The organism is Agromyces sp. Y575 (genome assembly GCF_059445445.1).
Genome location: NZ_JCAIUI010000006.1, coordinates 1 through 55,527, shown reverse-complemented (window position 1 = coordinate 55,527; position 55,527 = coordinate 1). Strand labels below are relative to the sequence as shown.

54 protein-coding genes and 1 pseudogene (1 of these 55 only partly in view) are annotated in these 55,527 nt (G+C 67.9%); 29 read left to right on the top strand and 26 right to left on the bottom strand.

Features of this window, described 5'->3' with window-relative positions; translation table 11 throughout:
- From AC1C2U_RS18970 to AC1C2U_RS18950, 5 genes are all read left to right on the top strand, one after another.
- Positions 1 to 67: the 3' end of an ATP-binding cassette domain-containing protein gene (locus tag AC1C2U_RS18970; RefSeq protein ID WP_495363338.1), read on the top strand. The gene continues 1,025 nt to the left of window position 1, outside the view; the window shows 67 of its 1,092 coding nt (coding positions 1,026-1,092); its start codon lies beyond the left edge, outside the window; the stop codon is at positions 65 to 67.
- Complete coding sequence (locus AC1C2U_RS18965) at positions 64 to 921, top strand: ABC transporter permease (RefSeq protein WP_495363337.1); 858 nt, start codon at positions 64 to 66, stop codon at positions 919 to 921. Before AC1C2U_RS18970 ends, AC1C2U_RS18965 begins: the two co-directional genes overlap by 4 nt.
- 162 nt (positions 922 to 1,083) lie before the next feature.
- Entirely contained in the window at positions 1,084 to 1,497 is a 414-nt protein-coding gene (locus AC1C2U_RS18960) for a DUF7144 family membrane protein (RefSeq protein WP_495363336.1), read from the top strand.
- A complete protein-coding gene (locus AC1C2U_RS18955) occupies positions 1,494 to 1,892 on the top strand; it encodes a DUF7144 family membrane protein (RefSeq protein WP_495363335.1) in 399 nt (132 codons plus the stop codon). Before AC1C2U_RS18960 ends, AC1C2U_RS18955 begins: the two co-directional genes overlap by 4 nt.
- Positions 1,893 to 2,113: 221 nt before the next feature.
- Entirely contained in the window at positions 2,114 to 4,273 is a 2,160-nt protein-coding gene (locus AC1C2U_RS18950; protein WP_495363334.1) for an acyl-CoA dehydrogenase family protein, read from the top strand.
- Positions 4,274 to 4,395: 122 nt separating this feature from the next.
- Here AC1C2U_RS18950 and AC1C2U_RS18945 read toward each other — a convergent pair whose 3' ends face one another.
- Together AC1C2U_RS18945 and AC1C2U_RS18940 are read right to left on the bottom strand one after the other, a co-directional pair.
- The gene (locus tag AC1C2U_RS18945; RefSeq protein ID WP_495363333.1) at positions 4,396 to 5,235 is read right to left on the bottom strand and encodes an ABC transporter permease; all 840 of its coding nucleotides are present in this window, start codon (positions 5,233 to 5,235) and stop codon (positions 4,396 to 4,398) included.
- Entirely contained in the window at positions 5,232 to 6,269 is a 1,038-nt protein-coding gene (locus tag AC1C2U_RS18940) for an ATP-binding cassette domain-containing protein (RefSeq protein ID WP_495363331.1), read from the bottom strand. Before AC1C2U_RS18940 ends, AC1C2U_RS18945 begins: the two co-directional genes overlap by 4 nt.
- Positions 6,270 to 6,353: 84 nt before the next feature.
- Here AC1C2U_RS18940 and AC1C2U_RS18935 point away from each other — a divergent pair, with 84 nt between their 5' ends.
- Complete coding sequence (locus AC1C2U_RS18935) at positions 6,354 to 7,127, top strand: TetR/AcrR family transcriptional regulator (protein WP_495363330.1); 774 nt, start codon at positions 6,354 to 6,356, stop codon at positions 7,125 to 7,127.
- Between the two features lie 7 nt (positions 7,128 to 7,134).
- Here AC1C2U_RS18935 and AC1C2U_RS18930 read toward each other — a convergent pair whose 3' ends face one another.
- On the bottom strand, positions 7,135 to 7,308 hold the full coding sequence (locus AC1C2U_RS18930; protein WP_495363329.1) for an HPP family protein: 174 nt from the start codon (positions 7,306 to 7,308) through the stop codon (positions 7,135 to 7,137).
- A 79-nt stretch (positions 7,309 to 7,387) separates the two neighbouring features.
- On the bottom strand, positions 7,388 to 8,401 hold the full coding sequence (locus tag AC1C2U_RS18925) for a malate dehydrogenase (protein ID WP_495363328.1): 1,014 nt from the start codon (positions 8,399 to 8,401) through the stop codon (positions 7,388 to 7,390).
- 176 nt (positions 8,402 to 8,577) lie between these two features.
- On the opposite strand from AC1C2U_RS18925, the gene AC1C2U_RS18920 reads away from it, so the two are divergent.
- The 3 genes and pseudogenes from AC1C2U_RS18920 (at position 8,578) to AC1C2U_RS18910 (ending at position 11,262) form a co-directional block, all read left to right on the top strand.
- Complete coding sequence (locus AC1C2U_RS18920) at positions 8,578 to 9,180, top strand: hypothetical protein (protein ID WP_495363327.1); 603 nt, start codon at positions 8,578 to 8,580, stop codon at positions 9,178 to 9,180.
- Between the two features lie 61 nt (positions 9,181 to 9,241).
- Positions 9,242 to 10,192, top strand: a pseudogene (gene pip / locus AC1C2U_RS18915) (prolyl aminopeptidase); the annotation flags it as partial.
- Between the two features lie 350 nt (positions 10,193 to 10,542).
- On the top strand, positions 10,543 to 11,262 hold the full coding sequence (locus tag AC1C2U_RS18910) for an alpha/beta hydrolase (RefSeq protein WP_495363326.1): 720 nt from the start codon (positions 10,543 to 10,545) through the stop codon (positions 11,260 to 11,262).
- Between the two features lie 305 nt (positions 11,263 to 11,567).
- Here AC1C2U_RS18910 and AC1C2U_RS18905 read toward each other — a convergent pair whose 3' ends face one another.
- The 5 genes from AC1C2U_RS18905 to AC1C2U_RS18885 all read right to left on the bottom strand — a co-directional run bounded on the left by AC1C2U_RS18905 (position 11,568) and on the right by AC1C2U_RS18885 (position 16,543).
- Positions 11,568 to 12,521: a glycosyltransferase family 2 protein gene (locus tag AC1C2U_RS18905; RefSeq protein ID WP_495363325.1), complete on the bottom strand. Its 954-nt coding sequence runs from the start codon at positions 12,519 to 12,521 to the stop codon at positions 11,568 to 11,570.
- Positions 12,518 to 13,867, bottom strand: a complete 1,350-nt coding sequence (locus tag AC1C2U_RS18900) for a phenylacetate--CoA ligase family protein (RefSeq protein ID WP_495363324.1) — start codon at positions 13,865 to 13,867, stop codon at positions 12,518 to 12,520. The genes AC1C2U_RS18905 and AC1C2U_RS18900 overlap by 4 nt, the downstream gene beginning before the upstream one ends.
- Positions 13,864 to 14,967 carry a glycosyltransferase family protein gene (locus AC1C2U_RS18895; protein ID WP_495363323.1) on the bottom strand — a complete coding sequence of 368 codons (1,104 nt, stop codon included), beginning with the start codon at positions 14,965 to 14,967 and terminating at the stop codon, positions 13,864 to 13,866. The genes AC1C2U_RS18900 and AC1C2U_RS18895 overlap by 4 nt, the downstream gene beginning before the upstream one ends.
- Before the next feature lie 105 nt (positions 14,968 to 15,072).
- On the bottom strand, positions 15,073 to 15,792 hold the full coding sequence (locus AC1C2U_RS18890; RefSeq protein WP_495363322.1) for an acyltransferase: 720 nt from the start codon (positions 15,790 to 15,792) through the stop codon (positions 15,073 to 15,075).
- A gap of 4 nt (positions 15,793 to 15,796) precedes the next feature.
- Entirely contained in the window at positions 15,797 to 16,543 is a 747-nt protein-coding gene (locus tag AC1C2U_RS18885; protein WP_495363321.1) for a CDP-alcohol phosphatidyltransferase family protein, read from the bottom strand.
- 122 nt (positions 16,544 to 16,665) lie between these two features.
- Between AC1C2U_RS18885 and AC1C2U_RS18880 the strand changes: the two genes are divergently transcribed.
- From AC1C2U_RS18880 to AC1C2U_RS18865, 4 genes are all read left to right on the top strand, one after another.
- Positions 16,666 to 17,634 (top strand): glycosyltransferase family 2 protein, encoded by a 969-nt coding sequence (locus AC1C2U_RS18880; protein ID WP_495363320.1) that lies wholly within the window; start codon positions 16,666 to 16,668, stop codon positions 17,632 to 17,634.
- Entirely contained in the window at positions 17,631 to 18,272 is a 642-nt protein-coding gene (locus tag AC1C2U_RS18875; RefSeq protein WP_495363319.1) for a hypothetical protein, read from the top strand. Before AC1C2U_RS18880 ends, AC1C2U_RS18875 begins: the two co-directional genes overlap by 4 nt.
- A gap of 159 nt (positions 18,273 to 18,431) precedes the next feature.
- Positions 18,432 to 21,959: a PKD domain-containing protein gene (locus AC1C2U_RS18870; protein ID WP_495363318.1), complete on the top strand. Its 3,528-nt coding sequence runs from the start codon at positions 18,432 to 18,434 to the stop codon at positions 21,957 to 21,959.
- Positions 21,960 to 22,039: 80 nt separating this feature from the next.
- Complete coding sequence (locus AC1C2U_RS18865; protein ID WP_495363317.1) at positions 22,040 to 22,636, top strand: acyltransferase; 597 nt, start codon at positions 22,040 to 22,042, stop codon at positions 22,634 to 22,636.
- On the opposite strand, the gene AC1C2U_RS18860 is transcribed toward AC1C2U_RS18865, so the two are convergent.
- Complete coding sequence (locus AC1C2U_RS18860) at positions 22,633 to 23,877, bottom strand: hypothetical protein (RefSeq protein ID WP_495363316.1); 1,245 nt, start codon at positions 23,875 to 23,877, stop codon at positions 22,633 to 22,635. The genes AC1C2U_RS18865 and AC1C2U_RS18860 overlap by 4 nt on opposite strands.
- 116 nt (positions 23,878 to 23,993) lie before the next feature.
- On the opposite strand from AC1C2U_RS18860, the gene AC1C2U_RS18855 reads away from it, so the two are divergent.
- Positions 23,994 to 25,133: a glycosyltransferase gene (locus AC1C2U_RS18855; protein WP_495363315.1), complete on the top strand. Its 1,140-nt coding sequence runs from the start codon at positions 23,994 to 23,996 to the stop codon at positions 25,131 to 25,133.
- On the opposite strand, the gene AC1C2U_RS18850 is transcribed toward AC1C2U_RS18855, so the two are convergent.
- Positions 25,114 to 26,463, bottom strand: coding sequence for a lipopolysaccharide biosynthesis protein (locus tag AC1C2U_RS18850; protein WP_495363314.1), 1,350 nt, complete (start codon positions 26,461 to 26,463; stop codon positions 25,114 to 25,116). The genes AC1C2U_RS18855 and AC1C2U_RS18850 overlap by 20 nt on opposite strands.
- A 15-nt stretch (positions 26,464 to 26,478) precedes the next feature.
- Positions 26,479 to 27,906, bottom strand: coding sequence for a tyrosine-protein kinase domain-containing protein (locus AC1C2U_RS18845; RefSeq protein ID WP_495363312.1), 1,428 nt, complete (start codon positions 27,904 to 27,906; stop codon positions 26,479 to 26,481).
- Between the two features lie 83 nt (positions 27,907 to 27,989).
- Here AC1C2U_RS18845 and AC1C2U_RS18840 point away from each other — a divergent pair, with 83 nt between their 5' ends.
- A complete protein-coding gene (locus tag AC1C2U_RS18840; RefSeq protein WP_495363311.1) occupies positions 27,990 to 28,655 on the top strand; it encodes an arsenate reductase/protein-tyrosine-phosphatase family protein in 666 nt (221 codons plus the stop codon).
- A 19-nt stretch (positions 28,656 to 28,674) separates the two neighbouring features.
- On the opposite strand, the gene AC1C2U_RS18835 is transcribed toward AC1C2U_RS18840, so the two are convergent.
- Positions 28,675 to 29,130 carry an FAD synthase family protein gene (locus tag AC1C2U_RS18835; protein WP_495363310.1) on the bottom strand — a complete coding sequence of 152 codons (456 nt, stop codon included), beginning with the start codon at positions 29,128 to 29,130 and terminating at the stop codon, positions 28,675 to 28,677.
- 277 nt (positions 29,131 to 29,407) lie between these two features.
- Between AC1C2U_RS18835 and AC1C2U_RS18830 the strand changes: the two genes are divergently transcribed.
- From AC1C2U_RS18830 to AC1C2U_RS18815, 4 genes are read left to right on the top strand one after another with little or no spacing between them, the layout of a single operon-like run.
- Positions 29,408 to 30,583 (top strand): DUF1972 domain-containing protein, encoded by a 1,176-nt coding sequence (locus tag AC1C2U_RS18830; protein WP_495363309.1) that lies wholly within the window; start codon positions 29,408 to 29,410, stop codon positions 30,581 to 30,583.
- Positions 30,580 to 31,680, top strand: coding sequence for a Gfo/Idh/MocA family protein (locus AC1C2U_RS18825; protein WP_495363308.1), 1,101 nt, complete (start codon positions 30,580 to 30,582; stop codon positions 31,678 to 31,680). The genes AC1C2U_RS18830 and AC1C2U_RS18825 overlap by 4 nt, the downstream gene beginning before the upstream one ends.
- Positions 31,677 to 32,579, top strand: coding sequence for a hypothetical protein (locus tag AC1C2U_RS18820; RefSeq protein WP_495363307.1), 903 nt, complete (start codon positions 31,677 to 31,679; stop codon positions 32,577 to 32,579). Before AC1C2U_RS18825 ends, AC1C2U_RS18820 begins: the two co-directional genes overlap by 4 nt.
- Complete coding sequence (locus tag AC1C2U_RS18815) at positions 32,576 to 33,736, top strand: glycosyltransferase family 4 protein (RefSeq protein WP_495363306.1); 1,161 nt, start codon at positions 32,576 to 32,578, stop codon at positions 33,734 to 33,736. The genes AC1C2U_RS18820 and AC1C2U_RS18815 overlap by 4 nt, the downstream gene beginning before the upstream one ends.
- On the opposite strand, the gene AC1C2U_RS18810 is transcribed toward AC1C2U_RS18815, so the two are convergent.
- The 3 genes from AC1C2U_RS18810 to AC1C2U_RS18800 all read right to left on the bottom strand — a co-directional run bounded on the left by AC1C2U_RS18810 (position 33,702) and on the right by AC1C2U_RS18800 (position 37,337).
- Complete coding sequence (locus AC1C2U_RS18810) at positions 33,702 to 35,228, bottom strand: sugar transferase (protein WP_495363305.1); 1,527 nt, start codon at positions 35,226 to 35,228, stop codon at positions 33,702 to 33,704. The genes AC1C2U_RS18815 and AC1C2U_RS18810 overlap by 35 nt on opposite strands.
- A 344-nt stretch (positions 35,229 to 35,572) precedes the next feature.
- The gene (locus AC1C2U_RS18805) at positions 35,573 to 36,268 is read right to left on the bottom strand and encodes an alpha/beta fold hydrolase (protein ID WP_495363304.1); all 696 of its coding nucleotides are present in this window, start codon (positions 36,266 to 36,268) and stop codon (positions 35,573 to 35,575) included.
- A gap of 76 nt (positions 36,269 to 36,344) precedes the next feature.
- Positions 36,345 to 37,337, bottom strand: a complete 993-nt coding sequence (locus AC1C2U_RS18800; RefSeq protein WP_495363303.1) for an EamA family transporter — start codon at positions 37,335 to 37,337, stop codon at positions 36,345 to 36,347.
- A gap of 96 nt (positions 37,338 to 37,433) precedes the next feature.
- Here AC1C2U_RS18800 and AC1C2U_RS18795 point away from each other — a divergent pair, with 96 nt between their 5' ends.
- The 7 genes from AC1C2U_RS18795 to AC1C2U_RS18765 all read left to right on the top strand — a co-directional run bounded on the left by AC1C2U_RS18795 (position 37,434) and on the right by AC1C2U_RS18765 (position 45,343).
- On the top strand, positions 37,434 to 39,908 hold the full coding sequence (locus tag AC1C2U_RS18795; protein WP_495363302.1) for an HAD-IC family P-type ATPase: 2,475 nt from the start codon (positions 37,434 to 37,436) through the stop codon (positions 39,906 to 39,908).
- Positions 39,909 to 40,063: 155 nt separating this feature from the next.
- Positions 40,064 to 41,131, top strand: a complete 1,068-nt coding sequence (locus AC1C2U_RS18790) for an alcohol dehydrogenase catalytic domain-containing protein (protein ID WP_495363301.1) — start codon at positions 40,064 to 40,066, stop codon at positions 41,129 to 41,131.
- Between the two features lie 72 nt (positions 41,132 to 41,203).
- Positions 41,204 to 41,578 (top strand): ArsR/SmtB family transcription factor, encoded by a 375-nt coding sequence (locus AC1C2U_RS18785; RefSeq protein WP_495363300.1) that lies wholly within the window; start codon positions 41,204 to 41,206, stop codon positions 41,576 to 41,578.
- A complete protein-coding gene (locus AC1C2U_RS18780; RefSeq protein WP_495363299.1) occupies positions 41,575 to 42,651 on the top strand; it encodes a cation diffusion facilitator family transporter in 1,077 nt (358 codons plus the stop codon). Before AC1C2U_RS18785 ends, AC1C2U_RS18780 begins: the two co-directional genes overlap by 4 nt.
- A gap of 27 nt (positions 42,652 to 42,678) precedes the next feature.
- A complete protein-coding gene (locus tag AC1C2U_RS18775; RefSeq protein ID WP_495363298.1) occupies positions 42,679 to 43,404 on the top strand; it encodes a DUF2510 domain-containing protein in 726 nt (241 codons plus the stop codon).
- A 62-nt stretch (positions 43,405 to 43,466) separates the two neighbouring features.
- Positions 43,467 to 44,480: a PHP domain-containing protein gene (locus AC1C2U_RS18770; protein WP_495363297.1), complete on the top strand. Its 1,014-nt coding sequence runs from the start codon at positions 43,467 to 43,469 to the stop codon at positions 44,478 to 44,480.
- On the top strand, positions 44,477 to 45,343 hold the full coding sequence (locus AC1C2U_RS18765; protein ID WP_495363296.1) for a hypothetical protein: 867 nt from the start codon (positions 44,477 to 44,479) through the stop codon (positions 45,341 to 45,343). Before AC1C2U_RS18770 ends, AC1C2U_RS18765 begins: the two co-directional genes overlap by 4 nt.
- 20 nt (positions 45,344 to 45,363) lie before the next feature.
- Here AC1C2U_RS18765 and AC1C2U_RS18760 read toward each other — a convergent pair whose 3' ends face one another.
- Positions 45,364 to 45,588 carry a hypothetical protein gene (locus AC1C2U_RS18760; protein ID WP_495363295.1) on the bottom strand — a complete coding sequence of 75 codons (225 nt, stop codon included), beginning with the start codon at positions 45,586 to 45,588 and terminating at the stop codon, positions 45,364 to 45,366.
- Positions 45,589 to 45,680: 92 nt separating this feature from the next.
- A complete protein-coding gene (locus AC1C2U_RS18755; RefSeq protein ID WP_495363294.1) occupies positions 45,681 to 46,073 on the bottom strand; it encodes a (R)-mandelonitrile lyase in 393 nt (130 codons plus the stop codon).
- A gap of 293 nt (positions 46,074 to 46,366) precedes the next feature.
- On the opposite strand from AC1C2U_RS18755, the gene AC1C2U_RS18750 reads away from it, so the two are divergent.
- Entirely contained in the window at positions 46,367 to 46,747 is a 381-nt protein-coding gene (locus AC1C2U_RS18750) for a DUF2255 family protein (protein ID WP_495363293.1), read from the top strand.
- 53 nt (positions 46,748 to 46,800) lie between these two features.
- On the opposite strand, the gene AC1C2U_RS18745 is transcribed toward AC1C2U_RS18750, so the two are convergent.
- From AC1C2U_RS18745 to AC1C2U_RS18715, 7 genes are all read right to left on the bottom strand, one after another.
- On the bottom strand, positions 46,801 to 47,685 hold the full coding sequence (locus AC1C2U_RS18745) for an alpha/beta fold hydrolase (RefSeq protein ID WP_495363292.1): 885 nt from the start codon (positions 47,683 to 47,685) through the stop codon (positions 46,801 to 46,803).
- Positions 47,686 to 47,763: 78 nt separating this feature from the next.
- Positions 47,764 to 48,054: a hypothetical protein gene (locus AC1C2U_RS18740; protein ID WP_495363291.1), complete on the bottom strand. Its 291-nt coding sequence runs from the start codon at positions 48,052 to 48,054 to the stop codon at positions 47,764 to 47,766.
- 56 nt (positions 48,055 to 48,110) lie between these two features.
- Complete coding sequence (locus AC1C2U_RS18735; protein WP_495363290.1) at positions 48,111 to 49,361, bottom strand: type II toxin-antitoxin system HipA family toxin; 1,251 nt, start codon at positions 49,359 to 49,361, stop codon at positions 48,111 to 48,113.
- A complete protein-coding gene (locus tag AC1C2U_RS18730; protein WP_495363289.1) occupies positions 49,358 to 49,654 on the bottom strand; it encodes a helix-turn-helix domain-containing protein in 297 nt (98 codons plus the stop codon). The genes AC1C2U_RS18735 and AC1C2U_RS18730 overlap by 4 nt, the downstream gene beginning before the upstream one ends.
- 430 nt (positions 49,655 to 50,084) lie before the next feature.
- A complete protein-coding gene (locus tag AC1C2U_RS18725) occupies positions 50,085 to 50,942 on the bottom strand; it encodes a type IV toxin-antitoxin system AbiEi family antitoxin domain-containing protein (protein ID WP_495363288.1) in 858 nt (285 codons plus the stop codon).
- A gap of 314 nt (positions 50,943 to 51,256) precedes the next feature.
- Positions 51,257 to 51,784, bottom strand: coding sequence for a hypothetical protein (locus AC1C2U_RS18720; protein ID WP_495363287.1), 528 nt, complete (start codon positions 51,782 to 51,784; stop codon positions 51,257 to 51,259).
- Positions 51,781 to 53,046: a hypothetical protein gene (locus tag AC1C2U_RS18715; protein WP_495363286.1), complete on the bottom strand. Its 1,266-nt coding sequence runs from the start codon at positions 53,044 to 53,046 to the stop codon at positions 51,781 to 51,783. The genes AC1C2U_RS18720 and AC1C2U_RS18715 overlap by 4 nt, the downstream gene beginning before the upstream one ends.
- A 509-nt stretch (positions 53,047 to 53,555) precedes the next feature.
- Here AC1C2U_RS18715 and AC1C2U_RS18710 point away from each other — a divergent pair.
- On the top strand, positions 53,556 to 53,879 hold the full coding sequence (locus AC1C2U_RS18710) for a PadR family transcriptional regulator (RefSeq protein WP_495363404.1): 324 nt from the start codon (positions 53,556 to 53,558) through the stop codon (positions 53,877 to 53,879).
- Entirely contained in the window at positions 53,876 to 54,271 is a 396-nt protein-coding gene (locus AC1C2U_RS18705; RefSeq protein WP_495363285.1) for a hypothetical protein, read from the top strand. Before AC1C2U_RS18710 ends, AC1C2U_RS18705 begins: the two co-directional genes overlap by 4 nt.
- Before the next feature lie 137 nt (positions 54,272 to 54,408).
- Here AC1C2U_RS18705 and AC1C2U_RS18700 read toward each other — a convergent pair whose 3' ends face one another.
- On the bottom strand, positions 54,409 to 54,852 hold the full coding sequence (locus AC1C2U_RS18700) for a hypothetical protein (protein ID WP_495363284.1): 444 nt from the start codon (positions 54,850 to 54,852) through the stop codon (positions 54,409 to 54,411).
- Between the last annotated feature and the right edge of the window lie 675 nt (positions 54,853 to 55,527).

The window sequence follows — 55,527 nt, the reverse complement described above, 5'->3', positions numbered from 1 at the left end:
GCGAGACGCCGAGGTCGAGGCCGATGCCGACCGATCCGATGCCGCACGCGAGGAGGTCGCATCATGACCACGACCACTCGCCCGGCCCGCGTGACCGCGGCGCCGACATACGCACGCCCGAACTTCTTCCGACACACGGCATATCTCACGCTCCGGCAGCTTCGGGCGGCCGTGCGGATTCCGGCGTTCATCGTGATGAACGTCGTGCAGCCGCTCATCTGGCTGCTGCTGTTCGGCCAGCTCTTCAAGAGCGTCGTCGAGATCCCGGGCTTCGAGGGCGGCGACAACTATCTCGAGTTCCTGACGCCCGGCATTGTGATGATGATGGCGCTGTTCGGCAGTGCCTGGGCGGGCACGAGCTACATCGAGGACATGGAACGCGGCGTCATGGACCGATTCCTCACCTCGCCGACGAGCCGCGGCGCGATGATGGTCTCGACGCTCGTGTACCAAGCGTTGCTCACGCTCGTGCAGTCGCTCATCGTGCTGGGCGTCGCCTGGCTCGGCGGCGCGCGGTTCGGCGCTTCGACAGGCTCAGGGGAGTTCGGCGGTTCACTCGGCGGCATCCTGATCCTGCTGCTCGCGGCGATGCTGCTCACGGCGGCGTTCTCGGCGCTGTCGAACGCGGCGGCACTGCTCGCGCGCAACCAGAACGTGCTGATCGGCATCTCGCAGCTCATCACGATCCCGCTCATGTTCCTGAGCTCGGCGCTCATGGACACGAGCCTGTCGGCCCCTTGGGTCGCGGATGTCGCGCGCTTCAACCCCTTCGAGTGGGCGGTCGTGGCGGGCCGCGAGGCGCTCGGTGCGAGCCCGGACTGGGCGAGCGTCTGGGGCAACCTCGGGCTGCTCGCGGCGTTCACGGCCGTGCTCGCCTGGGTCGCGACGCGCGCGTTCCGCGCGTATCAGCGCTCGGCCTGACGCGAGCGCGCATGGCCCCGGGCGCTCGGGCGTCACGGGTGCTCAGATGGCCCCGGGCGCTCGGGCTGCGCCCCCGCTGCGCGAGTTGCGAGACAGGCGGGCCCCGACAGCGCTAGCATCAGCGCAGAGGCGCCGCGCGGGGTGGCGCAAGGGGGGCTCGGCATGTCCGATCAGTTGACTCGACCGACAGGTGTGACTGTCGTCGCGGTACTCGCGTGGATCGCGGGCGCACTCGACATCGTCTCGGGAACCATCCTGCTGTTCCAGGCGGGCGTCACATCCGTCGTCGACGGACTGGGCGGCAGCGGCCCGCTCTACGCCGCCGCGATCGGCTCCATCGTGCTCGGCCTCATCGTGGTGGTCGTCGCCGCAGGCCTCCTCAGCGGCAACTGGGTTTCCCGCATGGTCATCACGGTCGCCGAGGTGCTCTCGATCATCGGATCGCTCTTCCTCGCCTTCGCGTACCTTGGCGGTGCGGTCGGCGAATGGCTCGGCATCGTCGTTTCGCTCATCGTGCTGTTCCTGCTCTGGGGGCACAAGTCGAGCGTGTTCTTCGGAGGCCGGAGCCCCGCATGAACGCGATCGGCCGCCCGGGCGGTGTCACGTTCATCGCGGTGCTCGTCTGGATCGGCGGGCTCCTCGACATCGTCGGCGGCACGATCCTGCTCTTCCAGACGAGCATCGCTGCGACCGTGGAGCAGTTCGGCGGCGCCGGTCAGCTCATCACTTCGGCGATCATCACGATCCTGATCGGTATCGTCCTCATCGCCGTCGCCGGTGGACTCCTCCGAGGCAGTGCCGGCGCGCGCGTCGTCGTGACGATCGTCCAGGCGCTCTCGATCGTGAGCTCGGTCTTCCTCGCCATCGCCTACCCGGCCGGAGCCATCGGCGAGTACTTCAGCGTCGCCATCTCGGTGATCGTCCTGGCCCTCCTGTGGTCGGGGCGTGCGAATGCGTTCTTCCGCAGCTGAGCACGGCGGCCGTCGACTGCGGTCGTGCTGCCGGGCGTCTCGAGGTTTCCGTTGTGGATTCTCGAATGCGCGGCGACGGCGAGTTTGTAGGGTTGCCACAGTCGCTCACGAGGCGTCCTCGGGCGGTTTTGTAGGGCACGGATGCAGGGTTTCCCCGCCACGTCGCCCCGTCCTACCTTGGAATGAAGCCCAGACCGCACACGAAGGACGAGACACCGACGATGGTTGACACGGCACCCCGCACGACTTCGAAGCAGCAGAAGCAGCAGCAGACGACGACGACGCCTGAGCGATCGGCCGACACGGCGCCGCCGACGTCGGCGCGCTCCGCGGCATCTGCACCGTCGCAGAAGGCGGCCGACGGCGTGGCGGCCCAGTCGAAGATCGACGTCGCCACGCTCGGCCGGCAACTGCTCGGCACCTGGCCCGACATCCGCCTCGAGGCGCGAGAGCGCGCCGCGCGCCCCGACCTGCACCGCATCGAAGGCCAGCCGATGGCCGAGCATCGCGAGCGCGTGCTGCAGCAAATGAAGATCCTGGTCGAAACGCAAGCCGTGCACCGCGCGTTCCCGACGTCGCTCGGCGGTCACGACGACCACGGCGGCAACATCGCCGCCTTCGAAGAGCTCGTCATCGCCGACCCGAGCCTGCAGATCAAGGCGGGCGTGCAGTGGGGCCTCTTCGGTGCGGCCGTGCTGCACCTCGGCACCGAGTACCACCACGAGACGTTCCTGCCCGACATCATGTCGCTCAAGGTGCCGGGCGCGTTCGCGATGACCGAGACCGGGCACGGTTCGGATGTCGCGGCGATCGGCACGACCGCGACGTACGACGAGGCCAAGCAGCAGTTCGTCATCAACACCCCGTTCCGCGGCGCCTGGAAGGACTACCTCGGCAACGCAGCGGTGCACGGCACCGCGGCAGTCGTGTTCGCGCAGCTCGTCACGAAGGGCGTGAACCACGGCGTGCACGCGTTCTACCTGCCGCTGCGGAACGCGAAGGGCGGGTTCCTCAAGGGAATCGGCGGTGAAGACGACGGTCTGAAGGGCGGGCTCAACGGCATCGACAACGGCCGCCTGCACTTCACGAACGTGCGCGCGCCGCGCGCGAACCTGCTCAACCGCTACGGCTCGGTCGCCGAAGACGGAACGTACTCGAGTCCGATCGCGAGCTCGGGCCGCCGCTTCTTCACGATGCTCGGCACGCTCGTGCAGGGTCGAGTCTCGCTCGACGGCGCGGCGACGACCGCTGCCGCGATGGCCCTCACGATCGCGATCACCTACGGCAACCAGCGTCGCCAGTTCAACGCGGCGAGCGACACCGACGAAGAGGTGCTGCTCGACTACCAGCGTCACCAGCGTCGCCTGCTGCCGAAGCTCGCGACGACGTACGCGCAGATCTTCGCCCACGACGAGTTCCTCGTCAAGTTCGATTCGGTCTTCTCTGGAGCGGCCGACACCGACGACGACCGCCAAGACCTCGAGACGATCGCGGCCGCGCTCAAGCCTCTGTCGACGTGGCACGCGCTCGAGACCTTGCAGGAGGCCCGTGAGGCATCCGGTGGTGCAGGCTTCCTCGCCGAGAACCGCATGGTGGGCCTGCGTCAAGACCTCGATGTCTATGCGACCTTCGAGGGCGACAACAACGTGCTGCTGCAGCTCGTGGCCAAGCGCCTGCTGACGGACTTCTCGAAGCAGTTCGCGAATGCCGACGCCGGTGCGATGGCACGATATGTCGTGCAGCAGACCGCCGACCGGGCCTATCACGGCACGGGCCTGCGCAGCCTCGCGCAGACCATCGCCGACTTCGGCTCGACGGCGCGCTCGGTCTCAGAGCTCCGCGACGAGCGGACGCAGCGCGAGCTGCTCACCGACCGGGTCGAAGCCATGATCGCCGAGATCGCCGGGCGACTGCGCGACGCGCGCAAGCTGCCGAAGGCCGACGCGGCCGCGGCGTTCAACCGCAACCAGAACGAGCTCATCGAGGCGGCTCGCGCCCACGGCGAGCTCTTACAGTGGGAGGCGTTCACCCGCGCCCTCGCGAAGACGACCGATCCCGGCACCAAGCAGGTGCTCACCTGGGTGCGCGATCTCTTCGGCCTCGGACTCGTCGAGAAGCACCTCGCGTGGTACCTGATCAACGGCCGGCTCTCGCCGAAGCGCGCGCAGGCGGTTGCGGCGTACATCGACCGGCTCGTCGAGCGCCTGCGCCCCCACGCGCAAGATCTCGTCGATGCGTTCGGCTACCAGCCCGAGCACCTGCGCGCGAAGATCGCGTCGGGCGCCGAGCAGGAGCGTCAAGACGAGGCGCGTGCGTACTACGCCGCACAGCGTGCTGCCGGCACACTCCCGGTACCCGAGAAGTCGAAGAAGAAGAGGTAGCACCCTCCTTCCGCTGGTCGAGTAGCGCGAAGCGCGTATCGAGACCCGTCACCAGATCTCGATACGCGTCGTGCTTCGCCCGGCGCTACTCGATCAGCGTTCTCGCTCTCGGGGGGTACGCGTCAGCGCCGCAGGCGCCGGTATGCGCCCGCCGCGAGCGGCAGGAACATCGCGGTGATCACGAGCGGCCAGACGGATGCCGCGAGCACGGCGTTCTCCGCGAACCATCCGCTCGTTGTGCCCGTGGGGTTGCCGAACAGTTCGCGCGTCGCGGTCGCGGTCGCCGAGACCGGGTTCCACTCGGCGACGGCGCCGAGCCAGCCGGGCATCGTCTCGGCCGAGACGAACACGGTCGAGAGGAATCCGATCGGCCAGACCAGTACTTGCACCACGGTCGTCGCGCCGGCGCTCCTGAACCGCAGGCCGAGGAAGACGCCGAGCCACAGCAGCGAGAAGCGGAGCCACAGCAGCAGCGCGATGCCGAGCGCGATCTCGCCCGGGCCGGTGGTCGGGCGCCAGCCGATGAGCATGCCGCCGAGCATGAGTACACCGAGGCTCAGGGCTGAGGAGGCCAGGTCGGCGATCGCGCGACCGAGGGCGACGGAAGCGCTCGCGATCGGCAGTGAACGGAATCGATCGGTGATGCCGCGCTTCGCGTCTTCCGCCATCGCGGTCATCGTCGATTCGAGCCCGAACAGCATCGTGAGCGCGAACATGCCGGGCAGCAGGAATGCGATGTAGTCGCCGCCGCCCGGCAGCTCGATCGCGCCGCCGAAGAGGAACCCGAACATCAGGATGAGCATGATGTTGAAGGCGAGTCCGAAGACGATGCCCCAGGGTTCTCGTACCCAGTGCAGCATGTCGCGCCCGGCGATCAGCCAGCCTTCGCGGGCGGCGTTCGGGCGGCGGTCACGAATGACGGATGCGTCGGCGATGGCGGTGGGTGGGGTGATGGCGGTCATCGTGCCTCCTCGGTGCTTTGTGCCGGGTCTCGATACGGCTCTGGCGGGCCTACTCGGCCAGCGAATGGTGGCGTGGCCTGGCCCGGCCCCGTGAGGTGCAGGAAGACCTCGTCGAGGGTGGGTCGGCGAAGGGAGAGGTCGTCGACGGTGAGGGCGGCGGCGTCGAGAGTGCGCACGATCGGGGCGAGCGCCTTCTGGCCGTCGGCGACCTCGACCGTGACGGTTCGGGTGTCGGTGTCGACGGATGCCTCGACCCCCACGGTTCGCCCGATGAGTTCGGCCGCTTCGTCGAGCCGAGTGGCTTCGGCGATCACGACGGCGACCCGGTCGCCGCCGAGCCTGCGCTTGAGCTCACCGGGCGTGCCTTCGGCGACGACCTTGCCGTGATCCATCACCGAGATGCGATCGGCGAGTTGGTCGGCCTCGTCGAGGTACTGCGTGGTCAGCAGCACGGTCGTGCCGGCGGCCGCGATCTCGCGTACGGCCTGCCAGACGGTGGCCCGACCGCGCGGGTCGAGTCCGGTGGTCGGCTCGTCGAGGAAGAGGATCGCAGGAGTCAGCACGAGGCTCGCCGCGATGTCGAGCCGGCGCCGCATGCCGCCGGAGAATCCGGAGACGGGGCGGGACGCGGCATCCGTCAGCTCGAAGGAACCGAGGAGATCATCGGCGCGACTCCGTGCGCGGGCCTTCGAGAGCCCGCTCAGACGTGCGAAGAGCACGAGGTTCTGGTGGGCGGTGAGCGCCTCGTCGACCGCGTGGAACTGGCCGACGAGGCCGATGCGCTCGCGAACGCGGGCGGGGTGGCGACGCACGTCGATGCCGTCGATCTCGGCGGTGCCGGCGTCGAGATCGGTCAGCGTGGTCAGGCAGCGCACGGCGGTGGTCTTGCCGGCGCCGTTGGGGCCGAGGAGTCCGTGCACCTGGCCGCGGGCGATCTCGAGGTCGAAGCCGTCGAGTGCGTGCTCACCGCCGTAGCGCTTGCGGAGGCCGACCGCTCGAAGGGCAGTGGATTCAGTGGTTCTGGGCGGAGTCATGAGTGTCATCGCATCCTTCAACGTACGCCGTACGGACTTGTTTCTTGCATACCGTACACCATACGAAGAATGTAGGCTAGCGCCATGTCGACCGAATCCACCGGGCGCGGCGAACCCGACCGCACGCTGCGGCTGCTCTGGCGTGCGCGGCTCGGCGAACCGCTCGGCTCCCGCGGGCCCAAACAGCGTTCCAGCGTCGACGAGGTGGTCGAGGCAGCGATCCAGATCGCCGACGAAGAGGGCATCGACGCGCTCTCCATGCGCCGCATCGCCGATCGCCTGGGCCTCAAGCCGATGTCGGTCTACACCTACGTGCCAGGCAAGGCCGAGCTCATCGACCTCATGGTCGACCAGGTCGCCGGCGAGGTGCTGCTGTCCGACCTCGAGGGCGGCCTGCGCGAGCGGCTCACCGAGATCGCGCGACTGCAATGGGGCGAGTACCTGCGGCATCCGTGGCTGCTCGCGATCGATACGAGCAGGCCGCCACTCGGCCCGAACGTCTCCGACCACTGGGAGTGGTGCCTCGGCGCGATCGACGGGCTCGGCCTCGCCGACCTCGACATGGACCGCGTCATCACGCTGCTGCTCGGGTTCGTCGGCGGGCCCGCACGGGCCTACCTCGATGCCGAACGGCTGCGGCGATCGAGTGCCGAGTCCGACGTCGATTGGTGGGAGCGCAACGCGCCGCTGCTCGAACAGATCATGGACGGCGAGCGCTACCCGATCTCAGGTCGAGTGGGCCAGGCGGCCGGCGAGGCCTACGAGGCGCCCGCCGATCCGCTCGGAGCGTTCGAATTCGGGCTCGCCCGCGTGATCGACGGCATCGAAGGGTACGTGGCATCGGTGCGCGCCGCCTGAGAGCCGGTCACTGCTCGGACGGCGGCTTCATCAGTGCACCGGCAGCGAGCCCCACCACGACTCCGGCAGCCGACCAGAGCCAGAACCCCGTCCACAGGCTGACGCCGACCCCGACGATCGCGCCGACGATGAGCCCGACGATGAGTTGATTGCGACGTGCGGGAGTCATCCGTTGGGCCATGCACCAAGCCTACGTGCGCACGCGGGTCGTGCAGAGCGGCACACGTTGGTCGAGGAGGGGCGAAGCGGTCGCGAGAAGGTCAGATGAGGCCGAGCGAGCGCACCGCCTCGCGCTCCTCCTCGAGTTCGGCGACGGATGCCGCGATGCGGTGCCGTGCGAACGCGTCGACCTCGAGGCCCTGCACGATGCGCCAAACCCCATCGACCGACTCCACCGGGAACGAGGAGACGAGCCCCTCTGGCACGTCGTAGGACCCGTCGGAGACGACCGCGGCGCTCGTCCACCCGGCCGGAGTACCCGCGACCCAGTCGCGCACATGATCGATCGTGGCGCTCGCCGCAGACCCGACCGACGACGAACCGCGCACCTCGATGATCTCGGCGCCGCGCTTCGCGACCCGGGGGATGAACTCGTCGACGAGCCATTCCCTCGCCGCGTCGACGCCTCCCAGACGGGCGGCGAGCAGAGCCTGCACCGAATCGCCCGCCGCCGTCGCGTGCGTGATGTCGGGGAACTGCGTCGCCGAGTGGTTCCCCCAGATGGTGACGCCGCGGATGTCGCCGACGGGGGTGTCGACCGCCGCCGCGAGCTGGCCCAGTGCACGATTGTGGTCGAGGCGGGTGAGCGCGGTGAAACGCGAGGCCGGGACATCCGGAGCATGCGCTGCTGCAATGAGCGCATTGGTGTTCGCCGGATTACCGACCACGACGACGCGGATGTCGTCGGCGGCTCCGGCGTTGATCGCTTCGCCCTGCGGGCCGAAGATGCCGCCGTTCGCCGCGAGCAGGTCGCCGCGTTCCATACCCGCGGCACGTGGGCGCGCGCCGACGAGGAGCGCGACATTCGAACCGGCGAACGCCGCCCGTGCATCGTCGTAGACCTCGACGTGCGACAGCAGCGGGAAGGCGGAATCCTGCAGCTCGAGCGCGGCACCCTCGGCGGCATGCACCCCCTGGGGAATCTCGAGCAGGTTCAGCCGAACGGATGTCTCGGGGCCGAACAGCGCTCCCGATGCGATGCGGAACAACAGGGCGTATCCGATCTGTCCGCCTGCGCCGGTGAGCGTGACGGTGATCGGCTTCTCAGCAGCCATGCTTCGAGCCTATCCGCGCACGTGCGCTCCCACGTCCACGTGGCGGCACGGATGGGTGCCCCGCACCCCGACGATCCCCGAAGTGGGGGATGAGGCGAGCATCGGGCGCGGGTAGCGTGGCGCGCACGAGGGGTCCCTGCGCCCTGCACGCCGCGGATCGGGGGAATGGGCCGTTCATGCGCGCACGCGAGGAGTCGATCGAACCGGGCGCCGGAAGCCCGTGGGGGCTGGTCGTGCTCGGTGCCGTGGTCGGGCTCGCCTGGGCGGCGAGCTTCCGCGGCCTCATGTCGGTGCTCGCCGGCGTCGCGTCGACCGTCGAGTGGTCGGGCACATTCATCCAGATCCTGGCGCCCGCGGCGATCGTCGGCGGCCTGTTCGGCTGGGCCGAGTACCTGCGCCGTTACAACATGCCGCGATGGCGGCGCTGGTTCGCCCTGTCACCCCTCCTCTTCGGGCTCGCCGCATTGACCGGGGTCACTACGTGGGCCGACCTCGGTGTGGCCGTCGTCACGGCGATCACCGTCACGCTCATCGGCGTCACGGGCGGATACGCCCTGTCGGGGATCGGGCCGGTTTGGGCGAGGATCCTCACCGGTCTGGTCGCCGCTGCGCCGGTCGTCGTCTTCGCCGTCGTCGTACCCGATGCGGTAGGCCCGGCCTTCGGGCTGGCACGCCCGCGCGGCGTCTGGGCGACGGTGTACTTCGCCGGGCTGCTCGTCGTCTTCTGCCTCGGCAACTCGATCCCGTTCCGGCGCGCGCCCCGCGCCGTCGAGCCGTGAGCCGGTGCCCGATGCGGCGCGGCATCAGCCGGAGCCATCCACTGATCGATACCGTGGCGCCATGAGAGAGATGTATCCGGAGATCGAGCCGCTGGAGACCGGCATGCTCGACGTGGGGGACGGCCAGCACATCTACTGGGAGGTGTCCGGCAACCGGCGGGGGAAGCCGGTCGTGTTCCTGCACGGGGGGCCGGGGGCCGGAACGACGCCCCAGCATCGTCGCCTCTTCGACCCCGATCGCTACCGGATCGTGCTCTTCGACCAGCGTGGTTGCGGACTGTCGATCCCGCACGCGAGCGAACCGGAGGCGAAGCTTTCGGCGAACACGACCTGGCACCTGGTCGCCGACATGGAGCGCTTGCGGGGCCACCTCAGCATCGACCGCTGGCAGGTCTTCGGCGGCTCATGGGGGAGCGCACTCGGACTCGCCTACGCTCAGACCCACCCGGAGCGGGTGACCGAACTGGTGCTGCGCGGCATCTTCACCCTGCGGCGGCAGGAGCTCGACTGGTTCTACGAGGGCGGCGCCTCGGCGGTGTTCCCCGACCTGTGGGAGGACTTCATCGCGCCGGTTCCGGCGCTCGAACGGGGTCACCTCATCGAGGCGTACGGGCGGCTGCTCACCGACCCGAACCCCGAAGTGCACGAGCCCGCCGCCATTGCCTGGGCGCGGTGGGAATCCTCGACGATCACGCTGCTGCCGCAAGCCGCGAACATCGCCCGGTTCACCGCGCCCGAGTACGCGACGGCGTTTGCGCGCATCGAGAACCACTACTTCCGGCACAGCGGGTGGTGGGAGGAAGGGCAACTGATTCGGGATGCCTCGCGGCTCCGCGACATCCCGGCGGTCATCATTCAGGGGCGCTACGACATGTGCACACCCGCGATGACCGCGTGGGACCTGCACCGGGCGTGGCCCGAAGCGGAGCTCACGATCGTCGACGACGCGGGGCACGCCTTCGACGAGCCCGGCATCCTCGACGCGCTGATCACGGCGACCGACCGGTTCGCCGGCGGAGACGAGGGCTTCGGGCGGGCGTTTGGCGATGACAAGCGCGATGCGGAGGTGGTCGACGACCTCGCCGAGGATGACGACGAGCCCGACGATGACGACCGCGACGGCGACGACGGCGACGGCGACGATGAAGGTCTCGATGACGATGACGATGACGATGATGACGACGATGACGATGACGACGACGACGATGACGACCTCGACGACGACGGCAAGCGGGGCGCGGAGTAGCGTCGGATCATGACGTTCATTCCCGACGGCGACATCAGCGCAGGCGCGTGCGACACCTTCGCGGTCGGTGCGGCGAAGCTGTGATCGCTCGCCGGTTCGGACGCATAGCACTGGGCGTGCTCGCAGTGCTCGTGCTCGCCGGCGTGATCTTCGCCGCCTGGGCGCACACGGTCATGGCCGGGGAACGCCCTCGTGCGCTCGAGGCCTGGCGCGATTCCGAGATCACGATCCGGCAGACGGATCGCTCGTTCGTGATCGAGCCGGCGGAGGGCGGTTCCGACGTCGGGCTCGTGTTCATTCCGGGAGCTCGAGTCGATCCCGCAGCGTACCTCTGGAAGCTCGGCGGGATCGTGGCGGAATCGGGAGCGACGGTCGTCGTCACGGAACCGATCCTGAACCTCGCGTTCTTCGACACCCGTCCGTTGGAGGAGTTCACCGCCGACGTGCCCGGCATCGAGCGATGGTACGTCGGCGGCCATTCGCTCGGCGGTGTTCGCGCGTGCCAGATGGCGGCTGAGTCATCGGATGCCTCGGGGCCGGAGGTTGCAGGCATCGTCCTGTTCGGCAGCTACTGCGCGAACGACCTGTCGGATTCGGGCCTGCGCGCCCTGTCGCTCGTCGCGGAGTTCGACGGGCTGAGCACTCCCGAGAAGGTCGCTGCCGCGTCGCCACTGCTCCCAGCCGACGCTGTCACCGTCGTGCTCGACGGCGCGAATCACGCGGCGTTCGGGGACTACGGCGTGCAACCGGGTGACGGTACGGCGACGGCCGACGACGAGGCCATCCGCGAGCGAATCGCCGCAGCCGTCTCGGAGTTCCTGCAACCCGCGTCATGATCGGGCCCGCTCTGCGTCTCTCAGATGACGGGCGAAGCATCGGTGCGAGCCCGCAGTCAGATGGGAACCCGACCATGCGACGAAACGACACAACTCCTCATCGCGAATTCATCCGAGCGATCGGCATCGACGAGGTGGTTGCCTGGCCCTGCACCTGCGCGCGAGGCGGCGACCACTGGTACCGCGAAGCGAAGCGCCCGGCCGAGCTCGCCGGAGTGATCTCCGAGAGCCCGGCCGCGGCAGACGGACATCGGAGACCGAGCGTGCCTGCGGGACATCCGCTTACGAAGGGCTGACGCGCCGGCTTACTCGCCGGTGTGCAACACCTCGAGTGGGCGCACGTACTCTTCGTGGCGGTGGCCGAAGGACGCCCTCACCATTCCCCAGCCCTTGTAGCTGGTGCGCAACCCGCGCGCATCAGCTGTGAGGTCGCCGGTCACCCGGCCGAGCAGGTGACGGCACATGCCGTAGGCCATTCTCGCCGTGCCGCTGAACGCGCCGCGCACTCGAACGAGCGCGCGCGGGCCCGCCCCGGACTGAAGCCTGAGCGCGACCTGCACCGCCGAGTTGCCGCCGTTGAACGCTCGGCGCATCGCCCAGCGTCGGGTCACCCGATCGGCAGGGACGACGTCTTCGGTCTCCGACTCGTTGCACCAGAGGATGCGGCCGCCCGCACGCCGGAGCTCCCGGGAGAACAGCGTGTCCTCGCCGCCGGCGAGCCCGAGTGATTCGTCGAAGCTGAGCCCCATCTCGCGCACCTGATCGAGGTCGAGCAGCAGGTTCCCGGTGGCGGCCACGTCGATCTCGATGCCGGTGGTGCGCGGTCGGCGGCGGAACACGCCGGTGGCGAGCACCCACTCGTCGGCGTCCTCGTCGAACAGCGAGATGACCCGCCCCATCACGGCCGCGGGCCGGCTCGGCTGCCAGACCCGCACGAGCTCGCGCAGCCAGCCTTCGCGCGGGCGCTCGTCATCGTCGATGAAGGCGAGCAGTCGGGCGTGACCCGACTCCGTCAACGCGCGATTGCGAACCGCCGCAATGCCGGGCTCCGGCTCGACGACGTATCGCAGGGGGAGCTCGCCATGCGCCTCGACGACGGATCGGGCACTTCCGTGCGGATCGTTGTCGACCACGAGCACCTCGACATCGACGAGATCGGCAGCCTCCGCGAGACGCGCCGGCAGCGCATCGAGCAGTTCGTCGAGTTTCGCGGGTCTACGATAGCTCGGAATGCCGACCACGAGCCTGATGCGATTCACGCCGGATCGACCTCCGCGGTCGTCGTGGCAGCCGCCACCTCGCTTCGGATGAACCGCATCTTGCCGCCCACCTGCGGGATGGAGGTGACGCGTTCGACGGTCACGGGCACCAGCCCGCGGGTTGCGACGCGCAAGAGATCCTCTGCACGGCGGATGCCGGCGTCGGCGTCTGCGCCTGGGATGCAGCGGAGTGTGACCGAGTAGTCGGCCGCCTGGACGATCTCGAACTGTCGCACCGACAGCGGCGCTTCATCGAAGATGTGGCCGAGTGCTCCGGCGATCGTCGTGCCGTCGGGCAGGCGCACGGCGTCCGAGCGACGCCCCGAGATCGCGCCGAGGCGCGGGTGGGCGCGACCGCATGCGCAACGGCCGGAGCGGAGGCTGCTGATGTCGCCGAGTCGATAGCGGATGATCGGGAACACACGGTTCGTGAGGTCGCTGACGATCACGTCGCCCTCGACGTCGGCGGGCGCAGGGCGTTCGTGCTCGTCGAGTACCTCGACCCGCCGCACGTCGGAGAAGACGTGAAGTCCCTCGTGCTCGGCGCATTCGCCGGCGATCCACGGCACCTCGGCCGATCGGTAGTGATCGTGGCACGGGGCGCCGAGCGTCGACTCGATCTCGGCACGGACTCCGGGGGTGAGCGGGGCCGCAGTGACCGCGATCGCCGTCGGCGGTGCGAAGCGAAGACCGAGTCGGTCGAGGCGCCTGGCCATGTCGAGCACTCCGCCGCCGTAGCCGAGCAGGAACGGCGGCCGCAACCGGTTCCACTTGCGCACGAACTCCGTGACCGACTCGTCGGTGATGCGGAACGCGTCGAGTTGGATCCGTCGCGAGGGCAGCCATTGCAGATCGTGGCGGAAGCCGGCCGCGCCCGTGAGCATGTGACGGGTGATGATGCCGCGATCGTCCCACGGCTCGACTCCCCACCAGTCGAAGAGCCGCCACTCGAGCGCGCGGGCCGGGAATCGCTCGTCGCGGAGGATGTGGAGCGGAAGCCCAGTGCTGCCACCGGTCTTCGAGACGGCGGAGGTCTGCGCCGTCGCTTCGTCGGTGCGGATGGTGTCGAAGTGATCCCTGAGCATCGACTTGTCGATGAAGGGCAGTGCGGTGAAGGCCTCTGGGTCGCGGAGGTCGTCGAGGGTGAGTCCGGCCGATGCATAGAGCTCGCGGTAGAACGGGCTGTGCTCCATCGCGAAGCGCGCGTGCGCGATCGAGCGCTCGGCGTTGAGGCGCTCGAGTTCTTCGGCGGGCTCGCGGTCGTGGCGACGGAACTCCCGGAGCACTTCGGCGCTCGAACGGCCGACTGTGTTGAGCTTCATCTCGAACGCAAGGCGCTTGATCACGCGGTACTCCCTGCCACCGTGAGCGACGAGCCTCTCTTCGCCGCCACGGCGGCACGATACGCGCGCAGATGGGCGGCTCCCGCCTCGTCCCAGTTCCTGCGGGAGAGGTCGGGTCGGCGTGAGGGGTCGCGCGTCGACGTGGCGCGCACGGCACCGAGTAGCGCCGCGGCATCCAGCGTGCCGTCGTACATGATGATCCAACCGTCGCCGACCTCTTCGGCGAGCGCCTCGTTGACCTCGTTGCGCGGCACGAGCACCGGGCGGTCGAGCGAGAGCGCCGCGAGCACGCTCCCCGAATTGTGCATGAACCGATAGGCGAGCACGATCAGCTGCGAGCCGGTCACGAGCTCGACCAGATCGGCATCTTCGACGAATCCCAGCTGCAGCTCGACGTCGGGCAGCTCGGCGGCTCGAGCCCGGAGCTGATCGGCGAGCTCGACGCTCGACGGCCGGCCGCCGATGCGAACGCTGAGCGAAGGATCGTCGATCACCGCCCCGGCGTAGGCGTCGAGCAGCGCATCGACGCTCTTGTACCTGCGGATGCCGCCGAAGCTGCCGACCCGGCCGCGCACCGTCTCGCTCGGTGCGTACTTCGCGTACCAATCGCGGTAGTGCCCGTGCGGGATCATCGTCGAGAGCGTGCCGTCAGGCGTCGACGTCACCGTGTTGATGGTGATGCGATAGTCGGTGCCGCGGTCGACCGCGCGCAGAATGGCACGGCTGAGCGCGTGCACGTCGGGCAGTTCGACGTTGTGCACCGTGCGCACGACGGCGATGCGAGAGAAGCGATGACGCAGCACGAGTGCGATCGTGAGGAGGCGCTTGCCGGCGGACTTCCACCACGTCGTGCCGTGCAGCTTGCCCTCGGGCCAATGCCAGTGGAACACGTCGTACCGACCGAAGAGCGCCTCCGACCAGTCGAAGCGCCGGTGGCGCAGGCCCGGTGTCGCACTGAGCGCTTCGTCGAGCATCGTGATGTACGGATTCGTCGTATGCCGGGGCGGCCCGAACGACTGCATGACGGTCAGTTCGCCCTCGCGCGTGCGCGCGACGGACGGCAGCTCGGCTTCCGCGGCATGGCCGTGGAGGTGGTTCGACATGGACTTCCCTCACGAGTGTGTGAGCCATCCTAGCCAGACCGGTGCCCCGCGCGGCGGGTCGGCGTGGCCCGCATTCGCGGGGGTTTCGTCGGTGCCGGAGGTCGCTCAGCCGTCGTCCCGACGGGCGGTCGGGACCGCCTCGCCTGGCCGTTGCGAGGTCGCCCCCCGGGCACGGACCACCTTCGCAGGAGAGCCTGCTGCAATGGAGAACGGCGGAATGTCGCGGGTGACGACGCTGCCGGCTCCGATGACCGATCCACGGCCGATCGTGACGCCCGCCGTGACGATCGTGTTGGAGCCGATCCAGCAGTCGTCCTCGATGCGGATGAAGCTGCGCACGACGCCCTGTTCCTTGATCGGGCGGCCGGCATCGTCGAATGCGTGATTCTCGGCGTGGAGCTGCACACCCGGTCCGAGCATCACGTCGTCGCCGATCGTGATGAGGCCGGAGCATCCGATGAAGCACCCCGTCGCGAAGCTCGATCGGTCGCCGACCACGAGCCCCTCGCCCACCGGTCCGCCATAGTAGCTCGAGGGCCTGATGGCGGTGCGTGCCCCGATCGAGACCTGATCTCCGAAGGTGAGCCCCTGCAACGCGAGCCCCTGCACCTCGGCGCCGTCTTCGATGACGAGGCGTCCGGTGTGGCTGACTCCGCGGAGGGCGGTCAGCCGGGTGCGCCGCCCGATGAACAGCAGGCCGTTCGAGCGAGCGAAGAGCAGCTTGCGCGTGAGCCCGCGCAAGAACATCCCGCCCCCGCGGCGCAGCGCAGCGGCATCCGCCGAGCGCTGCCGCGAGGCCGATTCGAAGCCGCTGAACCTCGCCACAGGGTCACCCGACCAGGTTCTCGAAACGGCGCAGGCGGCGATACCAGCGCAGTGCCGACGCCACCAGCAGACCCGCGTTGATCAGGGCCAGCGCGGTGTAGATCGTCACGAAGACGGGTGGCGCCCAGAGAGTCAGGAACACGATGCAGAGCAGCCCGTAGTCGGCGGGTGCCACCGCGAGCGAGTAGCCGAACGATGTGCGCGTCGCCGCGGGATGCGCTGCCGCCTCGTTCTCAGGATGCTGCAGGTGGTGTACGCGCCGGAGGATGTCGACGCTCGTCACCCCGAAGAAGAACCCGCTCGCCGCGACGCCGAACACGATCGGAACGAGCAACCACCACACGTCGAGGTCGTAGAAGCGGAACCAGCAGATGAGCACCGCCGAGTGCAGAGTCGCCGCCTTCAGCGCGTCGAAGAAATGATCGAGCCACTCGCCCGAGAGCGTGCCACCGCCGCGCAGTCGCGCGAGCTGGCCGTCGGCCGAATCGAGCGCGTAGCCGAGCACCAGGAGCACCGTGACGAGTAGGGACGACCAGATCGTCGGATCGAACAGCGCGATGGCGAGGATGCCGAGTCCGGTGCAGAGCCCGCTGATTGCCGTGACATGGGTCGGCGTCATGCCGAGCACGAACGCGAGCGCCGCCAGCGGACGGCCGAGTGGCCGGTTGACATAGCGCGAATACGCCGGCGCACCGCGTGAGGACTTCTGGGCGCCACGCAACCGGGTCATCGCAGCGTGTAGCTCCGACATCCTGCCTCCCTCCCCGCAGTTCGCCCATCATAGCGACGGCGGCGAGCGCCGGGTCGTACCGGCGTGGCCCCTATACTGGCGCCGTCGGGCGGCAGGCGCTCGCGGTGATTGGGGGAACACTGATGCCCGGTTCCCTCACGATCGTCGTCGTGAACTACGGTTCCTCGGACTTGCTGGCCTCGAACCTCGTCTCCGTCCACGAGGAGATTCCGGGCGCGCGGGTGATCGTCGTCGACAACCCGACGACCGACGACGAACGCGCGCATGCCCGTGAGCTCGCCGCCGAGCACGGATGGTCGTTGCTCGCGCCGCGTGTGAACCTCGGCTTCGGCGGCGGGGTCAACGCGGCCGCCGAGACGGCCTTCGCCGACGGCGCGCACGAGCTGCTCGTGCTGAATCCCGATGCGCGCATCGACGCGGCATCCGTCGATGCGCTCGTGGCAGCGGTCGCCGATGACCGCATGACGCTCGTCTCACCGGTGGTGCTCGACGACAGCGGACGCACCTGGTTCTCGGGTCTCGACCTCGCGCTCGGCGACGGCGTGATCCGCTCGCCGCGACGACGGGCTGAGCATCCCGCCGATGAGTTCGTCGAGTGGCTGAGCGGGGCATGCCTGCTCATCACCCGCGAGGTGTGGGCCGCGAGCGGGGGCTTCGACGACGACTACTTCCTCTACTGGGAGGACGTCGACTTCTCCCGACGGGTCACGGATGCCGGAGGTCGGGTGGCGGTCGTGCGCAGCGCGACCGCCGTGCACGACGAGGGAGCCACGCATCGCACCGCGAGCCAGCGGGTCGAGGCGAAGTCGGAGATCTACTACTACTACAACATCCGCAACCGCATGCTGTACGCGGCACGTCACCTCGGCCCCGACGGCATCAGGCGCTGGTCGCGATCGTCGCGGTCCGCAGCGAAAGCCGTGCTGTTGCGCGGAGGGCGCCGCCAGTTCCTGCGGCCGATCCCGCCGCTGCGAGCCGCGATCCGGGCGCTCCGCGACGGGCGCCGCATCGGCCGTGCAGCGCTCGCCGGGCGTTCGATCGTCGCGGGGCAGTACACTCCCTCCACCACCTCCCGGAAGGCAGCCCCATGAGCGAGACCGAGTCGACTCCGAAGCGCACGCGCTGGATCATCGTGATCTCGGCCGCGGTGATCGCCGTGCTCGTGATCGCCGGCATCGTCTGGGCGGTTGCCGCCGGCGGCAACGGCGACGGTGCGATCCCGACGTCCACCGAGAGTGCGAGCGTGCCATCACCGTCGCCCGGCACCAGTGGCGGTGCGACCCCGGGTGCGACCGCGGAACCGGCGCCGGGCAACGAATCCCCGGTGCCGCCCGAACTCGCACCGGTCGCACCCGACGAGCAGGCGGTCGGCGACGACGGCGTGCGCGTGCGCATCGATCGCATCGAGTCGGTCGAGGGCGAGGCGTTCTCTGCCGGTGAGATCGCCGGCCCGGCTATTCGCGTCACCATCACGATCGAGAACGACACCGACAAGCCGCTCGACCTCGGCCTCACCTCGGTCAACGCCTATGTCGGTGCCGACCGCGCACCAGCCGGCACCGTGACCGAGCCCGGCGGCGTCCGCTTCGCCGGTGTCCTGGCACCGGGCGAGAGCGGCACCGGCGTCAGCATCTTCACGATCGCCGAGGGCGATCGCGACGACGTCACGATCACGGTCGACTACTCGGCCGAAGTGTCGACAGTCGTCTTCCAGGGCTCGGTGCGCTGAACCGAGCCGTTCCGCCTGCGCGGCACGGTGCCAAGAACCCCTCGATATGGGGGATGACGCCGCGACCTCTCCGATCTAGCCTGTGACCGAGTGAGTTCAACCCGAGGCACTCGCTACCCCGCGCCCCCTGCCTTGGATACCCGACGCGAGGAGCGGCTCGTGACCATCACACAGCCTGAGCAGTCCGAAACCCGACGCACGCGGCCTCGACGACGCCTTTCGGCGGCGGTCGCCGCCGGCGTGCTCGCCGGCCTGCTCGGAACGGCGCTCTTCGCGCCCGCCGCGATCGCCGATACGGCGCCGCCCGCAGGTACGGACCCTGAGACGGTCAGTGCCGACCCGTTGCCCACGGTCCAGATCGACGGCGTCGTCTGGACACAGGCAGCGAGCGCCACCACCGTCTATGCCGGCGGTCAGTTCACGAAGGCCCGTCCGGCAGGCGCGACCGCCGGCACCAACGAGACGGGCCGTGCGAACCTGCTGTCGTACAACATCGAGACCGGGGTGCTGGACTCGAGCTGGAACCCGAGCCCGAACGGGCGGGTGCTCGGTACCGCACTGTCGCCCGACGGCACGCGACTCTACGTCTCCGGCGCGTTCACCTCGATCGCCGGGGAGGCACGTTACCGGCTCGCCGCCTTCGACACCGCCACCGGTGCGCTCATCTCGAACTGGAGGCCGGGCACCAACTCGCTCGTCTACGACATCGTCGCGACCAATACAGCGGTGTACTTCGTCGGCGAGTTCACGAACGTGAACAACACCGCGCGTACGTATGCAGCAGCGGTCAGTGCCTCCACGGGAGCGCTGCTTCCGTTCAACCCCGTGCTCGCGGGCGGATACGGCGCTCGCGCGATCGTGGCCTCACCCGACGGAGCGAAGGTCGTCGTCGGCGGTTCGTTCACGTCGACGAACGGCTCCACGAACCCGGGCCGCGGTATGGCTGCGCTCGACTCCACGACGGGCGGGTCACTGCCATGGGCCGTCAACAGCGTCATTCGCAACGGCGGGGCGAACGCAGCCATCTACTCGCTCGCCTCTGATGGCGACAGCGTCTACGGCAGCGGCTACGACTTCGGCGGGTCCAAGACCCAAGACGACTTCGAAGGCTCCTTCCGGGCGAACTGGTCCGACGGTTCGATGGCCTGGATGGAGGACTGCCACGGTGACACGTATTCCGTGTTCCCCATGGGTGATGTCGTGTACAAGACCGGACACACCCACTACTGCGGCAACATCGGCGAGTTCCCGCAGCTCGATCCGTGGTACCTGAACCACTCGCTCGCATTCGCGAAGGAGCCGTCCGACCGCACCATCACCCCCGACATCTGGGGTTACCGCAGCTTCACGGGCAACCCCGCCGGCAAACTCCTCCACTGGTACCCGACGTGGTTCACCGGATCGGCGACCGGCATCGGCCAAGCAGGCTGGGACGTCACCGGCAATGGGAAGTACGTGCTGTACGGCGGTGAGTTCACGGCCATCAACGGCATGCGTCAGCAGGGTCTCGTGCGGTTCGCGAAGCAGAACGTCGCACCCAACAACATCGGCCCGACGATTCAGGGTGGCCTCTGGGAGATCAACGCGAGTTCGTTCCGTGCCGGCGCGGCGAGGATCAACTGGCAGGCGAACCACGACGCCGACAATGCCGTGCTGAAGTACGAGGTCTTCCGGCAGGGCGTCACTGCGCCGCTGTACACCACCGAGGCCTCTTCGACGTACTGGGTCCGCCCGCTCATGAGCTTCAACGACACGGGTGTCACGGCGGGCCAGACGTACCAGTACCGCGTGCGCGCCACGGATCCGTTCGGCAACTCCACGCAGTCGGACTGGACCGCCGTCACGGTCGCGACGACCGGGAGCAGCACCCCATACGACGACGCAGTGCTCGACGACGCGCCGAGCACCTACTGGCCGATGAACGAGCCGAGCGGCACTCGCGGCTTCGACTGGGCGACCGGGAACGACGTGACGACTTCCGGATCCGTCACGCGCGGTCAGTCGGGCCCCATCGCGGGCAGTACATCGACCCGTTTCTCGGGCTCGAACAGCTTCGCGGCGACACAGATCCGTGAGACCGGGCCGAACGAGTTCTCAGTCGAGGCGTGGTTCCGAACCACGAGCAACTCGGGCGGGAAGATCATCGGGTTCGGTGACCGCAACACCGGGAACTCGTCGAGCTACGATCGCCACATCTATCTCAGCGGCAACGGCCGGGTCAGCTTCGGCGTGTATCCGGGCGGGGTGCGCACGGTGCAGAGCGGCACGGGCTTCAACGATGGCGACTGGCATCACGTGGTCGGCACCCTGAGTTCGGCGGGTCAGGAGCTGTACGTCGATGGCGAGCGGGTCGGCGTACGCACCGACACCACATCGGCGGAGGCCTACAGCGGCTACTGGCGCATCGGGGGTGACAACGTGGACTCCTGGCCGAACATCGGCAACCGGTACCTCAACGGTTGGATCTCCAACGTCGCGGTGTACCCGACGCCGCTGACGGCGGGCCAGGTCGACGACCACTACCTCGTCGCCAACGGCGGCACGATCAACAACTCGCCGACGGCGACCTTCACCTCGTCGCCGACGAACCTCTCGGTCGCCCTCGACGCCTCCGCTTCCGCCGACACCGACGGCACCCTCGTCGGCTACGCATGGGACTTCGGTGACGGCGCAACCGGAACGGGCCAGACCACGTCTCACGACTACGCCGCAGCCGGCACCTACACGGTGAAGCTCACGGTCACCGACGACGATGGCGCAACCGCGACGAAGACCGCGAGCGTCGTCGTCTCGGCACCGGTTCCGAACGCGCCACCTGTGGCCTCCTTCGTGCACTCGGCGAACGGACTCGCGGTCACCGTCGACGGGAGCGGGTCCACCGACTCCGATGGCACCGTGACGGCGTGGAGTTGGGACTTCGACGGCGACGGCACGGCGACCGGTGCGACGGCGTCGCACGAGTTCGACGCGGCCGGCACCTATGACGTCACGCTCACGGTCACGGATGACGACGGAGCCACGCATTCCGCGACTGTGCCGGTCACGGTGGAGGATGCCCCGCCAGTCACCGTGCTCGCAGCCGACGCCTTCACGCGCACCGTCGCTGGCGGCTGGGGCACTGCCGACACCGGCGGCGCATGGACCGCCCTCGGCGGAGCCTCGAGCTTCTCCGTCGCCGACGGCAAGGGCGTCGTCTCCCTGGCTCCGTCCCACACTCGCGAGGGCCGGCTCAACGGGGTCTCGGGCACGAATGCGGTCGTCGATGTGCAGGTCTCATCGGATGTCGCATCGCAGGGCGGCACGGCGAGCGTCACGATCATCGGCCGGCAGGTCGGTGCAGCGGTCTACTCCGCCCGCGTGCGGCTCGAGCCGAACGGCGTGATCCGCCTGTACATCCTGCGGGACGAGACGGTGCTCGGCGGCAACAGCTTCGTTCCCGCCGCCGGGTACACCCCGGGTCAGGTGCTGAACGTGCGGGTGCAGGTGAGTGGCACGAGCCCGACGACGGTGGCGGGCAAGGTCTGGGCCGTCGGCTCGCCCGAGCCGGGCTGGCAGCTCCAGGCGACCGACTCGACTGCCGCTCTGCAGGCGGCCGGTGTGGTCGGCATTCGAATGGCCCTGAGCTCCGTCTCGACGGTGCCGACGACCAAGCTGAGTTTCGACAACTACCGGGTGGCCCAGGGCTAGTCGGCCACGACTGGTGCCGGCGCCGGTGACGGCGTCGGCACCGACCAGCGGTGGCTGCGACATGAGAGGAGAGGCCGAAGATGCGGATCCGATCGATCATCCGTCACCTGCCGTCGTTGCTCAACGCCGCGCTCCAAGGACAGCCGGGTGCGCGTGTCGCACCCTCAGCGAGGCTCGGCGGCGCCGGACGAATCGTGATCGGGCGCGGAGCGGTCATCGGCTCCGGCGTGCGGGTCTGGGTCGGTCCGGGCGCAATGCTCAGCATCGGCCCGGGTGTGCGAATCGGGGATCGTTGCATCCTGAACGTCGAGATGGGCGTCGAGATCGGCGCCCGCACCGAGATCTCGTGGGACGTGCAGCTCCTCGACACCGACTTTCACCGGATCGTCGATGAGTCGGGTACCGTGCGGCCGCACACGGCGCCGATCACGATCGGCGAGCACGTGCTGGTCGGTGCTCGATCGACTGTGCTGAAGGGGGTCACCATCGGTGCGGGTGCCGTGGTGGGCGCGGCATCCGTCGTCGTCAAGGACGTCGAAGCCGGTGCGATCGTCGCAGGCAATCCGGCACGCCGTGTCGAAACCGCGTTGGCGTGGGGTTCGCGCCTCGGCCCGGGCCCGTTCGACGCGGCGCCCGACGCAGCACGGACGACCGTCGCCGACCGCCCCGACGACTAAGTCGACAACGCCCTCGAATGACGCTCCATCGACCATGCCCTCTCGTTCGGTGGGCGAATCGACGGAACCGCCGCGAGCGCCAGCAACAATGCCATCGTGCGATACGAGCTGAGGAACGGGCTGAAGAAGGTGTCCCACAGCGTGAGCACCGTGAGCAGCACGAGCACAGCGCTCGCGGTGCGCAGCGATACGCGGCTCGCGACCGACACGACCGCGTAGACGCAGATGAAGAGCGCGACGGCCGCGCCGAGCGGGCCGAAGCGCAACCAGAGGTCGCCGATGACCGAGTGCACCTCGAACCGGCCGCCGAACATGAACGTCTCGACGTAGCCGTTGTTCGGGTCGTAGTTCAACTCGCTCATGCCCGACTTGGCGAGCCACACGTCGGTCGACGTCGGCAGCGAACCGGCGCCGTACCCCCATGGCTGGTGCATGAGCAACGCGAACGTCGCGCCCATCTCCGGCCGCCCGCCCGTGATCAGCGACCCCGTCGCGTCGATCTGCATCTGGCTGCGCTGCTGGCTCGCCGAGCCCAACACGCCGTCGAGCAGCAGTGCCTGGATGAGGTTGAATATCGCGAGGCCCAGCACGCCGACGCCCAGGATCACGGGCAGTGGGCGGGCACGGATGCCCGCTCGAGGGGTGCTGAGCTGCCAGATCGCGACCACAGCCGCCAAGAGGAGGAACGCGGTGAACGATCGCGAGTCGTTCAGGCCCGAGACCGCAGCGAGCACGACCAGTGCGATGAGCTCCGTGAGCCGGCCGCCGAAGTGCTCGGCGAGCGCGAGCACGAGCAGTGCGATGGGAATCGAGAGCGAGTACTTCCAGAGGTTCACCGGGTTGCCGCCGGTCAGCACGAGGTTCGCGAATCCGCCGACTGCGAAGGCGACGACGGTCCAGGTGCTGCCCACGCATTCGCGCGCCCACAGCAGGGTGCCGATCGCGCCGAGCATCGCAAGGAAGGTCGAGACCTCGATGACGAGCAGGGGGACGCTGAACGCGCGGATCGGATCGAACACGCTCGTCGCCACGCCCCAGACCGTCGCTGCCGCGCCGAGCATCATGAACGCCCGCATCCCTCGGTATCGAGCGAGCGATCCGAGCCAGACCGGTGCGAACACGATCGCGACGATCAGGCAGACGCTGACGCCGACGGCGATCTGGTATCGCACCGCCACCCCGGCGGCGGCCAGGAGTGGGATCACGGTCGGTGTCACGACACTGGTCAGGCGGGCATTCATGACGCACCGACCGTTCGGCGTGCTGCCCCGGCGGGAACCCTAGGATGAGCGCATGCGGCATCGTCGGCACCCGTCTCGGCCGTTCCGAGGCGCGCGCGAGTCGGCGGGGGGCACGGATGCCGCGTCGCCCCGCTGATCGCGCGAGAATCGCGATTCTCCTGGCGTACGAGCAGGACGCCGTCGTGTGGGCGGAGCGCTTCGCGCGGGGCGAGACGCTCGATCGCACGCCCTACGGCTACGACCGGGCGGCGTCGCGGTACGAGTTGACCTGGTCGGCGTCGTCGCCCGAGTCCCGGGTGGCCCGTGGCATCCGTGCGAGGGTGTCGCGCATGCTGGGATTCGATCTGGTGCACGCCTGGCGCAATCGCCGGATGCTCTTCGCCGCCGATGCCATCTGGACGCACAGTGAGCGCGAGCACCTGGCCGTCGCGTTCCTGCAACGTTTCCGCCCTCGCCGGCGCCTGGTGCCGGTGCTCGCGCAGTCGGTCTGGCTGTGGGACGAGTGGGAACGGCACGGCCGGCTTCGTCGTGCATTCGTGGCCTGGCTGCTCCGACGGCATCCGGTCGAGGCGGTGCACAGCCGTGTGAACCTCGCCGATGCCCTGACGGTCTCGGGTCGTCCCGCGATCCTGCTGCCGTTCGGTACCGCGCTCGCGGTGCGCGAGACCGACATCGCCGCGAGCCCCGACGGTCTCGTGCCCGACGGTCTTGTGCTCGCCGTCGGCAACGACCGGCATCGCGACTGGGAGACGCTCGCCCGCGCCGCCCGGGAGCTCCCCGAGGTCGGATTCCGCGTGGCGTCGAGCTCTCGCGCGGCCCGCCAGGTCGCCTGGCCGCCGAACGTCACCGTCGCGCCTACGACGTCGAGGTCCGAACTCGCGGGGCTCTATTCCACGGCTGCCGCGATCGTCGTTCCCGTGAAGCCGAACCGGCACGCTTCGGGTGCGACGAGCCTCATCGAGGCGATGGCGAGCGGGCGTCCGCTCGTCGTCACCCGTACCGGTGGGCTCGACGATTACGCGGGCGCGAACGCCCGCTTCGTGGGGGCGGGCGATGACCGCGAACTGGCTCGTGCGCTGCGTGCTGCGCTCGCCGGCGAGGTGGACCCGGCCGACCCCGCCTCGCCCGGCGATCGAGGGCTGACTCAGGAGGACTACGTCGCGCGCTACATGCTCGTCACGGAATGGCTTCTCGGGCGATCGCCGCTGGCGCCCGAGGTCTCGGAGTTCGTGAGCGTCAGACCGGTGTCGTCGTAGCATCCTGCTCGGCGGCATCCGTCGCCGCCCCTCCCTTCTGGCCCATCAGGCGCTCGCGATTGCGGGCGATGTAGATCGTGAACGGCACCACTTGGCACACGAGGAGTGCGATCGCGTTCGCCATCGGCGGGCCTGCAGCGCCGAATGCGGGCGCCAACGCGATGCCGAGCGCGAGACTCGATCCAGCCATCGCGAGCGTCGGGATGACCTGGAAACGGATACCGGGCTTGTCCATGATGAACATGCCGAGCGGATACACGGCCGCGATGAGCGTGATCATCGCACCGAAGGCGAGGATCGTGGTTCCGGCCACGGTGAGCTCGCCATCGGTGATGAACCCGAAAAGCCACGGGCCCGCGAGCCAGATGAGGGCGGTCGCGGCGATGATCGCGACCGCGAAGACCGCCGAGAGCGCGAAGGGGCCGCGGCGCAGCTGCCCGGTGTGCCGCCGATTCGCATACAACGGCCAGAGGGCGACCCCGGCCGCCATGACGAGGCCATTGAGCGCGAAGAAGACCTGGCCGGTCACGCCGTACTCCGCGACCTCGGCGGGCGTGCCCCACTGGGCGAGCACGTAGCGCTGGGTCGAGACGGCGATCGGGAACGAGATCAACTGGGCGAGCATCGGCCAGCCCACGTCCATGACGTGCACCCCCGGGTGCCGGCGCGGGTGCAGCACGTAGCTCGAGGCACGTTGCACCAGGGGGCTCGTGAGCCGTGCGGTGACCGAGAGACCGATGACACTGACGATGAAGGATGCCCCGAAGGAGGCGACCGCCAGGAACGACGCCGCACTCGGGTCGTCGATCTGCAGGATGAGCCAGACGCCGAGCAGAGCCAGCGGTGAGAGCATGCCCTGCAGCAGGATCACGATGTGATTCCGTCGCAAGCCCAGCATGATGCGCACCCAGATGCCGACCGGAACGCCCAGGCAGAAGATCGAGAGGCAGACGAACGCGGCGAGCCCGGCTGCCGGCTGGTCGCCCGAGTCGCCGAGCAACGCGACCCACCCGCCGGTGAAGAGCATCGCAGTGTTGACGACCATCGTGACCACCGCGAAGCCGATGAGGATGCGGCCGACCGTCGTCAGCTGCACGAGCACGTCGTCGTCGGTGCGAGCGTCGTCGCTCGTCGCGATGCTGTTGACGATGACCGCGCCGCTGCCGAGATCGGTGAAGGCCAGCAGTGAGGGGATCGTCGCGAGCAGGGTGAAGAGGGCGTAGTTCTCTATACCGGCGTCGCCCATGATCAGCCGCGTCGTGAGCACGCCGCAGACGAGCGACACGCACATCGTGAGCGCTTTGGCTGCCAGGGCGAACAGGGAGTTCATCGGATGCCTCGCGGCTCACGCATCCGAGGCGACCGGCAGCTCTGCCGCGTCGACAGCCTGCTCTGCGGCTCGCCCGTTGCGAGCCTTCCGCGCGCGGCGGCGGCGTGGCTCGGGTGCGTAGTACGGGCTCTTCGCGATCGACTTGACGTCGTTCATCACGATGCCGAGCACGGGCTTGCGAGTGCTCCGCAGTGCCGCCAGAGCCCGCCGCAGCTCCTCGCGACGGGTACGGTTGGCGCGCACCACGAAGAGCATGCCGTCGCTGATGGGCGCGAGCCAGAGCGCGTCGCTCACCGACAGCACGGGTGCGGTGTCGAGCAGGACGTAGTCGTACTCCTTCCGCGCCTCGTCGACGACGGTGCGGAGTTGCCCGCTCGCCAGGAGCTGGCCGGGGTTCGGCGGCAACGCCCCGCTCGTGAGCACGTCGAGTCGCGAATGGCCCCACTGCTGCACGGCTTCGGCGAGGGTCGCCTCACCGATGATCACGGTCGTCAGGCCCACGCCGCCCTCGAGGCCGGTATAGCCGGCAACACTCGCGCGACGAAGATCGGCCTCCACGAACAGCACGCGATGCCCGACTTCGGCGAGCGTGAGCGCGAGACCGAGGGCGACCGAGGTCTTGCCTTCGGATGAGGAGCCGGAGGTGATGAGCACGACGCGATGATCGCGATCGACATCGACGAACTTGAAGCCCGCCGTCACCTGACGCAGGGATTCCGCCACCCGTCCGTCGGGGGCGGCTCGCAGGGAGGCGGCGACGGTGCGACCGTCGGTCGACGTTGCGACGTCGCCGATCACCGGTGCATCCGTGATGTCGCCGACGTCGGCGGCGGTCGCGATGCGCGTGCCGAACCGGCGGCGGACGAGCGCGTAGGCGACCCCGACGGCGGCACCGGCCACGAGGCCGAGCATGACGTTGAGCCTCGTGTTCGGCGAGACGGGCACCGTCGGAAGCCGTGCGGGGGCGATCGTCTCGACCCGCACCGCCGGGCGCTCGTCGGCGCCTTGGGGAGAGAGCTCGGCGACCGCTGCCGCGAGCTGGCGTGCAGTCGAATTCGCGGTCGCCTGGGCACCTTCGGGCGAGGCATCCGTCGCGCTGATGTCGATGACGACCGTGTTCAACGGGGCTTCGGCGCGCACGCGGCGCGCGAGCCGGTTCGATGTCTCATCGAGATCGAGCTCCTCGATGACCGCGTCGAGCACGACCGGCGAGGTCGCGAGCAACGAGTAGGTCTGTACGAGGTTCTGCACGTAGTTCGAGCCCTGAACGAGCTCATTCGTGTTGTCTCCGCGAACCGGGATCACCATGACGGAGGCCTCGGCCCGATACTCGTCGGGGAGCAACTGCGAGTACCCGTAGGCGGCGCCCGCGCCGAGCACCGTCAGTATCGTGATGGCAAGCCAGTGCTTCCTCAATGCCGTGAGATAGTCATGTAGGGTCATGGTCCGCTCTCTCTTCGACAGGCGAAGGCTGCGCTGCATCCACACACATTCTCGCCTGAACTCGAGAGAAAGGACGGGACGGAGTGAATTCGAAACTCGTGTTCGTCTGCGAGGCGAACGTCTGCCGCTCGCCGTTCATGGCCTTCACGTTCGCCGACGAGCTCCACCGAACGCAAGATCGACGCGACTGGACCATCGGGAGTTCGGGCATCGACGTCGTCGAGGGCCGTGAGATCTGCACAGAGGTGCGGGCGATCATCGACGGCACCGATGAGGGAACAGCCTTCGCCGACGCGCATCGCGCAACCCCATTGCGCAACGTCGGACTGACCGAGCAATCGCTCATCATCGTCGCCACCCGCGTCGAGCGGGGCGTCATCGCGAAGAGCGCGCCCGAATTGCGTGGCCGGCTGTTCACGTTGCGCGAGGCGATCGCCCTGGGGGCCGCCGACGGCATCGATGAGCTGCCGGTCGGCGCCGACGGTTCGCCCGCCACCCTCGCGGCCTATGCGGCCCGGTTGAACGGCCGGCGCGGTCTCATCCCGACGGCGCGACGTTCGGTGCTCTCCCTGTCGCGAGACACTGGCGACACGTGGGACACGCCCGATCGTCACCGTGAACGTCGCGGACGCCACCGAGCGATGCTGGCCAAGCTGCGCGACGACGTGCGGTTGTTCCACGCTCAGGTGAACGCATTCCTCGCCACCCCGACCTCGGGTCGGAATCTCGAGGGAGAGCCGCCGCACTGATCCGAACGGGGTCGTGTGCTCACTCAGCCCGCTCACCGTTGACCTGGGAAACTTGAGGGGTGAGCGCGTCGAGCGCCCGCCGAAGGGCCGTGCTCGACGTGTGCACGGTGTAGGGAAAGTACACGACCTCGACGCCGACCGCAGCGAATTCCCGCTCCAATCGGCGGCCGCGCGGGGTGCCGCGCCAATCGTCGCCTTTGAAGAACACGTCGAAGTGGAGTTCTCGCCAGGTGTCGAGCTTGTCGGGCACGACTTCGGCGTGGACCTCGTCGACGAAGCGGATGTGGCGGACGATCTCGAGGCGTTCGGCGAGTGGCACGACCGGTCCTCGCCCTTTGGTGCGTTCGAGCATTTCGTCGCTCACGACCCCGGCGATGAGGTGGTCGCACTGGTCTTTGGCGTGCTTGAGCACGTTCAGGTGTCCGACGTGGAAGAGGTCGAACGCGCCTGCGGCGTAGCCGATGCGACTGGGCATGCGTCACATTTCCTGTTTCGGGTTCGGAACGCGGTGAAGCGTGGGTTCCGAGTTTTCGGGTGCCTTGACTCTAGAACTGCGTCCGCTCGCGGGGCAGCCCCAAGACGGGGGGCGAAACGAGCCGAGATCGGCGTGATCACGCGGATCGGGCGCAATTCCCCCTCGATTTGGGGGGCGGCCGGACGGCACTGCCGTCGTTAGACTCGCGACACCGCCCGCGGATGCGGCTGCCGAACGGCCGCAACCCTCTCGACACCGTGGGCGACGGGGCACACGCATGCGAACTGTTGCAGGGCAAGCGGATGCGCGACCCATCGTGCGCATTCTCGGCACCCACGGCGTGCCCGCGAACTACGGCGGATTCGAGACCGCCGCCGAGAACGTCGCGATCCACTTGCGCGACCACGGCTGGCGCCCCGTCGTCTACTGCCAGTCCCAGGGCGACGGACCCATCGTCGAAGACACCTGGAACGGCATCGACCGCATCACCATCCCGGTCGCCGGCGATGGCTGGCTCGGCACGTCGAAGTTCGACCTGCGCTCGATCCGCCACGCGGTCGGCCATCGCGACGTGTGCCTCACCTTCGGATACAACACGGCCGTCTTCAACGTGGCGCAGCGCATTCGCGGAATCCCCAACGTCATCAACATGGATGGCATCGAGTGGTCGCGTGCGCGATGGGGGAAGGCGCGACAGGCGATCCTGTACGTCAACGAACGCATCGCGTGCTGGGTCGGAGACCGCCTGATCGCGGACCATCCGGTCATCGAGGAGTACCTCGCGCGGAAGGCGAAGCGCAGAAAGCTGCACACGATCACCTACGGAGCGCATGCGGTGACGGATGCCCCGACCGAAGCGGTGACGTCGAGAGGCCTTGTACCCGGTGCGTACGCCACGCTCATCTGCCGGCCGATCCCCGAGAACTCGATCCTCGAGCTCGTCGAGGCATTCTCCGCGAAGCCTCGCGAGCAGCGTCTGGTCGTGCTGGGCGACTATCTCGACACGGACTCCTATCACCGTGCCGTCAAGGCCGCCGCGAGCGACGATGTGCTGTTCATCGGACCGGTCTACGACCCCGATGAGCTTGCCGCGATCCGCTTCCACGGCATCGCCTATCTGCACGGCCACACGGTCGGGGGTACGAACCCCTCCTTGGTCGAGGCGATGGCCGCGGGCAACCCGGTGGTCGCCCACGACAACCCCTACAACCGCTGGGTCGCAGGCGACGGTGCGCTGTACTTCGATTCGACTGCCGAGGCGACGACGAGACTCGACGCCTTGCTCGAGTCCGCAGAACTGCGCGCGCAGCTCAGTGGAGCCTGTCGTGCTCGGCACGCCGAGGAGTTCACGTGGGAGCACGTCGCCGGCCAGTACGAGGCGTTGCTCGCCTCGGTGAGCCCGCGCCGTCCGGCCGGCCTCGCCGTCACCCACGAACCAGGAGGAGAAGCATGATCAGGGTCGGGGTCGTCGGGCTCGGAAAAATGGGGCTCTCGCACCTCGCGATGATCCGCGCACATCCCGACGTCGAGGTCGTCGCCGTCGTCGATTCGACCGCGTACATCCTCGACGTGCTCGGCAAGTACACCGGGGTGCCGACGGCGAGCGACTACGAGCAGATGCTCGACTCGGCGCGACCCGACGCTGTGCTCATCGCCACGCCGACCCGGTTCCACGCACCCATGGTGCGGGCCGCGCTCGAGCGCGGCATCCATGTCTTCTGCGAGAAGCCGCTCTGCCTGACCTCGGCCGAGTCGGTCGAACTCGCCGAGCTCGCAGCCGAGCGCGGACTCGTCACGCAAGTGGGCTATCACAACCGCTTCGTGGGGGCCTTCCGCGAAGTACGCAGACTCCTCGACCTGGGTGCGATCGGCACGGTCACCCACCTCCTCGTCGAGGCCTACGGGCCGGTGGTGCTCCGGTCGAAAGGGTCGACCTGGCGCAGCCAGCGAACCGAGGGCGGCGGGGCGCTCTACGACTACGCGGCGCATCCGATCGACCTCGCGACCTGGTACGCCGGGCGCCCGGTCGGGGTCGGCGGCACCGTGCTCGGCAGCGTCTTCTCCGCCGATACCGAAGACGAGGTGTACAGCACCCTCTTCTTCGGCGGCGGCGTCAGCGGGCAGGTGTCGGTGAACTGGTCGGATGAGTCGTACCGCAAGATGACGACTCGCGTGACGCTCACCGGCACAGCCGGCCGCATCCACGCCGACCGCCAGGAGGTGCAGGTGTACCTTCGGGACTCCGCTCCGGCGATCGACGGCTACGAGCCCGGCTGGAACGTGAAGTACACGACGGAGCTCACTGATCCCGTCTGGTACTACCTCCGCGGCGAAGAGTACAGCGCACAGCTCGACCACTTCGTTCGACGGGTGGTCGATCCGGCACTCGCGGCGACGAACGACTTCGCCAGCGCCGCGGTCACGGATCGAGTCATCGAGATGCTCACGATCGACGCGGAGACCGGTCCGTCGGTACTTGACGAGACCGCTGTCCTGAGCCGGCCGGTGGAGCAACGCAGGCCGTCGCGCTGGAAGAGGAGACGCTCGTGACCCACGGCATGGAGGACACGACGGCCGCGGCGGTTCGCCCGCTCGACCGGCTGCTGTTCGGTGACAACCAGTTCTTCGGTGTGAACCACATGTCCGAAGAGAAGGCGCGCGCGCAGGCGATGCGATTCCAGCACATCGGCGCGGTGATGCAGGTGATCGACGATGCCTACGACGCAGGGGTGACGACGTTCATGTGCACGACGCACGATCGCATCTCCGAGGTCGTCGACCGGGTGCTGGCCGATCCCGCTCGGTACCCCGACTTCACCTTCCTGCCCTGCATGCCGTACGCGCACAAGTACGCCGATGCCGTGACCGAGAGCGGGATGGTGGGCGCGCTGCGCCGCTTCCTGCCCGAAGAGGGGATGGTGAACGCGATGCTCCGCGGTGGTCGCTCGATCGCGAAGAAAGACGTCGAGGGTCTCGTCACGCTGCTCGTCGATGCGGAGATGGCGATGTTCCGGGGCGTCCGCACGCCGGTGATCTGGTTGCAGAACGTCGTCTCGGACCTGATGCTCGGCCTCGGCTTCACTGATGCGTTCGCGATCTTCGCAAACCACGTGCGTGATCGGTACGGTGCTGAGCCCGGCTTCATCACGATGAACCTGCCCATGTTGCTGAACGCCCTCGACGACGCCGGCGTCGCGAATCCGCTCGTCTGCTCGAACATCAACAAGCTCGGGTTCCGGATGTCGGGCGGCACCGAGGCGTACCACGAAGCGCTCGCTGCCCGGCCTTTCCGAGCCGTCGCGATGTCGGTGTTCGCATCAGGGGCGATCCCACCGCGGGAGGCGATCGAGTGGGTGTTCGCCCAGCCGAACATCGAGTCGGTCGTGTTCGGCGCCTCGAGCCGCGCTCATATCGAGCAGACGGTCGAGCTCGTTCGCGAATTCGCATGACACTCCGGCCGACCTCGCATCGCAGTGACGGCCACGGCCCCCTGCGAATCCTGTTCGACGGCTTCTGGTGGGCCAGCGGCCCGACATCGAACCGCCAGGTGATGCGGGAGTTCATCTGGGGGTGGGCTGCGGAGTTTCCCGGCGATGAACTCATCGTGGCCGTTCGGCGCAGAGACCTGGCGACCGCTCGAGCAGAGCTGCCGGCCGGCGTTCGCGTCGTCGGTACGAGGATGTCGCCCCAGGGCGTGAGCGCCATCCTCGAGCTTCCGCTCATCGCGCGCCGCGTGCGCGCCGACATCACGTTGACGCACAATTTCACGCCGTTCGTCGGCCGCTCAGCGGTGTTCGTGCACGACTTCATGTTCCTGAGCAATCCCGAGTGGTTCACCCGCACAGAGCGCGCCTACTTCGCCCTCATGCCGGCCACGATCGATCGTGCATCGATCGTCTTCAGCTCGTCGGCCACCGAGGCCGCCCGCATCCGGGCATCGGCTCGAGGGCGACGCGTGGTTCCGGTCGGTCTCGCGGTCGGGAGTACGCTTCGCCGGGCGGTACCGCATCGTCCGACCGCCCTTCGCGACGTCGATGCGTTCCTGCTCGCCGTCGGTCGCCTGAATGTACGGAAGAACCTGGCGAACGTCATCGAGGCCGCCATCGACTCGGAACGGGTCTCGGTGTCGTTCCCGCTCATCGTCGTCGGTGAGCCCGGAGGAAGGACTGCCGACCTGACGGGCGCGGCGGCGGCGGCGGTCGCCGAAGGTGCAGTTCGATTCCTCGGCTTCATCGACGACGACGAGCTCGCGTGGCTCTACATGCACACGACGGCCCTCATCTTCGTGAGTCTCGACGAGGGCTTCGGAATGCCGACGCTCGAAGCACTCCATTTCGGCACCTCCGTCATCGCGAGCGACATCCCGGTCTTTCGTGAAATCCTGGGCACGGCAGCGACATTCGTGAAGCCCACGGATGTCGCGGCGATCGCCGTGGTCATGCGCGACGTGCCGGCACGGGGCGATGCGGTGGTTCCGACTCCCGAGGAGCTCGGCTTCTCGTGGCAGCGGAGCGTGCGTACGATGCGGGCCGCGATCGTCGAAGGGCCCGCGCGAGCCCGCCGTCAAGAGGTCAGTACGCCCCGCTCGGCCGCACGACCGTCTTGACGGTGCGCCACACGAGCATCAGATCGCCGATGAGCGACCAGTTCTCGACGTAGTAGAGATCGAGACGCACGCTCTCCTCCCAGCTGAGATCCGATCGTCCGCCGACCTGCCAGGGTCCGGTGAGGCCGGGCTTGATCATGAGCCGGCGTTTCGTCGTCGCTTCGTAGCATTCGGCTTCCGTCACGAGGGGCGGCCTCGGGCCGACGACGCTCATGTCACCGATGAGGATGTTCCAGAACTGCGGCAGCTCGTCGATCGAGTACTTGCGCAGGACTCTCCCGAGGCGGGTGACGCGCGGGTCGGACCGGAGCTTGAACAGCATGCCGGAGCCGTCGTTCTGTTCGAGCAGCGCCGCGAGATCCTGTTCGGCGGTCTGAACCATCGAGCGGAACTTGACCATCTCGAACGTGTCGCCGTCACGACCGCACCGGGTCTGTCGGAAGAGCACCGGCCCTGGGCTGTCGAGCTTGATCAGGAGTGCGACCACCGCGAGGAGTGGGCTGAGGAAGAGCAGTGCCGTGCCGGCGAACACGATGTCGAAGCTGCGCTTGATCACGTGCCGCCAGCCGTCGAAGGTCGGGATCTCGACGTGGAGCAGCGGCAGTCCGTCGACCGGCCGGAAGTGGATGCGAGGGCCGGCGACGTCCGTCAGTCGTGATGACAGCACGAGTTCGGTCGCAGTGCCCTCGAGATCCCAGCTGAGCTGGCGGATCGCGTCGTTTCCGTTGGTGTACTGACTCGCGACGATCACCGAGTCCGCGCGGTGCTCTGCCGCCGCGGTCGCGGCGCCGGGGATGTCGGCGACCACCGGAATGCTCTGACCGTCGCTGGTGAGCTCGGACCGGTCGTCGCCGTCGATCGCGGCGCCGACAACGTGGAATCCTGCGCCGGTGTCACGGGCGATCTGGGCCGCGACATATTCTGCGTCGACGCGCGAGCCGACGATGATCGCGCGGGAGAGGAAGTGACCCTGGCTGCGCTGCGTGAAGAGCCATTTGCGCCAGAGCCACCGGCCGGCCAACAAGCCACCGATTCCGACGGGAGCGCCGACGAGGTACCATCGGGCACCCGTCGTCTCGACGAGGAGGAAGACGATCGCCGCGATTCCGAAGGTGGTCGCGGTGGCGTTGAGCACCCGCTTGTACTCGAGGGCGCCGACGCCGAGCACGTGGGCGTCGCGACTGCGGAAGACCACGAGTGCGAGCAGCCAGACTGCCGCCATGAGGGCCGGCACCCCCATGCGCTGGAGCGGTTCTTCGGTGATGAGTTCGCGGCCCACTACTGCGGATCGAACGGCGACGGCGACCAACATGGTGACGGCGACGACGGCCGCGTCCGTGATGCGGAGGCGATCCCGGTACTGGCGTACCCACTGGAGCCCGGACGAAGCAGCGTCGACTCGGTCGATCGCGGCGGCGGGAAGGGAGTCGGTACCGTGGAACCGCCCGGCGTTGCGCGCGGGCGGTTCCAGCGGTGACGGGAGGCCGGTCATGGGCGTGACTCGGTCTCGATGGAGACGAAATCGTCTCTCATGGGTCGACGGAAACGTCGACGGGTTGCAGGCTGCATTGTTCGTTCTTCGTGTCGGATAAACGGTGCGACGCCAAGTCGGTGTTCTTGGCGTCGAGCACCGGCTCGCAACTGAACGAACGTCGACGAGCCGGTCGTGCGACATCCTTTCGGGAGGATGTTGCCCCTGACGCTACTCGCCTGCTAGCGTCGACACCTTACCCAAAACGGGGGGCTTGCGGCGGCTGGTCAGAGCTCGCGAATCCGCGTTCGTCTGCAGGGTGAACTGCTGTCGTATGAACACGAGGATTCGCCCATGCGGCTCGGTCAGGCGATCGCCGCGACGATCGCCTGACCGAGTTGCACCGGCTTCGTGAACTGCGGCCAGTGTCCGGTCGGCACATCGAGGTAGCTCACGTTCTTGATCTTCGCGAGCTCGCGCGTATACGGCGAGCCCGCGGCGATCCACTCGGCGAGGAGCTTGCTCGGGAACTCGCTCGCGATGATCGTGACCGGTACGTCGTAGCGTCGTTCGTCGCTGAGCTGCATCGGTTCGGTGGCGACGGCTGCCGGCTCGGGGATCGCCCGGGCGCGGAATGCTGCGCGAAGTTCATCGTCGAGGTCGACGAGGTCCTCGTCGCCGAACGCCTCCCACGGCGGCAGCGGCAGGTCGGCGCCCTCGCTCGGGAACTCGTCGTTGATCACGTCGCCATCGGCGAAGGGGCCGGCGTCGACGTAGACGACCCGCACGATGCGGTCGGGTCGGGCGTCTGCCACGCCGTGCGCGATCGCGCCGCCGCCCGAATGGCCGACGATCACGACCTGGTCTTCGAATGTGTCGACGATGGCGGCGACGGCGTCGATGTGGGTGCGCAGGCCGATGCTCGTTCGGTCGGCATCGGCCGACTCGAGACCGGGAAGGGTCAACGGGTGCGCGCGGTGGCCGGCCTCTTCGAGGACCGGCGTCACCCGCTGCCACGATGATGCGTCGAGCCAGAATCCGGGGATGAGAATGATGTCCATGCAGCGAAGCTAGCGTCGGCAGCAGACATTCGGAACGGGTCGGCGAAGCCCCTTGCGGCGACCACCGCCGCGCGCATCAGGCACCCTTGCGGGGTGACACCGCCGCGGCGCGCGGTGCGCGGCGTCCACCGGCGGTGGCGAGCACGACGATGCCGGCGGCGAGCAGGAGGAGCCCGAGCAGCGCGCCTGGTGGCAGCGCCTCGCCGAGCAGCGCGACGCCGAGGATGCCGGCCGTCAGCGGCTCCGCGAGCGTGAGCGTCGACACCGTTGCGGGGGCCAGCCCGCCGAGCCCGTATCCGAAGAGCAGGTAGGCGAGGGTCGTCGTGACGAGCCCCAACCAGAGGGCCATGGCGAGCCCGGGGCCGGTCGCGAGCCACGAGGCATCCGTCGAAGCAAGCAATGGGAGGCTGAAGACGGCCGCGACGCCGAAGAGTGCTCCCATGCTCGTCGTGCCGCTCCAGCCACGGTCGAGCAGGGCTTTGGCTGCGAGGGTGTAGACCGCGTACGAAGCGCCTGCGCCGAGCGAGGCGGCGAGGCCGAGCAGGTCGGCCCCCGAAACATCCGAAGCCCCCGAAGCTCCCGAACCACCCGAAGCGCCACCGCCGGTCGCCGCGGCGAGAATGCCGACGCCGAGGGTCGCGATCGCGGTGGCGACCGCCCAGCGGTGGCCGGGGTAGCGGCGGTGCAGCGCCCAGTCGAGCGCGCCGGTCAGCACGGGAGCCGAGCCGAGAGCGACCACGGTGCCGACGGCCACTCCGTTCGCCGCGGTGCCCGCGAAGAACGCAGGCTGGTAGGCGATGACGGCGGCAGCGCCGATGATGATGATGAGCCAGGCGGGCAGCGGATGCCGCGTGGCCCCGCCGGGCGCCCGAGCGGCGGGTGTCCCGACCGCACCGCGTCGGCGCCCGGCGAAGTGGACGATCACGGCGATGAGCCCGAGGCCGCCGCCGCCGATGAGGATCCGCGCTGCGCCGACCGAGGTCGCGCTCGCCTCGGGACCGAGGGCCTGCGCGGTGCCCGTGGTGCCGAAGCAGACGGCCGCGAGCAGCACGGCGGTCACGAATCGCATGGCACATTGTTACACAATCACCGGTGCTGCGCCTCCCTCCCGTCGGCGCGAACGCTGTGCGAGACTCGATCCGGGGCGGGTCGAACGGGGGCGTCGATGAGCGATGAACAGCTCGTGGTGAAACCTGCCGTGACCGATCCCGACCGTGGCCTCACCGCCGCCGAGGTCGAGGCCCGAGTGCGCGACGGCCGGGTGAACATCTCCAACGACGCGTCGAGCCGCAGCATCTGGAGCATCCTCCGAGCCAACGTCTTGACCCTCTTCAACGGCATCGTGGTCACGGGCTTCCTGCTTCTCCTGATCCTCGGGCGATGGCAGGACGCCCTCTTCGGCATCGCCGCGATCGCGAACGCCGCGATCGGCGTCGTGCAGGAGTACCGCGCCAAACGCGCGCTCGACAAGCTCGCCCTGCTCCACGCCCCGCGCGCCCATGTCGTGCGGGACGGCGTGGAGCGCGAGATCGACGTGCGCGGCGTCGTCGAGGACGACGTGCTCATCCTCCGCTCGGGCGATCAGGTCACGGCCGACGGCCGACTCGTCGACGAGGTGCGACTCGAGGTCGACGAGTCGCTGCTCACGGGCGAGTCCGAGGCGATCGACAAGGGGCCGGGCGACCGCGTGCTCTCGGGTTCGATCGTCATCGGCGGGCGCGGCCGGGCGATCGTCACCGACGTGGGCGACGCGGCCTTCGCGGCCAAGCTCACGGCCGAGGCGAAGCGGTTCTCCCTCGTGAGATCGGAGCTCCGCAGTTCGATCGACCGCATCCTGAAGTGGATCACGTGGGCGATCTTCCCGATCATGCTCCTCGTCGTGAACGCCAACATGGTGGCCGCGGGCGGCTGGAGCCACGCCATCGAGACGGGGCAGTGGCACGAAGCGGCCGTGGCATCCGTCGCCGCCGTCATCGCGATGATTCCGCTCGGCCTCGTGCTCATGACGAGCATCGCCTTCGCGGTCGGCGCGGTCAAACTCGGTTCTCACAACGTGCTCGTGCAGGAGCTGCCGGCCGTCGAAGGGCTCGCACGCGTCGACCTCATCTGCCTCGACAAGACGGGCACGCTCACGAGCGGCGAGGTACGGTTCGACGGCGTGCATCCGCTCGGCGATGCCCCGCCCGAGGGGTGGCGGCTCGCCCTCGCATGGAACGGCGCCGAGCCCGACGCGAACGCGACCGCCAGGAGTCTCGCCGATGAGTTCACGCTCGAGGCGCCGCTCGAGCCTGCAGCGCGCATCGAGTTCTCCTCGGCCCGCAAGTGGAGTGCCGTCGCCTTCGACGAGTCCGTCGGCGCTCCCGGCACGTGGGTGCTCGGCGCCCCCGAGTTCGTCTTGCGCGATTCGGCGGTGACGGATGCCGCGGCATCCGCTGCCCTCGAACGCGCGGGCGAGCTCGCCGAGTCGGGGCGGCGCACCCTGCTGCTCGCTCACGCCCCCATCTCGCTCAGCGAAGCGGATGCCGCCGCCGCGCGCCTGCCCGACGGGCTCACCCCGGTCGCCCTGCTGACCTTCCGTGAGGCGGTGCGCAGCGACGCCGCCTCGACCCTGCGCTACTTCGCGAAGGAGGGCGTCGCCGTGCGGGTCATCTCGGGTGACAACCCGCGCACGGTCGCGGCGGTCGCCCGCGAGGTCGGCCTCGACGCGGGCGAGGGCTTCGACGCGCGAGACCTGCCGGAGGATCTCGACGAGCTCGGCGACGTGCTCGACACGCACCTCGTGTTCGGTCGAGTCACGCCCACGCAGAAGCGGGCGATGGTGCGGGCGCTCCGCGCACGCGGGCACACCGTGGCGATGACGGGCGACGGGGTCAATGACGCGCTCGCGATCAAGGAGGCCGACATCGGCATCGCGATGGAGTCCGGGTCGGCTGCGACGAAGGCGGTCTCCCGTATCGTGCTGCTCGACAGCAGCTTCTCGCACATGCCGGGGGTCGTCGCCGAAGGGCGACGCGTGATCGCGAACATCGAGCGCGTCTCGATGCTCTTCCTCTCCAAGACCGCGTATGCGATCGCGATGGCGGTGCTCTTCGGCATCCTCCTCTGGCCGTTCCCGTTCCTGCCCCGGCAGCTCTCCGTCACCGACGGGCTGACGATCGGCATCCCGGCGTTCCTGCTCGCGCTGCTGCCCAATACGCGGCGCTACGTGCCGGGGTTCCTGCGGCGCTCGCTGTCGTTCGCCATTCCCGCCGGGCTCGTCGTCGCCGTCTCGATCGCCGTCGTCTCGGGTCACGCCCGTGTGCTCGGCTTCGACGAGCAGATCGTGCGCACCGCGTGCACGATCACGCTCGCGCTCATCGGCCTCTGGATCCTCGCCGTGCTCTCCCGGCCGTTCACCTGGATCAAGGCCGGCGTGCTCGCCGCCATGGTCGTGGGGCTCGTGCTCGTGCTCACTGTGCCGATCGCCGTGACGTTCCTCGAGTTCGTGCCGCTGCCGCTCGACACGCTCATCGACGTGGCCATCGTGGTGCCGATCGCGTGGGTGCTCATCGAGGCGATCGGGTTCTGGCATCGCCGCCGCTTCGGCACGGCATCGGAGATCGCCGAGCCCGAGCGGCACCGGCGCCGCACGGCCCCATAGGCCGCATCTCCTCCCGAGTTCAGGCGTCGGCGGGCCGCCGGGCGCGCGAGCACCCCTCCGAAGGCCGATAGGCTCGCGGTTGTCGCGCGCGCGAATCAGGTGACGATGCCATGAGCAGCGCCGCCGACATCCGCTCACCCTGAGCCTGTCGATGGGTGACCCGATACGGAAGGACTCCTGTGCGCGCTGTGCTCTTCAACGCCTTCGGTGAGAAACCCGAACTCGTGGAGGTGGCGGAGCCCGCCTGTCCGCCGAGGGGCGCCGTCATCCGGGTTCGGGCGACGGGTGTGTGCCGCAGCGACTGGCACGCCTGGATGGGTCACGACGACGCCGTGTCGCTGCCGCACGTTCCCGGCCACGAGTTCGCCGGCGAGATCGCGGTGCTCGGCTCAGAGCTCGCAGCAGATTCGGGTTGGGCTGTCGGCGATCGTGTCACGGCACCCTTCATCTGCGCCTGCGGACGCTGCCATGAATGCCGCTCGGGCAACGAGCAGGTGTGCGACGCCCAGTCGCAGCCGGGCTTCACGCACTGGGGGTCGTTCGCCGAGTACGTCGCGATCGACGAGGCCGAGCTCAACCTCATCCGCCTGCCCGAATCGCTCGGCTTCGTCGAGGCGGCTTCGCTCGGCTGCCGATTCGCGACCGCGTACCGGGCGATCGTCTCTCGAAGCAGGCTCGCTCCCGGCGAGCAGATCGCGGTGCACGGATGCGGCGGGGTCGGCCTCTCGGCCATCATGATCGCCGTCGCCGCCGGTGTGAAGGTCTACGGCGTCGACGTCTCCGATGCCGCGCTCGCCGCGGCCGAGGGTCTCGGCGCGGTACCGGTGCAGGGCGGTGAGGGTACGGCAGAACGGATCCTCGAGGCATCCGGCGGCGGGGTGGATGTCTCGGTCGACGCCTTCGGCAGCACCGAGACCTCGTTCGCTTCGGTGCGCAGCCTCAAGAAGCGCGGCCGGCACGTGCAGATCGGGCTCATGGTCGGCGACTCCGCGCTCGCCGCGATGCCCATGGACGCCGTCATCGCGGGTGAACTCGAGATCCTCGGCAGCCACGGCATGGCCGCGCACGAGTACCCGTCGATGCTCGGCGCGGTCGCTTCGGGCGACTTCCGGCCGATCGAGCTCGTCGGCCGTCGCATCACACTCGACGAGGTGCCGAAGGCGCTCGCTGCGATGGGCAAGGCCGGGGGAGCGGGCTCGGGCATGACGGTCGTCGAGCTGTAGCGGCATCCGCTCGCCCGACCGAGACCGCGCTGAATCGAGACAGGCGGACGGTGCCCGTGGCATAATCTGCGTATGGATGCAGGTACGCAGATAGGTGGGGGTTCGCCCGACAGCCAGTACGTCGAACTCGCCGTCGAGGTCTTCTCGATGCTGGCCGATGCCACCCGCATCCGCATCATCCTCACGCTCCGCGACCGCGGCGAACTCTCGGTGAACCTGCTCGCCGACCTCGTCGACAAAGCCCCCGCGGCGGTCTCCCAGCATCTGGCGAAGCTGCGCCTCGCACGAATCGTCGCGACCCGGCACGAGGGCACCAAGGTCTTCTACCGCCTCGAGAACGAACACGCACGCCAGCTCGTCGCCGACGCGATCCTCCAGGCGGAGCACTCGCTCGGCGGCACTCCCCGGCACCACGACATCGAGTCGGCTACGGAGGCGACAGCGTGACGGATGCATCCAAAGCACACGTGCACGGACCGGCCGGCGAGCACGTGCACGATCACGATCATGTGCACGCCCACGACCAGGACCACGTGCACGACCACGACCACCCTCGCGGTATCCGCGGATTCCTGCACGAGCTCTTCCTGCCGCACACCCACGATTCGGCCGACTCGGTCGATGACGCGCTCGAGTCGAGCCGGCAGGGCATCCGTGCCCTCAAGATCAGCCTCTTCGTTCTCCTCGCCACGACGATCCTGCAGTTCGCGATCGTCTTCGTCAGCAACTCGGTTGCACTCCTCGCCGACACCGTGCACAACTTCTCCGATGCGCTGACTGCAGTGCCGCTCTGGATCGCGTTCGTCCTCGGCCGGCGAGCCGCGTCACGGCGCTACCCGTACGGCTACGGCCGCGCAGAGGATCTCGCCGGTCTCTTCATCGTCCTCGTCATCGCGGCATCCGCCATCGTCGCGGCGTGGCAGTCGATCGATCGGCTGGTGCATCCCCAGCCCGTGGAGAATCTCGGCTGGCTCATGGCGGCGGGTGTGATCGGCTTCCTCGGCAACGAGGCAGTCGCGATCTATCGCATCAGGGTCGGGCAGCGCATCGGCTCTGCCGCACTCGTCGCCGACGGGGTGCACGCCCGCACCGACGGCTTCACGTCGCTCGCGGTCGTGATCGGCGCTGTCGGCGTGATGCTCGGATTCCCTCTCGCGGATCCGATCGTCGGGCTCGTGATCGTCGTGGCGATCCTCGTACTGCTCTGGGGCACGGTGCGCAGCGTCGGCCGCCGACTCATGGACGGCATCGAGCCCGAGCTGCTCGATCGCGCAGAGCATTCGCTCGCACAGACTCCCGGGGTCACCGCGGTCGATGTCGTGCGGCTCCGTTGGAGCGGCCACCGGTTGAGCGGCGACGCGGTCGTCGCGGTGGCCGGCGATCCAACCCTCCACGACGTGGAGGCGATCGCTGTCGATGCCGAGGCGCGGGCACGGCTCGCCCTCCCGAAGCTCGACGCATTCGCCGTGCGCGTGATGAGCGTCTCACCCGCGTCGTCGCGTGAAGCCGGGGGCCCGTAGCATGGCGTGAAACCCTAGGAGGAATCGATGAGCGATGGTCGTTCGGCGCCCGCCGGCTGGTATCCCGATCCGAGCGGCACCGGCGGTCAGCGCTGGTGGAACGGCTTTCAATGGACCGAGCATGTCGCGCCGGTTGTACCTGTCGCGCCGGTCGCCGCGCCGGCGTACGCGGTCGCCCCTGTGGCTCCAGCGACGACGGCGTATCCGGCCGCGCCGGCGTACGTAGCCGGGCAGCCGGCTCCCTACGGAGGAGACCAGCAGGCCCGCGTGCCCGAGGGCACCCCGGTCGACACGCTGTGGATCTGGCTCATGGTGGCGCTGCCCGTGCTCGCCGTGCTCCCGCTCTTCCTCTGGGACGCCAATGGGTACATCGAGCGGTCGATGTATTCGTCGACGTCGAACAGTCCGCTCGCCGCGGCTCTCGGTCCGTACGCCGACCCGTGGTCCCTCCTCGCGACCCTCGCCAGTTGGGTCGCCTACGGATTCGCCGTGTGGTTCGCCTACCGCGACTGGGCAGCCCTCGCGCGACTCGGCTACCAGCGTCGCTTCCACTGGGCCTGGACGTTCCTCTCCTCCCTCGTGTACGTCATCGGCCGATCGGTCGTCGTGCGGCAGCAGGCGGGTCGGGGGTTCCTCCCGATGGCCGCAGCCATCGCACTGACCGTCGTGATGACGGTCGGCATCATCGCCTGGGTGATCGTCATCGTCACGAACGCGATCAACAACGCGATCGACATGTACCCGGCGTACTGAGCTGCGGATGCCGCCGACTCAAGCGTGGAGCGGCGGGCACCGATACGCGGCACAATGGGGCCATGGATCCCGTTGAGGCGCTCGAACAGATCGCGTTCCTGCTCGAACGAGACCGAGCCTCGGCGTTCAAGTCGAAGGCGTTCCGTCGCGCTGCCGACGTCATTCGCCCGCTCGGTGCCGACGAGGTCGCCGCTCGCGTCGGCGACGGGCGGCTGCAGCGCACGAAGGGCATCGGCGAGACCACCTTCACCGTCATCGCCCAGGCGACGGGTGGCGCGGTGCCCGATTACCTCGCCGAGCTGCGCTCCCGCGCAGGGCTCGAGCCGGCGGGCGCGCCGACGGGCCTCAGAACGCAGTTGCGCGGCGACCTGCACAGCCATACCGACTGGTCCGACGGCACGACGAGTCTCGAGACGATGGCCCGCGCGGCCGAATCGATCGGCCTCGAGTACCTCGCGGTCACCGATCATTCGCCGAGCCTGCGCGTCGCCAACGGGCTCAGCGCCGAGCGGCTCGTCGCCCAGCAACAGCTGATCGACGATGTGCAGGCCGCGGTCGGTGGCGTCCGGTTGCTGCGTGGTATCGAGGTCGACATCCTGCTCGACGGTGCGCTCGACCAGACTCCCGAGATGCTCGACCGCCTCGACGTCGTGGTTGCGAGCGTGCACTCGAAGCTCCGCACCGAGTCGCCGGAGATGACGAAGCGGATGCTGCACGCCATCGCCGATCCGCACACGAACGTGCTCGGCCACTGCACGGGCCGACTCGTGGAGGGTTCGCGGGGCACGCGTCCGCAGTCGACCTTCGACGCGCAAGCCGTGTTCGAGTCGTGCGCTGAGCACGGCGTCGCGGTCGAGATCAACTCGCGACCTGAGCGGCAGGACCCGCCCGACGAGCTCATCCAACTCGCGCTCGAAGTCGGCTGCCTCTTCTCGATCGACAGCGACGCGCACGCCCCGGGGCATCTGACGTTCCTCGAACTCGGCGCGGCGCGGGCCGCGGCCAACGGCGTGCCTGCCGAACGCATCGTCACGACCTGGCCGGCCGAACGACTGCTGGAGTGGACCCGCGCATGATGCGCGGGTCCCCGAGCCAGACGCGCGGCGCGCTGCTCGAGTTGCTGCGTGACCAGGCCGGGCGTCGGCGGCCCGTCGACCTGCTCACCCAGTACGTCGACGACGAGTTCGTCGCGGCGAGCGCCGTCGACTTGCGCCTTGCGAACACGCTCGACCGGCTGGCGCTCGAGTCGGCGCCCGACTTCGAAGCGCTTCTGCTCTCGCCCGTCGCGCCGCTCGGCACGAACTCGGTCGTCGCCCCGACCTCGCAGGATCGCACGCTCTCGACGATTCGGAACACCGAGGTCGTCTCCGATCCCACGAACGTGCTCGCCCTCGAGAGTGCCAAGCGACTCGCTGGAGCCGATGCGGCGGTGAGTCTCGCCACCGTGCACCAGACTCTGCGGGCGCAGCCGCTCGCCGGCGGCGAAGACGATGACGGCGCCCGCTCGCGACACTTCCGTCTGTTCGCGCTCGCGGAGGCGGGTCGAGGGCTTCCCGACGACGAGTTCGAGGTGCAGGCGGTGGTGAGACAACTCGCGGTATTCGACCGGTTGTTCGACGAATGCGCAGCGGCGTTGCCGGTCGAGTTCCCGCATCGGCGCGCGGTCGTGCGCGCCGGTGTTCGCGGCGATGCGCTCCGCGAGCGCGTGCTGCGCCGACTCGCGGTGGCCTTGCCGCACGTCGAACTCGTGACCGAACTACTCGAGTCCGACTACTACGACGGACTGCGCGTGGGCTTCGGGGCCGCGGGCCGCTCGGGCGACTTCGTCGAGATCGCAGACCTCGGACGATTCGATTGGGTGTCGAAGCTCACCGGCGACCGTCGCATGCGGTTCGTGTCGAGTGGGCTGGGCATTCAGCTGGTCCCGCTGCTGTTCTGAAGGTCACCCGCCGGGTCGACTCAATCGCGTGGCTGTTGATTTTCCACGACCGCGACCGCGGCTTCGACGTGCTCGGCGCTCGCCGGCAGGCCGGCGTCTTCGAGGCGTTGTCGCATCATCGTGCGCAGGTCGTCGACGGCGCCGAGGCCGAGGTCGTAGCGGACCTGCGCGATGATGCCGTCACGTTTCTGGTCGTCGCTCGCGTCGTCGTGACCATCTTGGATCGGTTTGTTCTGCTCGTCCATGCCACGATGCTCGCACCGGTGGTTCAGCCGGCCAACCCCTTGACGGGCGGGTCGTAACGGGCTCGTGATCGCGCGTCGGTGGTTCGCGCAGCTCAGTCGGCCCGTGCCGCGGCGTACTCCTCGTCGGTGACGTGATCGCCCCAGGTGGCGTCGTCGTCCTCCCACATCGCGAGATGGCACATGAACGAGTCGGCGGATGCCCCGTGCCAGTGCCATTCGCCCGGCGGCGTGTACACGGTGTCGCCGGGCCGCATGACGATCACGTCGCCGCCGCGGGCCTGCACGAGGCCGATGCCGTCGGTGACGTGCAAGGTCTGGCCGAGGGAGTGCGAGTGCCACGCGGTGCGGGCACCGGGCGTGAACCGCACGAGGTTGACGCGCAGTCGTGACGGCGCCTCGCCGCGGGCGATCACGTCGAAGTAGACGTCGCCAGTGAACAGCTCGGCGGGGCCCTTTGTGCTGGGAGTCTTCGGTTGGCGTTCCATGGCCCCGACGCTACGCCTGGCGGCGGTCGGCTGGGAGGCACTTGACAGTACCCGGGAGACCCGGCACTCCCTCAGGCCGGCGAGCACGCGTTCATTGGTTACGTACCGACGAGACATCCGGTACCCAGGAGACATTCGACCGCACCGTCAGCCTCGCCGAGACCCCGACGGCTACCGCGCCATGGACGCCCGTGAGGCGCTCAAGGCGCTCATCGCGCCGTTAGTCCGCAGGTGGCACCCATTGCCGCCGGTCACCGGTCCGCGCAAGAATTATCTCAGCGAGAGGACACGCAATGAGCACCTGGACCACCGACGAACTCGACCGCATCGGCCGAGCGGAAGAACTGCAGGTCGCCTCCCGACGATCCGACGGCACGCTGCGCCCGTACGTGACGATCTGGGTCGTACGCGTCGGCGATGAGATCTTCGTGCGCTCGGCGTACGGGCCGGATAATCCGTGGTTCCGTCGCGCGCAGTCGAGCGGCATCGGACGCATCCGCGCAGGCGGCGTCGAACGCGACGTGTCGTTCGTCGAGGCTGCCGCCGACATGCACGACGCGATCGACGCCGCCTACCACGCGAAGTACGACCGCCACGGACCGAAGATCGTCGGCACCGTCGTCGGCCCGCAGGTGGTCGCGACGACGTTCCGGCTGGATCCGGTCGCCGACTGACGGCGTCGACCGACGCCGTCGACCGACGCCGTCGACCGATGGCGGCGTCGGCCCTACTGCTCCTTCGTGGGCGGATGAAGCGCTCCGCGGTGGATCTCGTACGAGCGCGAATGCCCCGGCGAGGCGGGATCGTCGACGATCGGCTGGTCGGCCATGAACAGGCGGATGAGGTGCGCGAGCTCGCCCGGATGGCTGAAGTTGATCGCGTGCGCCGCACCCTCGATCATCACCAGCAGTACATGGTTGTCGGTGCGGCCGGCCACCTCTTTCACGCGGGCCGGGCCCGGCATCAGCGGGTCCCGGTCACCGATGACCACGAGCGTCGGAATCTGCAGCTCGAGCAACCGCTCGAGTGACGGATACCGGGTGAGGGCGCGGAACATCTTGAACGTGCTCGGCACGCCGAATCGCAGGTAGTCGGGAGTGGCCACCCGCATCATCCGGGGCGGTTCGCGCGTGCCGTCACGGGTGAGCTGGCCCACGGCACGGCGCAGCGGCTGGTTGTGCAGTCCGCCCGCAGGCGAGACGAGAATGGCGCGCTCGAGGCGCTCGGGGTGGTGGTACGCGAGCTCCAAGATGACCGGGCAGCCCATCGAGTTGCCGACCAGCGTGGCCGATTCGACCTGACGGTCGTCGAGGAACCTCACCGCGGCGTGCGCGAGATCCGGCACGTCGAGTGCGTTCGGCGCCTTCCCGCTCCGGCCGAACCCCGGGAGGTCGGGAACGAGGGTGTGGAACTCGTCCATGAGTCGCTCGGCCGTCGGCAGCAGGTACCGGCCGGAGAGGCCGAAGCCGTGCAGGTGCATCATCGCCGGAGCATCCGGCGGCACGGGCGACTCCCGATAGAAGACGTCGATGCCATCGACGGTGGTCCATCGCTCGGCCAAGCGTGACGCCGGGCGCCTGGGGCGCCGCCGCGGAGCAGTCTTCGTGCCCATGCCGATGATCATCCTCGCCGCAGGGGTACGCGTCAACGCACCCTTGCGCGGCACGAGATGAGGGTCGATTGGGCACGCTCACTTCGGCTGCAGGGCCCTGGCGATCGATACCTGGTCGATCCCAGCGATTCGCATGAGCTCTTCGAGCAGCGCCTCGCCGTCACCCTTGCGGTGGCCGTTGCGCTCGGCGAGCGGGCTCAGGAGGTTAGCGAGTCGGCTCACATCCAGCAGGGACTGTCTGGCTGCATCGCGCAGTGCGTTGCTGACATTACTGAGGTCGTGCCGATCTTCGACCAGGTCGGCGCTCGTGCGCTCGCGGGTCGTCGTGGGCAGGCCCTCTCGCACCGTGAGATCCTGCTTCGGCAGCACTCGGGTTCAGTGTGCGTGACTATCTCAGCACGAAGGTGGGATTTGAGAAGAGGACCTCAGGCTTCGCGGAGAGTGCGGAGCCCAGCGGTGAACGAGTCCTCGAAGCGCGCGAGTTGCGACCGGGGCACGTCGTTCCCGGTCGCGACCTCGCGCCATCTGGCGAGCGCGTCAGCTACATCGGTGAGTACGGTCCGTGCCGCTGCCGGGGGCAACCGGCAGGCGCGGGCGAGTTCGATCAGCCCGTCTGCTTCGTCGACGGGGAGGTCGGCGCCGGCGATCGTGGTCTGGCGCAACTCGGGGTCGGGGTTCGGGTTCACGTCGAAGGCCGGGCTCAGAGTCCAACCGCCTCGAGCGCGGAGGAAGCCGTGGTTGCGGAGGTGGTCGTCGGTGTTGTTCAGCCCGACGCTGACGGCGACCCTGCGGAAGAGTTGGTGTGCGTCATCCGTCGCGCGAGCACTGATCTCTGCCAGGCGATCGGCGATATCGACGTAGTCAGCGTGTTCTCCGTCGCGGTGCTCGAGCATGGTCATCGCGCTCACATATCCGATGCGGTGGCCGTTGTCATCGCGGTCGAACCGGTCAAGCAGAAGCGCATGTCGGCCATCGACTCGTACAAGACGATGGCGTGCGACCCGAACACCGGCGGCGGCCGCGAGGTCGAGCGACGTCCCCTCCCAGGCCATGACGTCCCAAGCGTCCTCGTGGTGTGGGAACTTCGCGATCAATTGGCGACCATCCTCGTCGAGCACCGCAGCCTTCGGCCGGGCTCCGCCGAGCGAGCCGGTTCCCGCGGCGAGAAGCGCCGTCACCGCCTCGAAGTCGTCGTCGTTGTCACTTGCGGCCGCGTCCGCCGCCCGCAGGAGCTCGGGCAGGCGGATCATCCGCGGCACACCGTGGCCAGGGTCGAGGAACGGCTCAGTCGGGTCTTCACCGGGCCGATATCTGAGCGCGCCTTGGCGGGTGATGTCGCTGACGCCGGCCAGGTAGTCCGCGCCGTCGAAGTCGCGTGGTCTTCGTGACTCCTGGCGGGCGAGGGCCCGCTCGCGCTTCTTGATGAGGTTGCGACCCCAACGATCCGGCGCCGAGTCCGCGAATGCGCCGGGAAGCCCAGACGTCTGCTGCGTGCCGGAGACAAGAGGGAGTGCGGGATCAAGCTGGTACGCCGTCGCGTGCTCGAGGTACGCCCGGTCGTACTGGAAGGTCGTCGAAGTAAGGTTGCCGCGGCTGCGATGGAATTGCGCGGGGCCGGCCAGCACTGTTCTGCCGTCGAGTTCGACGTGGACTTCGAGCGCATCGTAGAGCGTCATCGGATGCGCTTCCGCTCGAGCTGGCCCGCTCGGGCTCGGCCGAGGTCGGTATCGAGCGGATCCAGTGCCGTCGTGAGCGTGTCGAGAATGCCGAGGGCGCGCGCCACGCGCAGCACAACGTGGAAGCTCACGCTCGGATCGCCATGCTCGAGCTTGCGAAGGGTGTCTCGCGTGACGTCGGCGCGGTCTGCGACTTGCGCGGCGGTGAGGCCGAGGACCTTTCGCCATCCGACGAAGTCTTGGCCGATCTCCCGGGCGGACCTCAGGATCACCGCGGGAAGCTCGGTCGCCATGGGGTATCCCTTCTAATAGTGACGATTATAGTCGTCATTATACGGGTTAATGGCGATCTTAGTAGTCATTACTTGGCTCGCCACAGTGAAAGCGACCGTGCGCCGAGCGCCTTCCGGACTTGACGAGCTTCGAGCGGGGCGCGTGCATCGGCATACCCGATGTCACCTGCCGAAGTTGATGGCACCGTGACCTCACGATTTTCAGTGAGCCTGGGCGGTTTTCGCTCAATTCTATGGACATGATATCGCGCTGATCAGGGATTCTTCCGAATGGTCGCAGTTGGTTTCAGTTCGTTTTCCCGCATTTAATGGCACATTAATGGCACAGATTTGGCACGGAACCGGTCGTCGAGACCGCATCAGCGAACCGATCCGAGCTGACGAAGTCGGGCCGGATGCCTCGCCCGGGTGTCGTGCCGATCGGGCATCTTCACTTCGGTTCCAGGGCCATGGCGACCGACACCGACTCGGCAGCTCGCAGCCGTTCTTCGATCGTGGAGGGGGCGCTCGAATCGCCCGATGGTGCGAGCCCTTCGTTACGGCCGCTCGACGCGAACTCGCGTGAGTTCTCAAGATACCGAGCGGCCACGAGACCGGCGAGCGAGGGAATCGCAGCGATCTGCTTCGCTATGCTCTCCTGGTCGATCCCTGCGATTTGCATGAGGTCATCGAGCAGCGCCTCGCCGGCGCCCTTGCGGTGGCCGTTGCGCTCGGCCAGCGGGCTCAGGAGTTCAGTGAGTCGGCCCACATCCAGCATCGATTGCCTTGCGGCATCGCGTAGTGCGTTGCTGACGTTGCTGAGGTCGTGACGATCTTCAACGAGATCCGCGATCGTGCGCTCGCGGGTCGTCGTGGGCAGGCCCTCGCGCACGGTGATGTCTTCCTCGGACAGCACTCGGGTTCGGTATCGGACGTCCGCTCGCTGGGTTTGCTTGCGCGTCGGTGTCATGAACTCGCTCTTCATCGCGCGCAGGTGGCCGATGCCGTGGAGTCGAGCGGCCGATTCGCCTGACACGACGGCGCTCGGTGGACGTTCGCCGAGACGTTCGTGAGCGAGCTTCGATGGTTCGGTCGCCAGCCACGCCGTGCGCAGATCCTCGTACAGCCCGCTCGGTGCGCCGGCAGCCCTGTAGACGCCGTGCGAGAGCCGGACCAGATCCCCGGAATCAGTCAGCCGCGTGAGGTTCATGTGGCTGACGCCGCGCACGCTGGCCTGGGCAGACGTGACCATGCCCCACTGTGATGCGGTGACGTCGGCCAGCACTCGGATCGCATCACGCGATTGCATGCTTGGATTCTATCGGTGTGATTCGTGAGTTTCCAAGTTGCCAACATGGGCGCGCGACCTGCCTACGTCTTGAGTGCCAAAGTCTCCCAGGACGATGGTGCGGGCCACACCTGCTAGCAACCCGATCGTCGAATGCGGATCCCTTGTTCCGGTTCCCCAATGAGGGCATCTTCATCGGGCGAGGTAATCGGACACCTCATCTCTAAGCCTCCAGCGTGAACTCGAACGAACAGCGGCCGTCCGCGGCCTTACCGCTAAACGAGCCGTCCCGAGACTGGCGTGACCGCCGCTTTATGTTGAGGAATGCCTGACAGTCAGAACGTCATCGTCGACTGAAGGCCTCTGCCGAACGAGGGGTGCCCTTTTCCAAAGACGGCTAGGTAGAGGTCGTTGAGCGCGGACACGATAGCGAGTAGAAAGCGCTTCACATCGGCAACTTGAAGGGCGACAGTCTCTCTCGGATGTACCAGAGCGTTTCGAACGGAGATCCCTTGACTGAGATCTGACCACCACCCGTGCTCACTCAGTGTCGCATCGCCGTAGCGCCGGAATAGGAACGCCAAGCGATCCTCTAGGCGGAAGAACTGTGAACCGGCCAGCTTCCATTCCCCCTTGTCGAGCTTGACCGCCCGTTCGAGCAGCAGAGACTTGTCGAGGACACTCCCGTCCTGGCGGAGCGAGAGCTCGTCGGCGACGCCATTCATGTGCGACTCCAGCGAGCTAAACCCGAGCAAGAGAGCGGCGTGCAGGAGGGAGTCCTCGTCGTCGTCTGCAAACTTCTCAAGGAAGCGCTTGGCTTCGTCGAGGAGGCGGATTGAGAACGCGTCGAAGTCCGTACTCACTTCTGCTTGGCTTTCTCAGCCGCACGCGAGACCTCGAGAAGCGCCTCTTTCGCCACGGCCTTCTTGATAGCGAGGTCGATCCCGCTCGCGGTGATCTTCGAGCCATCCTCAGCCTGCAGGAAGAACAGTTCGGCGAGACGAGCCCGTTCTTTCGCGTCAGTGCGATAGCCGAGTCCGCGGTAGTTCTCGGGATCTGTCTTGTGCCGCCCCTTCGCAAGGGCGGTCGCGTTCAAAGGATCCTTCGAGGTGGGCGTTCGCAACTCGAAGTGTCGCTTGAGTCGCGCCTTGTTCGATGAGAGCACTCCGGCGATGAACGCCCACGCACTGAGGACGGCGAAGTTCATCGCCTTCTCGGCGGAATCTGCCTGGCCAGGCTTGGTCTTGCCTTTGGTGTCCGTGAAGTGCGCCCTCTGGGCCTCAACAAGTGCGGCGAACTCCTTTCCCGCTTTTTCCAGTCCCTTGTCTTCCCAAAGACTTGGATGCGACGCCTTGAGTGTCTTCCACTCATCAACTTCGACACCTGACCGCAGGACCATTGGTGTGGTGTCCACCAAGGCAAACTTCTTGGCGTCGACGGCCGTGCCCTTGAAGTAGTTGTAGATGAAAGTGCGCGCCGCACGTACGGTAATCGGGTTGCCCCGCGCTCGGCGATCTGCGAAGTCCTGCCCGTCGGCGAGAAGGTCGACCTTCTGACACCAGGTCCTGAGTTCGGGACCAGAGAGCGTCTCGGTCATCCGGTCGAACAAGTCAGTCGAGACAGCGATGTTCGTATTCGAGATCAACTGAACGTCCAGGCGCTGTTCGGTGTCGAGCCCAAAGTAGAGCTTGATTCCGTGGTGCTCATCGACGCCATTGTTCATAGCTTCTTGTACCGCGTTGTAGCGATGCTGCCCGCCGATGATCTTTATTGGATGATCGGAGTCGAAAGCCCTGGTGAACTCGCACACGAGGTTACTGAACGCGCGCCCGGCGAGAGCATCTTCCTTCATCTTCGCGAACGCGACGTGATCCTCGACCACTTCGCGATTGGCACGGTAGTCAGCTTGCTCGTCTGGGTCGAGGGGGACATCAATTGTTGCAACTGGCACAAACTTGCTCGCTAGTACGTGCGCCTCAATGAAGATCGCGCCCGTTGCACTGTCCTTCATGATGAGCATCGGTTGAGCGTCGACCGGGTGGCATATCGCAACGAAGTCCTCGATCATCTCGACGAGCGCTCCGTCAACGGCGCCAGACAAACGCGTGTCGACCACGTCATTCATTGGATCTCCTTCGCTGTGCGGGAACTCTCCCAAGAGCCATCTTGCTGTGCCTTGAAGCATCGCGCCTAACTCTCTCGAGAGTGTACAAAGCGGCTCTGATTCGGCCCATGGGATATCAGCGACGCCTCTCGCGTCGCGCATTCGAGCCCCGCTCCGTTTGATTTGGACACCCCAGGGAAGGAGATCGGTCTCGGAGGGTGGTGGGTCGCGCGTCAGAGACCCGGTCCAGCTACTGCGGGCCGGACAACTGGCGAGGAAGCCGATTTCTGGCGGAACGGGGAGCGGCGATGGCCGATGGACGGTGGCGCCAGAAACGTTCAAAACCCGCGAGTTTCGACCTCGCTCCGCACAGAACGCCCGCGGCCGCAGAGTCAGGCATCTCCGGCCCTCGGCCGGCGAGGTTCTGACCGCCTCGAAGTGACAGGTCAAAGGCCGTTGTTTTCTACCTCGGGTGGAAGCCTAAGTGAATAGTCAATCAATCTGTATTTAGTCGTCACTTGACAAAAGAGATGCGCGAGCCGACTTTCGCGATCATGTCAGCCCTCGCAGAAGGGCCGCGCCATGGTTACGCGATCATCACGGAGGCAGGGGATCTGTCAGGGGGTTCCGTTTCACTGCAACCGGGAACGCTTTACGCCGCCCTCGATCGACTGAAATCGGAAGGCATGGTCGAGATTGCGAACGAGGAGATCGTGCAAGGTCGACTGCGACGCTCGTTCGCGCTAACTGGCCGTGGCCGGGATGCGTTGAGGGCTGAAGCGACCCGCCGGCGGGAGACTGCTGAACGCGCGCTCGCGAGGCTCCGGACCCGAGCGAGCGGAGCACTGGCATGAATGAGATGGAGCGCACGTATCGGGCCGCAATGCGCTGGTACCCGGCAAGCTGGCGACGCGCCAACGCAGACGCGCTACTCGGGACGCTTCTCGACCGTGCCGATCACGAAGGCCGCACCAAGCCAACACCCGCCGAGCTGCGCAACCTCACAGTGGTGGGTCTACGCAAACGCGTCGCGATGACACTTCCTTGGGTTCTACTTCTATTGGCGGCCGCCGTCGCAACGCTGACACTCCCGCTCCTCGGCCGTCCGATCGACGCAACCATCGTCTACATTCCTTTTCGGCTCATCGCACCGCTGTGGATCTTTCTAGTTGCCTTGATCGGTTTGGCAGGGGCTCTCGCGACCGCGGGAGGTCTCCTGCTGTGGCGTTACCGCAGGGTAGGGTGAGCCAGTCGTTCGATTGATCTGGGATCATTCACGATTGACTGACGCCGCTCGCAAACGGTCGATTCTGACCCATGTGCCGTTTCCGAAGCCGATTCGCGCGATGGTCGTCCGTGGCTTTCTGGAGGCGCGTATCCCGATCAGTCCTCGCTTCGCGGGCATTCTTCGCGGAAGACGCGATCACCGTCGTCGGGCCCATAACCCGAGTCCCCGCACAAGTAGAACAGGTTCCACTCTCGAGCATCGTCACAGGCACCGAACCGGGCCTCAGTCCAGTCCTGCCCTCCAAAGTATTGGCTCTCACCGGAGACGAGTACGTCGGAATCCTCGAATCTGACGAAGAATGAGTATCCGTTTCGGGCCTCCCATGTGGCCGCGCCCGTGTAGCGCGCGTTTGTGAACCCATCGATGCAGAAGAAGCCCTCGTCATCCTCAACAGATCGTCCCGTTGGGAACCCGGTGAGACGTGCTCGACCGTCATCGAACAACTCCACAACGACGTTGTCCGATACGAGACCCTCCTCCTGGTAGCCATACGATTCGTGGGTCTGCCAGACGATGGGGGGATCGAAGACGGGCTTCACCGCAGCGCACGCGGATAGCGCACCCAACATGATGAATGCGCCGCAGGCGATTGCCCAGCGGGATGCAAATCGGGGGCCTTCACTATGCGCAGATATCCGTGCCATCCGCGTGCTCCGATCTACGCCGGCGGTGATCATCAGATCGTACGGGGAGCATCGCTGGGAATGGACACGGACGGGCGCACGTGCACCTCCTGTTATTGAACCATCGGCATTGTTCCACGACCGTCTCATGCCGAGCAACGGCGGCGCCATCGCGCGATCTAAACGGGACTACTCAGAAACCGTCATGGTTATCGACCGTGGGCTCACTCCATCGATCTGACCGCTGCGCCTGGGGTGAATCGAGTTCGGCTCAGCCTGCCGACGTGTCGCTGGTGTCCGCGGCTGATTCGCAGGTTCGGATACCGTTGGTCAGGATCACGACCCCATAGGAGCAGCTCATGACGACCGGCCTCAAAGCGATCATCATCGGGGCAGGGGCTCTCGCTATTCTCGGACTCGTTCTCGTACTGCTCCCGGGACCGACCGCCACTTTCGGATGGTTCGCATACCAGCCTGTGGGTGACTTCGGTTTCGTTGGCGGTGCCGGTCCGCAAGCCGAAACCGGTCCGTTACGAAGTCGCCGCGCCGGGGCTACTCGTGCACGTCGACATCAAGAAGCTCGGGCGGATC

Bases quoted from the DNA above. Each gene is read 5' to 3' on its own strand.
- AC1C2U_RS18965 (WP_495363337.1), top strand. From the start codon at position 64: ATGACCACGACCACTCGCCCGGCCCGCGTGACCGCGGCGCCGACATAC.
- AC1C2U_RS18960 (WP_495363336.1), top strand. From the start codon at position 1,084: ATGTCCGATCAGTTGACTCGACCGACAGGTGTGACTGTCGTCGCGGTA.
- AC1C2U_RS18955 (WP_495363335.1), top strand. From the start codon at position 1,494: ATGAACGCGATCGGCCGCCCGGGCGGTGTCACGTTCATCGCGGTGCTC.
- AC1C2U_RS18950 (WP_495363334.1), top strand. From the start codon at position 2,114: ATGGTTGACACGGCACCCCGCACGACTTCGAAGCAGCAGAAGCAGCAG.
- AC1C2U_RS18945 (WP_495363333.1), bottom strand. From the start codon at position 5,235: ATGACCGCCATCACCCCACCCACCGCCATCGCCGACGCATCCGTCATT.
- AC1C2U_RS18940 (WP_495363331.1), bottom strand. From the start codon at position 6,269: ATGACTCCGCCCAGAACCACTGAATCCACTGCCCTTCGAGCGGTCGGC.
- AC1C2U_RS18935 (WP_495363330.1), top strand. From the start codon at position 6,354: ATGTCGACCGAATCCACCGGGCGCGGCGAACCCGACCGCACGCTGCGG.
- AC1C2U_RS18930 (WP_495363329.1), bottom strand. From the start codon at position 7,308: ATGGCCCAACGGATGACTCCCGCACGTCGCAATCAACTCATCGTCGGG.
- AC1C2U_RS18925 (WP_495363328.1), bottom strand. From the start codon at position 8,401: ATGGCTGCTGAGAAGCCGATCACCGTCACGCTCACCGGCGCAGGCGGA.
- AC1C2U_RS18920 (WP_495363327.1), top strand. From the start codon at position 8,578: ATGCGCGCACGCGAGGAGTCGATCGAACCGGGCGCCGGAAGCCCGTGG.
- AC1C2U_RS18895 (WP_495363323.1), bottom strand. From the start codon at position 14,967: ATGTCGAACCACCTCCACGGCCATGCCGCGGAAGCCGAGCTGCCGTCC.
- AC1C2U_RS18885 (WP_495363321.1), bottom strand. From the start codon at position 16,543: ATGTCGGAGCTACACGCTGCGATGACCCGGTTGCGTGGCGCCCAGAAG.
- AC1C2U_RS18880 (WP_495363320.1), top strand. From the start codon at position 16,666: ATGCCCGGTTCCCTCACGATCGTCGTCGTGAACTACGGTTCCTCGGAC.
- AC1C2U_RS18875 (WP_495363319.1), top strand. From the start codon at position 17,631: ATGAGCGAGACCGAGTCGACTCCGAAGCGCACGCGCTGGATCATCGTG.
- AC1C2U_RS18865 (WP_495363317.1), top strand. From the start codon at position 22,040: ATGCGGATCCGATCGATCATCCGTCACCTGCCGTCGTTGCTCAACGCC.
- AC1C2U_RS18860 (WP_495363316.1), bottom strand. From the start codon at position 23,877: ATGAATGCCCGCCTGACCAGTGTCGTGACACCGACCGTGATCCCACTC.
- AC1C2U_RS18855 (WP_495363315.1), top strand. From the start codon at position 23,994: ATGCCGCGTCGCCCCGCTGATCGCGCGAGAATCGCGATTCTCCTGGCG.
- AC1C2U_RS18850 (WP_495363314.1), bottom strand. From the start codon at position 26,463: ATGAACTCCCTGTTCGCCCTGGCAGCCAAAGCGCTCACGATGTGCGTG.
- AC1C2U_RS18845 (WP_495363312.1), bottom strand. From the start codon at position 27,906: ATGACCCTACATGACTATCTCACGGCATTGAGGAAGCACTGGCTTGCC.
- AC1C2U_RS18835 (WP_495363310.1), bottom strand. From the start codon at position 29,130: ATGCCCAGTCGCATCGGCTACGCCGCAGGCGCGTTCGACCTCTTCCAC.
- AC1C2U_RS18830 (WP_495363309.1), top strand. From the start codon at position 29,408: ATGCGAACTGTTGCAGGGCAAGCGGATGCGCGACCCATCGTGCGCATT.
- AC1C2U_RS18825 (WP_495363308.1), top strand. From the start codon at position 30,580: ATGATCAGGGTCGGGGTCGTCGGGCTCGGAAAAATGGGGCTCTCGCAC.
- AC1C2U_RS18815 (WP_495363306.1), top strand. From the start codon at position 32,576: ATGACACTCCGGCCGACCTCGCATCGCAGTGACGGCCACGGCCCCCTG.
- AC1C2U_RS18810 (WP_495363305.1), bottom strand. From the start codon at position 35,228: ATGACCGGCCTCCCGTCACCGCTGGAACCGCCCGCGCGCAACGCCGGG.
- AC1C2U_RS18805 (WP_495363304.1), bottom strand. From the start codon at position 36,268: ATGGACATCATTCTCATCCCCGGATTCTGGCTCGACGCATCATCGTGG.
- AC1C2U_RS18800 (WP_495363303.1), bottom strand. From the start codon at position 37,337: ATGCGATTCGTGACCGCCGTGCTGCTCGCGGCCGTCTGCTTCGGCACC.
- AC1C2U_RS18795 (WP_495363302.1), top strand. From the start codon at position 37,434: ATGAGCGATGAACAGCTCGTGGTGAAACCTGCCGTGACCGATCCCGAC.
- AC1C2U_RS18785 (WP_495363300.1), top strand. From the start codon at position 41,204: ATGGATGCAGGTACGCAGATAGGTGGGGGTTCGCCCGACAGCCAGTAC.
- AC1C2U_RS18775 (WP_495363298.1), top strand. From the start codon at position 42,679: ATGAGCGATGGTCGTTCGGCGCCCGCCGGCTGGTATCCCGATCCGAGC.
- AC1C2U_RS18770 (WP_495363297.1), top strand. From the start codon at position 43,467: ATGGATCCCGTTGAGGCGCTCGAACAGATCGCGTTCCTGCTCGAACGA.
- AC1C2U_RS18765 (WP_495363296.1), top strand. From the start codon at position 44,477: ATGATGCGCGGGTCCCCGAGCCAGACGCGCGGCGCGCTGCTCGAGTTG.
- AC1C2U_RS18760 (WP_495363295.1), bottom strand. From the start codon at position 45,588: ATGGACGAGCAGAACAAACCGATCCAAGATGGTCACGACGACGCGAGC.
- AC1C2U_RS18755 (WP_495363294.1), bottom strand. From the start codon at position 46,073: ATGGAACGCCAACCGAAGACTCCCAGCACAAAGGGCCCCGCCGAGCTG.
- AC1C2U_RS18750 (WP_495363293.1), top strand. From the start codon at position 46,367: ATGAGCACCTGGACCACCGACGAACTCGACCGCATCGGCCGAGCGGAA.
- AC1C2U_RS18745 (WP_495363292.1), bottom strand. From the start codon at position 47,685: ATGGGCACGAAGACTGCTCCGCGGCGGCGCCCCAGGCGCCCGGCGTCA.
- AC1C2U_RS18735 (WP_495363290.1), bottom strand. From the start codon at position 49,361: ATGACGCTCTACGATGCGCTCGAAGTCCACGTCGAACTCGACGGCAGA.
- AC1C2U_RS18730 (WP_495363289.1), bottom strand. From the start codon at position 49,654: ATGGCGACCGAGCTTCCCGCGGTGATCCTGAGGTCCGCCCGGGAGATC.
- AC1C2U_RS18725 (WP_495363288.1), bottom strand. From the start codon at position 50,942: ATGCAATCGCGTGATGCGATCCGAGTGCTGGCCGACGTCACCGCATCA.
- AC1C2U_RS18715 (WP_495363286.1), bottom strand. From the start codon at position 53,046: ATGAATGACGTGGTCGACACGCGTTTGTCTGGCGCCGTTGACGGAGCG.
- AC1C2U_RS18710 (WP_495363404.1), top strand. From the start codon at position 53,556: ATGCGCGAGCCGACTTTCGCGATCATGTCAGCCCTCGCAGAAGGGCCG.
- AC1C2U_RS18705 (WP_495363285.1), top strand. From the start codon at position 53,876: ATGAATGAGATGGAGCGCACGTATCGGGCCGCAATGCGCTGGTACCCG.